This is a genomic window from Lysinibacillus sp. COL-1 (genome assembly GCF_059814265.1).
The window spans coordinates 57,153-113,215 of sequence record NZ_JCAWSJ010000004.1; the positions used below are offsets into that span (position 1 = coordinate 57,153).

General features: G+C 36.7%; 76 protein-coding genes, 1 other RNA gene and 1 pseudogene (2 of these 78 cut by a window edge). 62 read left to right on the forward strand and 16 right to left on the reverse strand.

Annotated elements, in window-relative coordinates; all coding sequences use genetic code 11:
* The 48 genes and pseudogenes from AC6BKE_RS08610 to AC6BKE_RS08845 form a co-directional block, all read left to right on the forward strand.
* Positions 1-215, forward strand: partial view of a hypothetical protein gene (locus AC6BKE_RS08610; protein WP_499856493.1) — the 3' portion only. 205 nt of this gene lie to the left of the window's left edge; 215 of the gene's 420 nt are visible here — the last part of the coding sequence; its start codon lies beyond the left edge, outside the window; its stop codon occupies positions 213-215.
* Positions 199-351: a hypothetical protein gene (locus tag AC6BKE_RS08615; RefSeq protein WP_499856494.1), complete on the forward strand. Its 153-nt coding sequence runs from the start codon at positions 199-201 to the stop codon at positions 349-351. The genes AC6BKE_RS08610 and AC6BKE_RS08615 overlap by 17 nt, the downstream gene beginning before the upstream one ends.
* Positions 352-364: 13 nt before the next feature.
* Positions 365-541, forward strand: coding sequence for a hypothetical protein (locus AC6BKE_RS08620; protein WP_499856496.1), 177 nt, complete (start codon positions 365-367; stop codon positions 539-541).
* Entirely contained in the window at positions 538-1,728 is a 1,191-nt protein-coding gene (locus AC6BKE_RS08625; RefSeq protein ID WP_499856498.1) for a PDZ domain-containing protein, read from the forward strand. Before AC6BKE_RS08620 ends, AC6BKE_RS08625 begins: the two co-directional genes overlap by 4 nt.
* A 12-nt stretch (positions 1,729-1,740) precedes the next feature.
* Entirely contained in the window at positions 1,741-2,310 is a 570-nt protein-coding gene (locus AC6BKE_RS08630; RefSeq protein ID WP_499856499.1) for an NUMOD4 motif-containing HNH endonuclease, read from the forward strand.
* A gap of 13 nt (positions 2,311-2,323) precedes the next feature.
* Positions 2,324-2,800, forward strand: coding sequence for a siphovirus Gp157 family protein (locus AC6BKE_RS08635; protein ID WP_499856500.1), 477 nt, complete (start codon positions 2,324-2,326; stop codon positions 2,798-2,800).
* Positions 2,801-2,811: 11 nt separating this feature from the next.
* On the forward strand, positions 2,812-3,156 hold the full coding sequence (locus AC6BKE_RS08640) for a hypothetical protein (RefSeq protein WP_499856501.1): 345 nt from the start codon (positions 2,812-2,814) through the stop codon (positions 3,154-3,156).
* A 13-nt stretch (positions 3,157-3,169) separates the two neighbouring features.
* A complete protein-coding gene (locus AC6BKE_RS08645; RefSeq protein WP_499856502.1) occupies positions 3,170-3,553 on the forward strand; it encodes an organic solvent tolerance protein OstA in 384 nt (127 codons plus the stop codon).
* Between the two features lie 21 nt (positions 3,554-3,574).
* Positions 3,575-4,288: an AAA family ATPase gene (locus AC6BKE_RS08650; RefSeq protein WP_324730250.1), complete on the forward strand. Its 714-nt coding sequence runs from the start codon at positions 3,575-3,577 to the stop codon at positions 4,286-4,288.
* Between the two features lie 3 nt (positions 4,289-4,291).
* On the forward strand, positions 4,292-4,771 hold the full coding sequence (locus tag AC6BKE_RS08655; RefSeq protein ID WP_499856504.1) for a DUF669 domain-containing protein: 480 nt from the start codon (positions 4,292-4,294) through the stop codon (positions 4,769-4,771).
* 129 nt (positions 4,772-4,900) lie between these two features.
* A complete protein-coding gene (locus AC6BKE_RS08660) occupies positions 4,901-5,611 on the forward strand; it encodes an AP2/ERF family transcription factor (protein WP_499856505.1) in 711 nt (236 codons plus the stop codon).
* Positions 5,608-7,953 (forward strand): phage/plasmid primase, P4 family, encoded by a 2,346-nt coding sequence (locus AC6BKE_RS08665; protein WP_499856506.1) that lies wholly within the window; start codon positions 5,608-5,610, stop codon positions 7,951-7,953. Before AC6BKE_RS08660 ends, AC6BKE_RS08665 begins: the two co-directional genes overlap by 4 nt.
* A 278-nt stretch (positions 7,954-8,231) precedes the next feature.
* A complete protein-coding gene (locus AC6BKE_RS08670; protein ID WP_499856508.1) occupies positions 8,232-8,654 on the forward strand; it encodes a hypothetical protein in 423 nt (140 codons plus the stop codon).
* A gap of 109 nt (positions 8,655-8,763) precedes the next feature.
* Positions 8,764-9,195: a YopX family protein gene (locus tag AC6BKE_RS08675; RefSeq protein WP_499856510.1), complete on the forward strand. Its 432-nt coding sequence runs from the start codon at positions 8,764-8,766 to the stop codon at positions 9,193-9,195.
* Complete coding sequence (locus tag AC6BKE_RS08680) at positions 9,192-9,731, forward strand: ERCC4 domain-containing protein (RefSeq protein ID WP_499856511.1); 540 nt, start codon at positions 9,192-9,194, stop codon at positions 9,729-9,731. Before AC6BKE_RS08675 ends, AC6BKE_RS08680 begins: the two co-directional genes overlap by 4 nt.
* Positions 9,731-9,928 carry a hypothetical protein gene (locus AC6BKE_RS08685; protein WP_499856512.1) on the forward strand — a complete coding sequence of 66 codons (198 nt, stop codon included), beginning with the start codon at positions 9,731-9,733 and terminating at the stop codon, positions 9,926-9,928. Before AC6BKE_RS08680 ends, AC6BKE_RS08685 begins: the two co-directional genes overlap by 1 nt.
* A gap of 5 nt (positions 9,929-9,933) precedes the next feature.
* On the forward strand, positions 9,934-10,173 hold the full coding sequence (locus AC6BKE_RS08690; protein WP_499856513.1) for a hypothetical protein: 240 nt from the start codon (positions 9,934-9,936) through the stop codon (positions 10,171-10,173).
* The gene (locus AC6BKE_RS08695; protein ID WP_499856515.1) at positions 10,154-10,525 is read left to right on the forward strand and encodes a hypothetical protein; all 372 of its coding nucleotides are present in this window, start codon (positions 10,154-10,156) and stop codon (positions 10,523-10,525) included. The genes AC6BKE_RS08690 and AC6BKE_RS08695 overlap by 20 nt, the downstream gene beginning before the upstream one ends.
* Positions 10,522-10,740, forward strand: a complete 219-nt coding sequence (locus AC6BKE_RS08700; protein ID WP_499856517.1) for a hypothetical protein — start codon at positions 10,522-10,524, stop codon at positions 10,738-10,740. Before AC6BKE_RS08695 ends, AC6BKE_RS08700 begins: the two co-directional genes overlap by 4 nt.
* Positions 10,737-11,036: a MazG-like family protein gene (locus tag AC6BKE_RS08705; protein WP_499856519.1), complete on the forward strand. Its 300-nt coding sequence runs from the start codon at positions 10,737-10,739 to the stop codon at positions 11,034-11,036. The genes AC6BKE_RS08700 and AC6BKE_RS08705 overlap by 4 nt, the downstream gene beginning before the upstream one ends.
* A gap of 61 nt (positions 11,037-11,097) precedes the next feature.
* A complete protein-coding gene (locus AC6BKE_RS08710; protein ID WP_499856521.1) occupies positions 11,098-11,418 on the forward strand; it encodes a hypothetical protein in 321 nt (106 codons plus the stop codon).
* 30 nt (positions 11,419-11,448) lie between these two features.
* A complete protein-coding gene (locus AC6BKE_RS08715) occupies positions 11,449-11,850 on the forward strand; it encodes a hypothetical protein (RefSeq protein WP_499856522.1) in 402 nt (133 codons plus the stop codon).
* A gap of 32 nt (positions 11,851-11,882) precedes the next feature.
* Positions 11,883-12,077, forward strand: coding sequence for a hypothetical protein (locus tag AC6BKE_RS08720; RefSeq protein WP_499856524.1), 195 nt, complete (start codon positions 11,883-11,885; stop codon positions 12,075-12,077).
* A 19-nt stretch (positions 12,078-12,096) separates the two neighbouring features.
* Positions 12,097-12,258, forward strand: a complete 162-nt coding sequence (locus AC6BKE_RS08725) for a hypothetical protein (protein WP_499856525.1) — start codon at positions 12,097-12,099, stop codon at positions 12,256-12,258.
* A gap of 258 nt (positions 12,259-12,516) precedes the next feature.
* Entirely contained in the window at positions 12,517-12,774 is a 258-nt protein-coding gene (locus AC6BKE_RS08730) for a hypothetical protein (protein ID WP_499856527.1), read from the forward strand.
* Between the two features lie 141 nt (positions 12,775-12,915).
* Positions 12,916-13,233: a hypothetical protein gene (locus AC6BKE_RS08735; protein WP_499856529.1), complete on the forward strand. Its 318-nt coding sequence runs from the start codon at positions 12,916-12,918 to the stop codon at positions 13,231-13,233.
* Positions 13,223-13,603 carry an HNH endonuclease gene (locus AC6BKE_RS08740; protein ID WP_499856531.1) on the forward strand — a complete coding sequence of 127 codons (381 nt, stop codon included), beginning with the start codon at positions 13,223-13,225 and terminating at the stop codon, positions 13,601-13,603. The genes AC6BKE_RS08735 and AC6BKE_RS08740 overlap by 11 nt, the downstream gene beginning before the upstream one ends.
* A 113-nt stretch (positions 13,604-13,716) precedes the next feature.
* Complete coding sequence (locus tag AC6BKE_RS08745) at positions 13,717-14,229, forward strand: phage terminase small subunit P27 family (RefSeq protein WP_340812723.1); 513 nt, start codon at positions 13,717-13,719, stop codon at positions 14,227-14,229.
* Positions 14,229-15,920 (forward strand): terminase large subunit, encoded by a 1,692-nt coding sequence (locus tag AC6BKE_RS08750; protein ID WP_499856532.1) that lies wholly within the window; start codon positions 14,229-14,231, stop codon positions 15,918-15,920. Before AC6BKE_RS08745 ends, AC6BKE_RS08750 begins: the two co-directional genes overlap by 1 nt.
* A gap of 14 nt (positions 15,921-15,934) precedes the next feature.
* Positions 15,935-17,173: a phage portal protein gene (locus AC6BKE_RS08755; protein ID WP_499856534.1), complete on the forward strand. Its 1,239-nt coding sequence runs from the start codon at positions 15,935-15,937 to the stop codon at positions 17,171-17,173.
* The gene (locus AC6BKE_RS08760) at positions 17,166-17,897 is read left to right on the forward strand and encodes a head maturation protease, ClpP-related (RefSeq protein WP_499856535.1); all 732 of its coding nucleotides are present in this window, start codon (positions 17,166-17,168) and stop codon (positions 17,895-17,897) included. The genes AC6BKE_RS08755 and AC6BKE_RS08760 overlap by 8 nt, the downstream gene beginning before the upstream one ends.
* Positions 17,898-17,910: 13 nt before the next feature.
* On the forward strand, positions 17,911-19,053 hold the full coding sequence (locus AC6BKE_RS08765) for a phage major capsid protein (protein ID WP_499856537.1): 1,143 nt from the start codon (positions 17,911-17,913) through the stop codon (positions 19,051-19,053).
* 45 nt (positions 19,054-19,098) lie between these two features.
* Positions 19,099-19,332, forward strand: a complete 234-nt coding sequence (locus AC6BKE_RS08770) for a hypothetical protein (protein WP_499856539.1) — start codon at positions 19,099-19,101, stop codon at positions 19,330-19,332.
* The gene (locus AC6BKE_RS08775; RefSeq protein ID WP_499856541.1) at positions 19,332-19,664 is read left to right on the forward strand and encodes a head-tail connector protein; all 333 of its coding nucleotides are present in this window, start codon (positions 19,332-19,334) and stop codon (positions 19,662-19,664) included. Before AC6BKE_RS08770 ends, AC6BKE_RS08775 begins: the two co-directional genes overlap by 1 nt.
* Positions 19,642-19,977, forward strand: a complete 336-nt coding sequence (locus AC6BKE_RS08780) for a phage head closure protein (RefSeq protein ID WP_324730270.1) — start codon at positions 19,642-19,644, stop codon at positions 19,975-19,977. Before AC6BKE_RS08775 ends, AC6BKE_RS08780 begins: the two co-directional genes overlap by 23 nt.
* Entirely contained in the window at positions 19,978-20,397 is a 420-nt protein-coding gene (locus AC6BKE_RS08785; protein WP_499856543.1) for an HK97-gp10 family putative phage morphogenesis protein, read from the forward strand. It begins immediately after the preceding gene.
* Positions 20,394-20,738: a hypothetical protein gene (locus tag AC6BKE_RS08790; protein ID WP_499856545.1), complete on the forward strand. Its 345-nt coding sequence runs from the start codon at positions 20,394-20,396 to the stop codon at positions 20,736-20,738. Before AC6BKE_RS08785 ends, AC6BKE_RS08790 begins: the two co-directional genes overlap by 4 nt.
* A gap of 19 nt (positions 20,739-20,757) precedes the next feature.
* Positions 20,758-21,342 (forward strand): major tail protein, encoded by a 585-nt coding sequence (locus tag AC6BKE_RS08795; protein WP_241604944.1) that lies wholly within the window; start codon positions 20,758-20,760, stop codon positions 21,340-21,342.
* Between the two features lie 77 nt (positions 21,343-21,419).
* Positions 21,420-21,728 (forward strand): phage tail assembly chaperone G, encoded by a 309-nt coding sequence (gpG, locus tag AC6BKE_RS08800; RefSeq protein WP_499856548.1) that lies wholly within the window; start codon positions 21,420-21,422, stop codon positions 21,726-21,728.
* A gap of 204 nt (positions 21,729-21,932) precedes the next feature.
* The gene (locus AC6BKE_RS08805) at positions 21,933-26,639 is read left to right on the forward strand and encodes a phage tail tape measure protein (RefSeq protein WP_499856550.1); all 4,707 of its coding nucleotides are present in this window, start codon (positions 21,933-21,935) and stop codon (positions 26,637-26,639) included.
* A gap of 11 nt (positions 26,640-26,650) precedes the next feature.
* Entirely contained in the window at positions 26,651-27,541 is an 891-nt protein-coding gene (locus AC6BKE_RS08810) for a phage tail family protein (protein ID WP_499856553.1), read from the forward strand.
* A 2-nt stretch (positions 27,542-27,543) separates the two neighbouring features.
* On the forward strand, positions 27,544-28,656 hold the full coding sequence (locus AC6BKE_RS08815) for a siphovirus ReqiPepy6 Gp37-like family protein (protein WP_499856554.1): 1,113 nt from the start codon (positions 27,544-27,546) through the stop codon (positions 28,654-28,656).
* Positions 28,656-30,194, forward strand: coding sequence for a hypothetical protein (locus AC6BKE_RS08820; protein WP_499856555.1), 1,539 nt, complete (start codon positions 28,656-28,658; stop codon positions 30,192-30,194). The genes AC6BKE_RS08815 and AC6BKE_RS08820 overlap by 1 nt, the downstream gene beginning before the upstream one ends.
* A gap of 13 nt (positions 30,195-30,207) precedes the next feature.
* On the forward strand, positions 30,208-30,648 hold the full coding sequence (locus tag AC6BKE_RS08825; RefSeq protein ID WP_499856558.1) for a hypothetical protein: 441 nt from the start codon (positions 30,208-30,210) through the stop codon (positions 30,646-30,648).
* Positions 30,648-30,758, forward strand: coding sequence for a CD1375 family protein (locus AC6BKE_RS08830; RefSeq protein ID WP_255358780.1), 111 nt, complete (start codon positions 30,648-30,650; stop codon positions 30,756-30,758). The genes AC6BKE_RS08825 and AC6BKE_RS08830 overlap by 1 nt, the downstream gene beginning before the upstream one ends.
* Positions 30,759-30,832: 74 nt before the next feature.
* Positions 30,833-31,054: pseudogene (locus tag AC6BKE_RS08835) on the forward strand (DNA cytosine methyltransferase); the annotation flags it as partial.
* Positions 31,055-31,104: 50 nt separating this feature from the next.
* The gene (locus tag AC6BKE_RS08840) at positions 31,105-31,509 is read left to right on the forward strand and encodes a phage holin family protein (protein WP_499856559.1); all 405 of its coding nucleotides are present in this window, start codon (positions 31,105-31,107) and stop codon (positions 31,507-31,509) included.
* Positions 31,506-32,285, forward strand: coding sequence for a GH25 family lysozyme (locus tag AC6BKE_RS08845; RefSeq protein WP_499856561.1), 780 nt, complete (start codon positions 31,506-31,508; stop codon positions 32,283-32,285). Before AC6BKE_RS08840 ends, AC6BKE_RS08845 begins: the two co-directional genes overlap by 4 nt.
* A gap of 50 nt (positions 32,286-32,335) precedes the next feature.
* Here the strand turns inward: AC6BKE_RS08845 and AC6BKE_RS08850 are convergent, their stop codons facing one another.
* The 4 genes from AC6BKE_RS08850 to AC6BKE_RS08865 all read right to left on the reverse strand — a co-directional run bounded on the left by AC6BKE_RS08850 (position 32,336) and on the right by AC6BKE_RS08865 (position 34,298).
* The gene (locus AC6BKE_RS08850) at positions 32,336-32,914 is read right to left on the reverse strand and encodes a helix-turn-helix domain-containing protein (protein ID WP_499856562.1); all 579 of its coding nucleotides are present in this window, start codon (positions 32,912-32,914) and stop codon (positions 32,336-32,338) included.
* A gap of 1 nt (position 32,915) precedes the next feature.
* The gene (locus tag AC6BKE_RS08855) at positions 32,916-33,377 is read right to left on the reverse strand and encodes a type I-C CRISPR-associated protein Cas8c/Csd1 (protein ID WP_499856563.1); all 462 of its coding nucleotides are present in this window, start codon (positions 33,375-33,377) and stop codon (positions 32,916-32,918) included.
* Between the two features lie 83 nt (positions 33,378-33,460).
* Positions 33,461-33,787: a hypothetical protein gene (locus AC6BKE_RS08860; protein WP_499856564.1), complete on the reverse strand. Its 327-nt coding sequence runs from the start codon at positions 33,785-33,787 to the stop codon at positions 33,461-33,463.
* Between the two features lie 34 nt (positions 33,788-33,821).
* Positions 33,822-34,298 (reverse strand): hypothetical protein, encoded by a 477-nt coding sequence (locus AC6BKE_RS08865; protein WP_499856565.1) that lies wholly within the window; start codon positions 34,296-34,298, stop codon positions 33,822-33,824.
* A 206-nt stretch (positions 34,299-34,504) separates the two neighbouring features.
* Between AC6BKE_RS08865 and AC6BKE_RS08870 the strand changes: the two genes are divergently transcribed.
* Together AC6BKE_RS08870 and AC6BKE_RS08875 are read left to right on the forward strand one after the other, a co-directional pair.
* The gene (locus tag AC6BKE_RS08870) at positions 34,505-34,726 is read left to right on the forward strand and encodes a transcriptional regulator (protein WP_499856567.1); all 222 of its coding nucleotides are present in this window, start codon (positions 34,505-34,507) and stop codon (positions 34,724-34,726) included.
* Positions 34,727-34,773: 47 nt separating this feature from the next.
* A complete protein-coding gene (locus tag AC6BKE_RS08875; RefSeq protein WP_499856568.1) occupies positions 34,774-35,082 on the forward strand; it encodes a YhjD family protein in 309 nt (102 codons plus the stop codon).
* Between the two features lie 45 nt (positions 35,083-35,127).
* Here AC6BKE_RS08875 and AC6BKE_RS08880 read toward each other — a convergent pair whose 3' ends face one another.
* Together AC6BKE_RS08880 and AC6BKE_RS08885 are read right to left on the reverse strand one after the other, a co-directional pair.
* The gene (locus AC6BKE_RS08880) at positions 35,128-35,802 is read right to left on the reverse strand and encodes a hypothetical protein (RefSeq protein ID WP_499856571.1); all 675 of its coding nucleotides are present in this window, start codon (positions 35,800-35,802) and stop codon (positions 35,128-35,130) included.
* 86 nt (positions 35,803-35,888) lie between these two features.
* Positions 35,889-36,086 carry a helix-turn-helix domain-containing protein gene (locus AC6BKE_RS08885; protein WP_197224381.1) on the reverse strand — a complete coding sequence of 66 codons (198 nt, stop codon included), beginning with the start codon at positions 36,084-36,086 and terminating at the stop codon, positions 35,889-35,891.
* A gap of 172 nt (positions 36,087-36,258) precedes the next feature.
* Here AC6BKE_RS08885 and AC6BKE_RS08890 point away from each other — a divergent pair, with 172 nt between their 5' ends.
* From AC6BKE_RS08890 to AC6BKE_RS08910, 5 genes are all read left to right on the forward strand, one after another.
* Positions 36,259-37,146 (forward strand): helix-turn-helix domain-containing protein, encoded by an 888-nt coding sequence (locus AC6BKE_RS08890; RefSeq protein WP_499856573.1) that lies wholly within the window; start codon positions 36,259-36,261, stop codon positions 37,144-37,146.
* 15 nt (positions 37,147-37,161) lie between these two features.
* Complete coding sequence (locus tag AC6BKE_RS08895) at positions 37,162-37,326, forward strand: hypothetical protein (protein WP_499856575.1); 165 nt, start codon at positions 37,162-37,164, stop codon at positions 37,324-37,326.
* Between the two features lie 182 nt (positions 37,327-37,508).
* Entirely contained in the window at positions 37,509-38,807 is a 1,299-nt protein-coding gene (locus AC6BKE_RS08900; protein WP_499856576.1) for an FtsK/SpoIIIE domain-containing protein, read from the forward strand.
* Positions 38,808-38,811: 4 nt separating this feature from the next.
* Positions 38,812-39,348: a replication-relaxation family protein gene (locus AC6BKE_RS08905; protein ID WP_499856577.1), complete on the forward strand. Its 537-nt coding sequence runs from the start codon at positions 38,812-38,814 to the stop codon at positions 39,346-39,348.
* Positions 39,349-39,888 carry a hypothetical protein gene (locus AC6BKE_RS08910; protein ID WP_499856579.1) on the forward strand — a complete coding sequence of 180 codons (540 nt, stop codon included), beginning with the start codon at positions 39,349-39,351 and terminating at the stop codon, positions 39,886-39,888.
* Positions 39,889-40,041: 153 nt separating this feature from the next.
* Here the strand turns inward: AC6BKE_RS08910 and ssrS are convergent.
* Positions 40,042-40,234, reverse strand: a non-coding RNA gene (ssrS, locus tag AC6BKE_RS08915) — 6S RNA.
* 246 nt (positions 40,235-40,480) lie between these two features.
* Between ssrS and AC6BKE_RS08920 the strand changes: the two genes are divergently transcribed.
* Entirely contained in the window at positions 40,481-40,819 is a 339-nt protein-coding gene (locus AC6BKE_RS08920) for a zinc ribbon domain-containing protein YjdM (protein ID WP_058844795.1), read from the forward strand.
* 57 nt (positions 40,820-40,876) lie between these two features.
* Here AC6BKE_RS08920 and AC6BKE_RS08925 read toward each other — a convergent pair whose 3' ends face one another.
* Complete coding sequence (locus AC6BKE_RS08925; RefSeq protein ID WP_058844794.1) at positions 40,877-41,389, reverse strand: zf-HC2 domain-containing protein; 513 nt, start codon at positions 41,387-41,389, stop codon at positions 40,877-40,879.
* 100 nt (positions 41,390-41,489) lie between these two features.
* Complete coding sequence (locus tag AC6BKE_RS08930; RefSeq protein ID WP_080717022.1) at positions 41,490-42,131, reverse strand: YfbR-like 5'-deoxynucleotidase; 642 nt, start codon at positions 42,129-42,131, stop codon at positions 41,490-41,492.
* Between the two features lie 172 nt (positions 42,132-42,303).
* On the opposite strand from AC6BKE_RS08930, the gene AC6BKE_RS08935 reads away from it, so the two are divergent.
* Positions 42,304-42,744 carry a DUF2269 family protein gene (locus AC6BKE_RS08935; protein WP_036117885.1) on the forward strand — a complete coding sequence of 147 codons (441 nt, stop codon included), beginning with the start codon at positions 42,304-42,306 and terminating at the stop codon, positions 42,742-42,744.
* Positions 42,745-42,896: 152 nt separating this feature from the next.
* Here the strand turns inward: AC6BKE_RS08935 and AC6BKE_RS08940 are convergent, their stop codons facing one another.
* The 5 genes from AC6BKE_RS08940 to AC6BKE_RS08960 form a co-directional block, all read right to left on the reverse strand.
* Positions 42,897-44,738, reverse strand: coding sequence for an FtsX-like permease family protein (locus tag AC6BKE_RS08940; RefSeq protein WP_342535293.1), 1,842 nt, complete (start codon positions 44,736-44,738; stop codon positions 42,897-42,899).
* Positions 44,728-45,489 carry an ABC transporter ATP-binding protein gene (locus AC6BKE_RS08945; protein ID WP_036117879.1) on the reverse strand — a complete coding sequence of 254 codons (762 nt, stop codon included), beginning with the start codon at positions 45,487-45,489 and terminating at the stop codon, positions 44,728-44,730. Before AC6BKE_RS08945 ends, AC6BKE_RS08940 begins: the two co-directional genes overlap by 11 nt.
* 169 nt (positions 45,490-45,658) lie before the next feature.
* A complete protein-coding gene (locus AC6BKE_RS08950) occupies positions 45,659-46,645 on the reverse strand; it encodes a sensor histidine kinase (RefSeq protein WP_499856586.1) in 987 nt (328 codons plus the stop codon).
* Positions 46,642-47,331, reverse strand: a complete 690-nt coding sequence (locus AC6BKE_RS08955; RefSeq protein WP_036117873.1) for a response regulator transcription factor — start codon at positions 47,329-47,331, stop codon at positions 46,642-46,644. Before AC6BKE_RS08955 ends, AC6BKE_RS08950 begins: the two co-directional genes overlap by 4 nt.
* Before the next feature lie 137 nt (positions 47,332-47,468).
* Positions 47,469-50,504, reverse strand: a complete 3,036-nt coding sequence (locus tag AC6BKE_RS08960; RefSeq protein ID WP_499856588.1) for a hybrid sensor histidine kinase/response regulator — start codon at positions 50,502-50,504, stop codon at positions 47,469-47,471.
* A 300-nt stretch (positions 50,505-50,804) separates the two neighbouring features.
* On the opposite strand from AC6BKE_RS08960, the gene AC6BKE_RS08965 reads away from it, so the two are divergent.
* Positions 50,805-51,821: a GGDEF domain-containing protein gene (locus AC6BKE_RS08965; protein ID WP_499856591.1), complete on the forward strand. Its 1,017-nt coding sequence runs from the start codon at positions 50,805-50,807 to the stop codon at positions 51,819-51,821.
* Positions 51,822-51,880: 59 nt separating this feature from the next.
* On the opposite strand, the gene AC6BKE_RS08970 is transcribed toward AC6BKE_RS08965, so the two are convergent.
* Both AC6BKE_RS08970 and AC6BKE_RS08975 read right to left on the reverse strand, forming a co-directional pair.
* Positions 51,881-53,032, reverse strand: coding sequence for a response regulator (locus tag AC6BKE_RS08970; protein WP_271912197.1), 1,152 nt, complete (start codon positions 53,030-53,032; stop codon positions 51,881-51,883).
* 35 nt (positions 53,033-53,067) lie between these two features.
* Positions 53,068-53,247: a YjfB family protein gene (locus AC6BKE_RS08975; protein WP_141905175.1), complete on the reverse strand. Its 180-nt coding sequence runs from the start codon at positions 53,245-53,247 to the stop codon at positions 53,068-53,070.
* Between the two features lie 299 nt (positions 53,248-53,546).
* Here AC6BKE_RS08975 and AC6BKE_RS08980 point away from each other — a divergent pair, with 299 nt between their 5' ends.
* From AC6BKE_RS08980 to AC6BKE_RS08995, 4 genes are all read left to right on the forward strand, one after another.
* On the forward strand, positions 53,547-54,311 hold the full coding sequence (locus AC6BKE_RS08980; RefSeq protein WP_499856593.1) for a 3D domain-containing protein: 765 nt from the start codon (positions 53,547-53,549) through the stop codon (positions 54,309-54,311).
* Between the two features lie 169 nt (positions 54,312-54,480).
* Positions 54,481-55,029: a superoxide dismutase family protein gene (locus AC6BKE_RS08985; protein ID WP_036117859.1), complete on the forward strand. Its 549-nt coding sequence runs from the start codon at positions 54,481-54,483 to the stop codon at positions 55,027-55,029.
* 192 nt (positions 55,030-55,221) lie between these two features.
* Complete coding sequence (locus AC6BKE_RS08990) at positions 55,222-55,365, forward strand: hypothetical protein (protein WP_170829843.1); 144 nt, start codon at positions 55,222-55,224, stop codon at positions 55,363-55,365.
* Between the two features lie 205 nt (positions 55,366-55,570).
* Positions 55,571-56,063, forward strand: partial view of an amidohydrolase gene (locus AC6BKE_RS08995; RefSeq protein ID WP_499856595.1) — the beginning only. Its footprint extends 617 nt past the window's final position; 493 of the gene's 1,110 nt are visible here — the first part of the coding sequence; the start codon lies at positions 55,571-55,573; its stop codon lies off the right edge, out of view.

A 56,063-nucleotide genomic window follows, 5' to 3' on the forward strand; every position in this document is an offset into this window, starting at 1 on the left:
AGATTGTGGAAGACCTCAACCAGCTGATTGTTGATTCTAGGGACCACTTAAAAGACTTAGGAAATCAAATCATTCAAGAAGTATTGATCCATAATGGACTACCTTTTGGTGACAGTGGACTACCTAATCTAGTGAAAGAATACAAGGAACATAGGGATTACATCGATGGTGTTGCATCAGCCTTGGAGGTTGTGAAACGTGACAACTATGAATAAACAGTTGAAACGCAAAGCAGTCATTGAACAACTGCAGAAGTTTGGTGTGACCAAAGTCGAAGGACAACCGCTGGAAGACGCCTTATATACATCTTTGCTAAAGACACTGGCGCTTAAACGTGCTGCTCTATCTTAAAGGAGGTGATTGATTGCGTATAGGTTATTCACACATCGAATACGACCGTGAATCAGAATACTGGCAAGACATCGAGGATGCACAGAATGCCCAAATTGAGGCACAAAAAAGCTCGTCAAAGGGCGCAACCAATGGCGAGCTAAATAAATTATATGACACTGATAGTGTATCACAGGAGGATGCGAAATGACAAAGTTTAATGTTGGAGATTCACTTGAATTTACCGAAAAATACTGTTCGTATGAAATTGGGGACAAAGTAACATTAAAATTTTATAGAGACGACACTTTAGTTGAATTCGAAGGAAAATATGGCAATGGCTGCGCATTAGAAACTCGTTTTAAATTATCTGATAAACCAACCAAAAATCAACGTATCACAGCATTAGAAAATGAAGTAGCTGAATTAAAGCTTATTGTCCATGAATTACGTGATGGCCGTAAAACAATGCGAGATGTGATGAATGAAGTGTTGAGTGAGCCTTCCACAACTAATACTATGGAGGACATCATCGAATTTGAAGGGCAGCAATATTGCAAGGTTGATCGTGAAGCGCGTGTAGGTGATTATGTATCAGTTTCTTTTGCTAACGGTAAATGTTTTAAACCAAATAAAATATATGGCCCTGTATTTGAGAACAACGGTTTAAGAGTAAAAGCAGATCCATCTTCTGGTGGAGAATATGAAATAACATTAGTTTATAACGTCTTCTATGGTCGCATACCTAAAACGGTTGATGTCTATGAAGTAATCAAAGATGGATTAAATCCTCAAATTCCAATGGTTGATGAAACGATTGAACCACTAACACCAAATCAACAACGTGCTGAAATTATTGAGAAGGCGAAAGAGTTTATAGAATCAACGAAAAAAACTTGGAGTGGCTTAGTGGTTTCAGGATCTCTAAAAGGCCAGCTCCGCACAGTCGGGAATGTATATCAAGTTATCTTGGGGCAAATTTCACCATTTAGAACAAGAGTTGCAGCTTGCAATGTTGAGTTTGTTATCAATGAAGATAAACGCACAATCGTAGCTTTAATGCAGTCTATTGAATCACCAAAAATATATGCTCGTGGAATCGCAAAGTGTGATCCAAATGACGTATTCAACGAACACATTGGAAAAGCCATTGCTCTAGGACGAGCGCTTGGTCTTGATGTTAGTGAGTTTGAACAGGCGGTGCAGCCAACGGAATTTGTATCAGGACAAATCATTACTTTTGAATCTGATTTAGCAGGAGAAGACAAAGGCGCTAAATTAAAAATTATGAGCATTGAAGACAACACACTTTGGCTTGATGATGGTTTTGAAGGTTATGACTTATGTGATGAGGACTGGAAACCAAAAATCCTCAACGACACTAACGCTATTTATTGAAGGTGATTGATCTTGGAAATTTGGAAATCAATTAACGGATATGAAGGTTATTATGAGATTTCTAATTTAGGAAATGTACGCTCATTAGACAGATTTATTCAATCCAAGCGATGCAGTAAGTATTTCCTCAAAGGAAAGAGATTGAAAGCTAGTCCTGGTAAAATCGGTTATCCAGTTGTTCAATTATTCAAAAATGGAAAAAATGAAAGGATATATGTTCACAGATTGGTTGCCGAACACTTTATCCCAAAAGTAGAAGGTAAAGAAATAGTGAATCACATAGACGGAAATAAAGCTAATAATCATTATCGAAATTTAGAGTGGGTTACTCATAGCGAAAATCATATGCATGCATTTTTAACAGGTTTATTTGTTCCAGGTAGTTCAAATAAAAACGGTAAAGTCCAAGGCGAAAACAACTACAAAGCAAAATTGAAAGAAAGTGATGTCATATTCATATTGGAAAATGCCAGAAGAAATGGCGGCGATATGACTACTGTGGAATTAGCAGAAAATTTCAATGTATCCAGAACAGCAATTTCTGCAATCTTAAATCGAAGAAATTGGAAACACATTAACTAAAGGAGGATCGATAATGGCTACTCTTTACGAATTAACCGACCAATACAAAATGCTTCAAAATTTTATAGAAGAAAACAATGTAGAAGGCTTTGAACTAGCACTCTCGCAAATCATTGGTGATATTGGTGAAAAATTAGAAGGCTATGCCATGGTGCTTAAAAATATTGAGTCAGACATTGCAGGTATCAAGTCTGAAGAAAAGCGATTGGCAGATCGTCGCAAAGCAATGGAAAGTAATCTTGCTCGTATTAAAGAAAATATGGCTGATACCTTATTAACAGTAGAAGGCAATCGAGTGAAGACAGAAAAGTTTACATTCAACTTCCGTAAATCAACATCAGTACAAATTGAGAATGACGCTGCTATCCCTCCACAGTTTATCAAGGTGGAGAAGACAATCAGCCGTTCTGAATTAGCAAAAGCATTAAAAGCAGGTGAGCAAATAGAAGGTGCTCAACTTGTGGAAAATCAATCATTAAGTATTCGATAGGAGGATTATTGGTGCCTAAAATCACTATTGATCCTCGTCTAGAAAATGACAAGGAGTTAAAAAAAGTATTAGACAAAATTAGAAGTGGAGTAGCTGGGCCAACAACCTTAAAGGTTATGTATGTTGGTAAAAGATATGGCGGTTTTCATTATGGAAAAGTCATTGAAGCCACAGCACGGCACGCTAAACGTTCAAACGCTGATTATCCATATCCGAAGTATCAACCTTATAAATGGCAAATTAACGATGAAGATGGCGACTCCTACACTATCTCAAATGATGGAGAAACATTTGAAAGAGATTGGGTAGTGGTGCCAGACAATTATGAAATAGGAACAGTTTTATTAAAAGACTAGGAGGAAAAACACAATGAAAAAATTACTCAATCAAAAGGAACAACACATCGCATTCACACGTGAAGGAGCAGAAGAAATCGTATCAGCTGCCAAAGAAAATGATGCGTTGATCATGAATAAAATCAGTGAAAAGCATAATAAAAATGGTCAGTATTTCTTGGTTGATTTAACGTACCAATACGATACACCAAAAGATGCTATGGAAGGCAAGCCAAAAGATGATGCACCAGATGGTCAAATGAGCATTGAAGAAGTGCATGAAGGTGTTCCATATACAGTCAATCCAGATGGCAGCGTGAAAGTGGAAAATAATGATGAAGAATTGCCAGAATTCGAAGATCCATTTGCAGATGTAGAAGCAAAGCAAGATACATCTACTGATAATGTGCCATTTTAATAGAAAAGGAGTGTGGAAGGCATGACACAAGAATTTGATTTCAGTACACACAGCGCTGAAACACTTGAAAAGGAAGGCAAAACGTATTGTTTATATGCTAATCCAGGTATGGGCAAAACACATACTTTGCGATATTTACCAGGTAAAACATTGGTTCTCGATATAGATCGTACTTCACAAGTATTAAAAGGTGAGCCTAATATCGATGTCATTTATGTAGACAATCAAAATACTTGGGAATATTGGGGAGCATTATTACTTCACTTAAAAGACATTAAAGGTAAATACGATAACATCGCAGTCGATAATGTTTCAGAATTAGAACGCTGCTTATTATCAGACTTAGGGTTTATCGGAAAAAATCAAGGTGTACCATCACAAGGTGATTATCAGAAAATGCAATTCAAAGTCGTAAACTCATTCCGTTGGATGAAGAACTTAGCGGATCGCATTGTATTTAACGCTTGGGAAACAACGGATATGTATACAGCAGCAGAAGGCACACACTATAACCGTTCGTACCCACAAATTAACCAAAAGATTATTAATAATGTACTAGGTTTATGTGATGTCGTTGGCCGTTTAATGATTAATGCAGAAGGTGAACGAGGTTTTGTCTTAGAAGGAACGAACAGTATTTATGCAAAAAATCAATTAGATAATCGCAAGGGATGCAAGCAAGAAGAAATTTTTGTTATGCCCTCCACAATTGAAGAAGAAAAAGGAGAGAAATAATATATGTCATTTTTTAAATTTGATGAAGAAAAAGTTGTATCAGGGTTTGAATTAGTAGCAGAAGGAAAATACGAAGCTACAGTGTTAAATGCAGTAGCTGGGAAAACTCAAAAAGGTGAGGACAAAATTACACTTGATTATGAAATCCGTTCTGATGTTCCTCAAAAACATCAAGGTGCAAAAATCATGTTTGACACTTTTACATTCTCCAATGAAATTGCGGCAGGTATCGTTCAATCATTACTAAAAGCAACAGGATTTGCAAACGGCCATCCGTTCCAATCGCCTCAAGATATGGCCAATCAATTAATTGGTCGAAGCTTACAAATTACTGTTAAGCACGAAGAATACGAGAAATTGGTTGATGGTAAAAAGGAAAAACGTACTTCTGCAAAAGCAAAATACTATGATAAGTCAGTAGTAAATCCACCAGCATCACCAGGTGCACCGATTACAGTGGGTAGTGATGATTTGCCCTTCTGATGATTCATTCAGATTCGTGAATGAATGGGCAATAACGAATGGATACGATTAAATAAAAACTTAATAGAGAGGTCTGTTGTTACGGACTTCTCTTTTTTATACCTAAAAACAGTGGAAAGGGTGACGAATATGGTTAAAGAAATACCGTTGCAAAATGGGATGGTCGCTCTTGTGGATGATGAAGATTTCGAAAGAGTAAATGGATATGTATGGTCTGTGAATACTTCTAAAGGTATTCCAATGATTTCAAATGCTGATAAAGGTTATTTAAATAGATTCATAATGAATGTAACTGATAAAAGTGAAATAGTAATTTTTAAGAACAAGAACAAATTTGATTTACAAAAAGGGAATCTAATTATCGTTGAATCGGCGGTAAAAAATCAGGCAAAAAAAGGGAATAAAAACTCTTCTTCAAAATATAAAGGTGTTTGTTGGGATAGAAGTCGTTCTAAATGGAAGGCGAGTATAGAAGTTGAAGGCAAAACAGTTTTTTTAGGTAGATTCGATAGTGAGGATAAGGCAGCTAAAGTTTATAACAATGCTGCTCTAGAATATTTTGGAGAAAACTCATTTCAGAACCATGTTGGTGAAGATAATTCGGCAGTTGAATTCGATTTTGCGAAAGGTTCACAAAAAAGAACAAAATCAAAATATAGAGGTGTATATAAAGAATATAGAAAGTGGCTAGCAAAATGTAATCATGTTTATTTAGGCTTATACGATAGTCCGATAATTGCTGCTAAAGTCTACGATAAAAAAGCTTATGAATTATATGGCGAGAACGCAATATTGAATTTTCCAGAATTAATAGATGAATACAAGGTGAAGCAGATATGAAAGAACACTATGATTTTAATGCGATACCATCTGAACTTAAATCTTTACCTCAATGGGTGCTTTGGCGTATTGAGAAACGCGATGGCAAACCAACAAAAGTTCCGTATCAAGCGGACGGTGAAATGGCACAAGCAAATAATAGACGTACATGGTCCACTTTTGCAACAGCAGTCAAATTTTATTTAGATGGTGACTACGATGGAATCGGTTTTGTTTTTAGTCGTCAGGACAATTACATCGGAATCGACTTGGATAAGTGTGTTGTGGATGGAAAACCAAATACTTTCGCAACGGAGATCATCGACACTTTTGATAGCTATACAGAATTCTCACCATCAGGCAAAGGGCTTCACGTAATTATTAAAGGTGGCCTTCCACAAAATGTGCTGGGTATTGGTAGAAAGAACACTAAACACGGACTGGAAATTTACTCACATTCGAGGTTCTTCACCTTCACTGGTAATAGAGAAAATTCGAACGAAATCTATGAGCGTACAGATGAGCTTGCAGAGATTTTTGAACAGTATTTCGATGATTCGGATATACAAGGCCGTGTTAATTTAGCAGAGTTCGAAAAGGACGAAATCAAACTATCCAATGAATCACTTTGGGAGAAGATGTTCCGTAGTAAAAACGGGGATGAAATTAGAAGTTTATTTAACGGCAATCTAATCAATGATGATCATTCAGCTAGCGATTTAGCACTATCTAACCACCTTGCGTTCTGGACAGGGAAATCAGTGACGCGTATGGACGCTATGTTCCGCGAAACAGGTCTGATGCGTGATAAATGGGATGTTATTCATTTCCGTGATACCAATGAAACGTATGGTGAACGCACTATTGCAACTGCCATTTCATCCACAACTACCACTGTTTTGGACCAGCAACATTATGAAGAATTTTCGTTTGACTTCCATGATAGTGATGAAGAGGCTGTGGAGGACAAACCGAAAAAGAAATTTCGTTTAACAGAACTAGGAAATGCTGAACGTATAGCAGATGAGTATGGCCATGCAATCAAATATGTGAATGACATGGGCTGGCTCATATGGGACGGTAAGCGATGGAAGATTGATAACAGAAAAGAAATTTATCGTATTGCTGCTAAGGTCTTACGAGGGTTGTACAAATCCGAAGATGAAGGCGAACAAAAATGGGCGAAGATGTGTGAACGATTAAATGTTCATAAAAATAGCTTGTCATTTTTAATGTCACTTGTACCAAGTGATCGAGAAGAATTTGATAGACATAAATATTTATTCAATGTTGCAAATGGCATCGTAGATTTGAAAACAGGTATTTTGCAGCCACATGATCGTGAGCTCGGCCTGACTAAAATAACGAATATCACTTTTGAGGAATCAGCAAAATGCCCTGAATGGTTAAGTTTCTTAGATCAAATATTCCAGGGTGACAAAGAGTTGATTGAGTACATGCAACGTTTAATAGGCTACAGCTTAACAGGTGAAATAAGCGAACAAATCATGGTCTTCCTAATTGGAGGGGGTAGCAATGGTAAATCAACGTTTATTAATACGATTAAGGACCTCATGGGCGAATACGGCAAACAAGCTAAATCGGACACGTTTATTAAGAAAAAGGAAACTGGAGCGAACAATGACATTGCCAGATTGGTCGGTAGCCGTTTTGTATCAGCGATTGAATCGGAAGATGGAGAACAATTGTCGGAGGCTTTCGTAAAGCAAATTACTGGTGGGGAGCCAGTGTTAGCACGATTTCTACGACAAGAATATTTTGAGTTTATTCCAGAGTTCAAGGTGTTCTTTACTACTAACCATAAACCAGTAATCAAGGGTGTTGACGAAGGTATTTGGCGGCGTATTCGATTAATTCCATTTAACCTACAACTGCCAAAAGAAAAGCGTGATAAAAAACTTCCTGAAAAGTTGTCGCTCGAAATGCCGGGCATCCTGAATTGGGCAATTGAAGGTTGCTTGAAGTGGCAGCAGAAGGGGTTGAATGAGCCAAGGATCGTTATGAAAGCTACAGGTGATTATAAAGACGAAATGGACATTCTTGGACCGTTTATGTTTGAACGATGTTACAAGCAAGACGGAATGAAAATTGAAGCAAAAGAGTTATACGAGGTTTATTCCAACTGGTGCTACAAAAATGGTGAACATCAATTAAAAAATCGAGCGTTTTATAGAATTTTAGAATCACAAGGTTTTAAACGTGAGCGCGGTACAGGAAATAAATACTTCATCTTCGGTGTTACTTTAATAGAACGAAAAAGTAGTTTTACCCAACAAGAATTATTAGAAAACGATGAAAGCGAAGAAAAAGTTACGAAAAGTAACACTTTTAAAATCTCTTAGAAATCCTTATATACCAATGGTTTGAAGGTTGTTTTTATTGATAATAATTACTTTTGTTATTTGTTTTGTATATTAATAAAAAATAAAAAAATATAAATATATATTATATATAGAGCGTAATCCCCAAAACGAGTAATAAAAATAACGAAAATCTTCAAATCCTTGGGGCTCTAAGGCTCAAAGGAGTTATTTTTAGTAACACTTCGATAATTTATAGTGATTTTCCGTAACAAATTGATAACGGATTTTTAACTATTCATTAATTGTGAGGTGATAGATTGCAAGTCTTAGAATTTCTATCAATCATTTGGAAATCAGGAGCAACGATTTATCTGAAAGAAGATAATGTTCATATAGATCATGGTGACAACATTCCAGCAGATGCAATAAAGGCTGGAGAAACCATTTTTGAAGATGTAAAAGAGTGGCTTAAATCATGGGAAGGTGCCAATGGTATTGATCAAACAATGCAAAAGATGATACATCAAGCCTGTGGATGGCAACACAATCCTAAGCTGAATGAATGGATATGCGCGGACGTTGATGCATTGATGTTATTCATGGAGTGGCAAGAAACGTTAGCTAAGAACGGATGGAACGACATTTACACAGACTATCGACAATTTGAAAATGAAGCTTCAAACGTCATTAAGAAAAAATTGTACGAGAGTGCTGTTTTATACGCTAATCAAAATAAGTGATTTACAGCCGTTTTAAGACGTTTTAGAGGACGGATGATAAATATATCTAACTTTGAAGTAGAACGTGTGTACGGTGCTTAAAACGAATTAAAATGAGGAGGTTAAGAGAATGAGAGAGATTAAGTTTCAAGTGAGAGTTAAATCAACAAATGAAATATCAAAAATTGCAAGAATCGATTTTATTTCTAACGAAGTTTTTGTGCTCAAAGAATTTGATGGTCATTTAGAAGAATTTATTTATACATTCGATGAAGTTGATTTTATCGAGAGTACAGGTTTAAAGGACAAAAACGGTAAGGAGATTTATGAGGGGGATATAATACGTTTCACAAATGGAATAGACGAAGTATATGAGGAAGTCGGTACAGTAGTTTTTGATTTAGAAGAGTGTGGATATAAAGCACAATATACCGACGATGGCGTTACACATTGTATTTACCTTATAAACCCAAAAGTATTTGCTGATAAATACACAGAAATTACGTATGAAATGATTGGCAACATCTACGAAAATCCTGAATTGCTAGGTGATTCACAATGATCCATTACGCTTACACTGATACAGAATTAAATAAAATCATGAAAACTATGACGATAGTGGTTGATACTCGCGAACAAGTAAATGGCCATATCCTAGAATATTTACGCAGCAAGGATGTACCAATCAAGTTGAAAAAGCTAGACACTGGCGATTACACTGCGATGCTGCCTAAAAATGAAGAGCTTGGCATCATGCGAGATATTTATTTAAACAGTGGAGTTGAACGTAAAGCCAGTGTAGATGAGATTGTAGGGAACTTGGGCAAGGACGAGCGTACACGCTTTGAAAATGAATTAATACGAGCTCAGAGGATGCCGTTCACAATCCTACTTGAAGATCCAGAAGGCTATAAGAAAATACTAAACGGAACCTACAGAAGTAAATACGACCCACTTGCATTGCTTGGCTCGTTAAATACTTTCAAGGCTCGTTACGGCTTTGAAATTGTCTACTTAGACAATAAGTTTAGTGGAAATTGGATATATCATCATTTCTATTACCAAATGAAGAACTATCTAAAGAGAGGAGTTTTTTAATGAATGCAATAACAATTAATTGCCCAATTTGTAATACAGTTTTGACTGAAGAAAATACTGCACGATGGGATATACCAGATACAGAAAAACATAATCAAATACGTTTTGATTCACAAGGGAAAGCATGGTGTAAAACATGTATGAATGAACACGATTCAATCGATTGGCAAGAGGAATATGAACGAGGGGCGTTCTAATAATCATGAACATGCGCAATGGGATTCCTATTGTTCAGCCGGTGAAGAAGTCAAAACAGCCACAGGGTAGATTGTGGAAGGCCATACCCAATCCATTTACAAAGTATATCGAGTTATTCATGACAGTGGATGGATGTGAAATTAGTATCATCATGCCTTACGATTTCGAATGGATTCAGCAGTATTTAAACGAGGGTTGGATCGAGAGGGGAGTGTGGGATATAGATGAACGCAGACATGCTTGATAAACGTGTAGCGATTTTAAAGAGGGTCGATGCACTTACAAACAAATGTAATTGTGAGACCGCAAAGGAAATGGAAAAGTGTCCTAATTGCAAACAATTAACAAAGCATGGCCAAGAGTTGCTTGCATTAGTAAACAGTCGAATTAGACTTAATGCATCAATTGATCGAGTGCCTATAAGTAGTTCAAGACTTCCTTTAACCAAAGCCAAATATCTCAAATTAAAACAAGCAGGAAAAACAGATAGATATATAGCTGATATGTTAGGTGCTTCATGTGGGGCACTGCAGAATTGGAAAAAGCTAAATAATGTTGAAGTAAGAATAAGAGGAAAGAGGTTAAAAGCTAAATGACCATTGAAGATCAAATATTAGCCAATCCAGTGTTAAGAGAGGTAAATGAACTGTTACAAAATCAAACAGCTAAAGGCATAGCGAAGTACGGTGTAACAGTCAATCCAATGGATTATACAACTATCGAATGGATTGAACATGCTAGACAAGAGTTAATGGATGAACTTGTTTATTTAACGGTACTAAAACAGAAATTGGAGGAAATACACAAATGAATGAATTAATTAAACAAGTAGAACAATGGTCAATTTCAAAAGGACTAGATAAAGCAGAATCTAGTAAACAATTTTTGAAAGTAGTAGAGGAAGTTGGCGAGGTTGCGGCGGCATTAGCTCGTAATGATAAAGACGCATTGCGTGATGGTATTGGCGATGTAATTGTAACGATGATTATTCTTGCACAACAAAACGATATGGACATTCACGAATGCTTAAATACAGCCTATGACGAAATAAAAAATCGTACAGGAAAAATGGTTGATGGTGTATTCGTAAAATCTAGCGATTTATAAATGTTGAGGATAGTAAAAAGCGTGTGGATACAGTGCAGTAGAAAGAAAGGTGGTGTTTATAATGAACCAACAAGAATTTGAAAACTTCATTGAAAAATATGAAGAAGAAATTCTCTTACTTGCAGAACGTGCAGGCATAAGTGTTGAAGCCTTTAAAGATAGCCTGAGGAATGTAATCGTATTTACAGAGGTATTTGTAGATAATGTGATGAGAATTTTTGACAGTGTAAATATTTTTTTTACAGAGTTAGACTTTGAGAAACTTGAAAGAAAAATAAACCAAAGACAGCAGTTATACAAATTAGATTTGAGAAGACCAAAAATCAGAAATCAAGTGATCAACAGGAAACCTCGACATCTCATTAAAAAAGTTATTTATTGATGAAATAAACAAACAAGGTAGGTGCTGCACATGCATTACGAGTGGTTAAAAAACTATCAAAAATTAGAGGATGAAATTGCAGACATCGAATTTAATTTAGAACGTAGTAAGAAGGAATTGAAACGTTGGGTGGAAGGGGATCTAACAAAAGTTAAATTAACTTCGGAAAGCCATGGTGCACAATTAGAAGAAATTATCGAAGCTGCTGAACGTGAATTAGCACATAAAATGAATGACTTGGAAGAAATGAAAAAGCTGATTAATACATTCAGAGGTTTGGACAATCAAATCCTGTACAAGCATCATGTGGAAGGTAAAACCCTTATTTCCATTGCTGATGAGTTAGATAAAAGCCCAAATTACATTTACAACAAACACGCTCAAATTATGAAAATGGTTAAGTATAAATATGCGGAGAGTGTAAATGGATGATTGAAAGAAAATGTGTAACAGGAGGTGACGAGTTGAAAATAGAAGAAGTTCTAGAATTTATGAAACACACAGCACCAAATATAGGGGACAGAATAAGCCATAATACGATACAACGGAAGTTTAGAGGAAGTTATGCAGATGCTGAAAAAGCAATTAATAAACTAGTTGAACTTGGATATTTAGAATCAAAGTGTATTGGTGGCATTTTATTTTATCAAAGGAAATGAACAGAAAGGACTTTTGTTAATGACCCCAAAAGAAGAAATGAAAGAACTCTTTGAGAATATCGTAGTAAATGTAAATCATGGAGAGTGTTTTTATGTTACTGAATCATTCGAAGATTTATGTATCACGATAGATTTATTTAAAAGTGCTTGTAAAGATTTATATGAAAGTAATCAAGAGTAAATCGCACTGCACAATATGAGGATACTATCCCAAACCTAACTTAATATAATGTTAAGTTGTAATTAAATTATAGAACCTATTGAATAATCGAGATATTATAGGAGTATCAAAAAGCGCACGGAAATGCGTACAAAATTTCCATTACAAAATAAACACGTTCGCTTGTACGTGTATGTCGGAAACAAGCAATAGGTCACGCCTGAAAAGGTGTGGCTTTTTATTATCCTTTAGGTTACAACTAAAGTGAGGTGATAACATATGCCGATTAAATGGTATCATGGCGAAGGTGGATACAAGGTTCCTTATTATCGTGATGGAGATAAAGTAATTGTAAAAGCATCTAAACTTGATGCAGTAGTTGTTGAGTATGATTTTGGCATTGATGATGTCAAAGTAAAATATGTACAAAAAACGAATGAACAGCGATGGTTAAAAACTTCTCAACTTGAACCGAATGAACCTTTAGAAGAACAAGCAACACCATACGAGACAATAGAACAATTAGAATCAGATTAGTCACACTCGTTTGAGTTGTGGCTTTTTATTATGCAATTAACTATGAATTGTGGAGGGCTGAACAATGGTTACTTTCATAGTAGGATTATTATCTGGCATTTGGGTTTCTTATTTCATAGATAAAAGAAAGGTGTGAATAACATGGAACCAATCTACGCTAAGTGTAACAAATCATGCGGTCACAGGTTCAATGTCCAACACTTTAAGCTAGACAAACTAGATAACAAAGTTGAGAAGACATACTTCAACTGTCCTAACTGTGGACGTGAGTATGTCTGTTTTTACACAGATGAATCAACACGTAAGCTACAGGCAAAGATGCGTGAGCTACACCGCAAGATGAAGTGGGCTGATGCTGATAGGTTGAAGCAGTTAATGCAGGACGAGGCACAGCTGAAGGACACCATAGCACAGGGAATGGCAAGGGTTAATCAAGAGGTAGAGCAGCATGAACAGTAAACCTTTAAGACCATGCAACAAACCCGGATGTCCAAACCTAACATGCGAAGGATATTGCGAACAACATAAGACAACCAAGGCAGACAACAACCGATACTATGACAAGTACAATCGTAACAAGAAGCACGATCAATTTTATCATTCGTCATCATGGATTAAATGCCGTGACTACATCAAGATTCGTGACAACGGATTGTGCCAGCATTGCCTAAATGAAAAGCGAATCACAGTCGGAGTTCTTGTCGACCACATCGTGCCACTAACTGCTGACTGGTCCAAGCGATTAGATGAAAACAATTTACAATTGCTTTGTCAATCTTGTCACAACAAGAAGACGACCGAGGATGTGCAGAAGTACGGTAAGAAATAGGGTATCCCCCCTCCATTCGTTTCCCATACGGCAGGGGGCCCTACACCGGCTGACCGTTTTCTGCGTACAAAATTCCCTAAATGAAATATTTTTCAGAAAGCGAGGTGATAGAAATGGCTAGACCGCGACAACCAATAGATTTGCTGGTTTTAAAAGGGAAAAAAAACCTAACAAAAACAGAGATAAAAGAGCGCCAAATGCAAGAAAATGCTTTAAAAGGGCCAACAGAAAACATAAAACCGCCATCTTATTTAACAGCTTCTCAAAAGAAGGAGTTTATTGAGATTGCTGAAAAATTAGTAGCAATCGATATTTTTAGTGAACTTGATGTTGACTCATTAGCGAGGTATTTAGATTCAAAATATCAGTACTTGCAGTTGGTAAAGGATATGAGGAAGATTAAATCCACCGATGTAGTAGAACAGGAGAATGGCAGGAAAATTACTGTTGCAAATGAGGATTACCCGAAGTTGGCTCGTGTGAAAAATACATTATTCAATGAATGTCGTGCTGCAGCAACTGATTTAGGTCTAACTATCACTTCGCGTCTGAAACTTGTTATTCCTGATCCAACACCAGCTGTACACACACCTTCTGAGTTTGAGCAAAAGTTTGGTGATATTTAATGAATTTAAAGAAAAAACTAATTGAATATAGTAAACAAATTATAAACGGTGACATTCCAGCTTGTTTTGAACACAAGTGGGCGTGTCAGCGTTTTTTAAATGACCTAAAACAAGAAAATACAGATGCCTTCCCATATGTTTTCCATGAAGAAAGAGCAAATAAATTCCTTGATTGGATGCGGTTATTTAAACATCGTAAGGGTGTGTTAGCCGGTACTTTTATTGAACCACATATTATCCAAGAATTTATCTTTGGCAATATTTATGGCTGGATTCATCGTGAAACGGAATATAGACGGTTCAAAAAGATGTACTGGCAAGTAGGACGTAAAAATGCTAAGTCCCAATCATTAGGGGCCGTAGGTAGTTATGAATCATCTGCTTTAGGTGAAGCATCAGCTGAAGTTTACTGTGCAGCTACAAAGAAAGATCAAGCAAAAATCGTTTGGGAAGAGATACGCGACATGATAAAGGGTTCCAAGGATTTAAGAAGTCGATTCAAAGAAGCCTATGGCACCATTACACATTTGAAAAGTGGCTCTATTATAAAGCCGTTATCAAAAGAGGACCGGAAAAGCGGTGATGGTACTTCGCCTTCTTGTTTCATCATTGATGAATACCATGCTCATGAAACTGATGAAATGTATGACATTGGGGACTCTGGCCAAGGAGCTCGGCCACAACCTTTACTAGCTATCATAACAACAGCGGGATTCGAATTAGATTACCCTTGTTATCGCGTTGAATATCGTTATGTACGACAAATATTAGATCCTGATAACCCAATTGAAAATGAAGAATACTTCGTGATGATTAATACACTTGATCCAGATGATGACATTTCAGATGAACGTAATTGGATTAAATCTAATCCTATTCTTGCGTCCTATCCTGAAGGGTTATCGTATATACGAAGACAAATGAAGGCAGCACTTGATGTACCTGAAAAAATGCGTAATTTCCTCACGAAAAATATGAATATATGGATTGACCAAAAGCAAGGCGGCTATATGCCGTTATCAAAATGGAATGCATGTGCTCGTGAAAATGTTGATGTCACTGGGTATGACGTATTCATAGGAGTAGATTTATCAAAGAAAATCGATTTGTCGTCCACAGGATTGATATTCCCAACTGATTATGGATTCCATGTCAAACAACATTCTTTCATGCCTGAAGACGCTCTGAGAGAAAGACAAGCAAAGGATAAAGTACCTTATCAACTCTGGATAGATAAAGGGTGGTTGTCTACAACACCTGGTGCAGTGGTTGATTACAGTTTTATTGAAAACTGGATTATAAAGACTGTGGAGGACAACGGATGGAATCCGATAGTCTTTTGTTACGATCCTTATGGCGCGACACAATTTGCGCAGAATATGGCTGCAAGTGGTTTTGTAGTTGTGGAAGTCCGACAAGGCTATCCGACACTTAGTGAACCTACAAAAGATTTCAGGGAGCAAGTTTATCAGCAAAATATTACACATGATGGTGATGAACTTTTAACATGGGCCATCGGGAACGCGGTCACAGAAGTTGATGTAAATGAAAATATTCGTCTGTCCAAAAGAAAGTCAAGGGAGCGAATTGATCCAATTGCTGCAGTAATAACAGGTTATGTACAGGCAATGTACAACAAAATAGAAAGTGGAGATGGCAATATCAGCTTTATCTCTATTCATGATTTATAGAAGGAGGTGAGAAATTGAAACTATGGGAACGAATTAAAACTACAGCGTACATGGCATATGCAGGAGCTAGTACAGGTTGGAAGGGTTCTACATGGGATTTCTCCAATTGGTTTGGACGAACCTTTTGGGGAATCGATAACAGCCAATTAGCAACGAATGAAACGATTTTCAGCGTTATTAGTCGGCTTGCTAATACAATTTCAGCACTACCTATTAAATTACATCAAAATTACGATGTGATACAAAACGATATTTCAGATGTACTCATAAATGAACCAAACCAAAATATGAGTAGCTTTGATTTATTAAATGCTTTAGAAGTCAGCAGAAATGAAACTGGTAATGGCTACGCGATTATTTTACGTGATATACGGCTGCGACCAAATGAAATTGTTCCACTGGATCCATCGTGTGTTACTGAATTTATCAATAAAGATGATGGTTTACTTTGGTATCAAGTTAGAGGCGAGCAAAAAACAATGTATGTTGCAAATACCGATATGCTTCATGTAAAACACATTCGCGGTCCAGCACGCATACGGGGTTTATCGCCACTAAAAGTATTGGCCAACACTATTAAGTACGATAAAGCTGTTCAAGAATTTAGCTTATCTGAAATGGAGAAAAAAGAGTCGTTCATTTTGAAGTATGCAGCGAATGTTGATACAGATAAACGGGACCGTATTATTGCAGATTTTAAACGATTTTATGCCGAAAATGGTGGTATCTTATTCCAAGAACCTGGTGTCGAATTAACTGAACTCAAAAAACAATATTTTGCATCCGATACATTGGCATCAGAGCGGATAACGCGCTCAAGGGTAGCCAATGTTTTTAATGTGCCTGTGTCCTTCCTTAATGATGTGGAAGGCGGAACAATGGCGTCCAATGAACAATTAATGATTCAATTCGTAAACATGACGTTGTTACCGATTGTACGCCAATATGAACATGAATTTAATCGGAAATTACTAACGAAAGCTGACCGAAAGCAAGGAATGTACTTTAAATTCAACCTTGGTGGCCTTTTGCGTGGCGATACTGCAGCGCGAACAAATTTCTATCAAGCAATGTTACGAAGCGGAGCAATGAAGCCAGATGAGGTACGTATGCTAGAAGATTTGGCACCAATGGGTGGTAAGGCGGATGTACTTTGGATTTCTGGAGACTTATATCCACAAGAAATGGATCCAACATTGCGGAAGTCCTCTGCTGCTGCATCAACTGTGGAAGGAGGTGATAAAGGTGAATAAAAAGAAAACTTTTTTTGATGTTAAAGCATCGGTTGATGGTAAATCAGCTAATGTTTTTATTATGGGTGAAATTACACCTTATGCATGGGAAGAATTCGGTGAAATGTCATCAGTCGCATTCAAAGAAAAATTAGATATGGTTGGCGAAGTGAATGAACTCCATGTATATGTGAACAGTCCCGGAGGTTCAGTATTTGAAGGAATAGCAATTGGAAACATGTTAAAGCGTCATAAAGCTCGTACAATCGCTCATGTAGATGCTTTAGCAGCGTCAATCGCTAGTGATATTGTTTCATGTTGTGATGAGGTTCGAATGCCCTCTAACGCGATGTTGATGGTTCATAATGCTATGATGGGAGCTTTCGGAAATTCAAACGAATTACGAAAGGTTGCTGACGATTTAGAACGTATTAATGAAATGCAGGTAGAAACATATATAGCTAAAATCGGTGGAAAAACATCAGAAGAAGAAATTCGACGCATGATGGACGAGGAAACTTGGTTATCAGCACAACAAGCGTATGATATTGGTCTTTGTGACGTTATAGAAGGTCCTAATCAAGCAGTTGCATTAATTGGCGACAAACATAAAGGGACTTTTAGAAATATGCCATACGCTTTAAAAGAAATGGTTTTAGATTTTTTATCAAACGAAGAACGCGATGCTATTATTGCAGATTCGAAAGCGAATCTAACTTATTTAAAATCTATTAATATAATCTAAGGAGGGCATTTAAATGCCGACATTATACGAATTAAAACAAAATATGGCCACTATTGGTCAACAAGTAGCAAAAATTGATACTGATTTAACAGCAAAAGCTATTGATCCGCAGGCAACACGTGAGGAAATTAAAGCTTTGCAAGAACAAAAAGCTGATATGCAAGCTCGTTTTGATGTAATTAAAGCGCAACACGACCAAATGGAGAATGAACAAAAAGCGAAGTTTGCTCAAAATCCATTAGCTCAAATTGACGATCCGAAACAAAAACGCACAGAAGCGTTTGCAACTTTGGTTCGCTCAACTGTCCGTAATCGACCTGTTGAACAAGAGGTCTATGCTGCATTAGGAGATAATACTAGTCCAGCAACTGGTGGTGAAAAGTTCTTACCAAAAACAGTGGCACAAGAAATTATCACCGAGCCATTAGTAAAAAATCCAATGCGTGACCTTGTAACTGTGACAAGTGTGCCGAATTTGGAAATCCCAAAACTATCCTACACGATTGATGATGATGATTTCATTGCGGATACTGAAACAGCTAAAGAATTGAAACTCGAAGGTTCAACAGTAACGTTTGGCCGTTTTAAATCTAAAGTTTTTGCAGGTGTATCAGAAACTGTCCTTGCAGGCACACACACAAATTTAGTATCCCATGTTGAAAATTCATTACGATCAGGTTTAGCTGCAAAAGAGAAGAAAGTACAGTTTGCTGCAACACCAAAAGCGGGTGAAGAACACATGAGCTTCTATTCTACTCAAAACGCTATTAAGAAAGTAGAAGGAGCTAATTTATACAAAGCAATCAAAGCTGCAATTGCAGACTTACATGAAGATTATCGTGAAAATGCAAAAATCGTAATGACTTTCGCTGATTACTCAACGATTATTGAAACATTAGCAAATGGTAATGCGACACTTTATGCTGCACAGCCTGAACAAATTTTAGGTAAACCAGTCGTGTTTGTAGATGCTGCAACAAAGCCAATTGTAGGTGACTTCTCATATGCGCACCTTAACTATGATTTAAATGTTTTATACGAAACAGATAAAGATGTTAAAACAGGTGTAAATGCATTTGTTCTTACAGCATGGTTTGACCACCGAATTAAATTAAAATCTGCATTCCGTATCGCAGAAGTAACTCCTACTCCTTAATAAGGGGGATAGGGGTTTTTATTTTATCGAAAGAAGGTGAACTGCATGTACAAAGTTATTAATCGATTTCAAGAAAAAAATCATGACGGACATGTTTATGAAATGGGTGACAACTATCCAGCCGATGGTAAAAAGCTAAATAAGGCACGTGCCGAGGCTTTAACAGAAGTCCATGAAGAATACGGGGTAGCATTTTTAAAAGCTGTAGAAGAACCTAAAAAGGCTACTACAAAGCAAACAGCTAAAGAGCCTTCCACAAATGAACAGGGTGATGCTTAATGGAGTTACTGGATGAACTAAAAGAATATTTGCGAATTGATGGGGATGATGAAAATCGTTCCCTTTCTACTTTTATTCAATCAGCACAGTCTTATTTAGTAAATGCAGGGGTTAAGCAACCAACTGACTACTATTTGATTGTGGAGGGCAAAGAGGTATTTGCACAGCATCGATTAGCCGTTATGATGCTCGCTACACATTTTTACGAGAATCGAATAGCTATTACGCCCTCCACAATTAAAACAGCTCAACAACCTATCCCATATGGCTTACAGTCGATAATTTTACAGATAAAGTGGGTGGATCCTGATGAACTATCGCAACAACAATAACGCAGGTCGTATGAACAAGCGCGCTACTTTCTTAAATCCACCAGGTACAACTATCAACGGGTGGCCAAGTGAAGATTGGACTAAACATGAAACCGTATGGGCGGAATTGAAGACTGCAAAAGGTTACAGATTATTTAGTTCTGATGCTACACAATGGCAAGGGAAATGTGTTATCGGCATTCGATACCGTAAGGATATTACAGAAGATATGCGGGTTGAAGTAGCTGGCAAAACATACGAAATGGATTCGCCACCAGTTAATGATAATGGAGATAATCAGTGGCTCACAATCTTTTTAAAAGAGGTGGTTTAGATGAATTTTGAAATACAAGGTATGGACGCTTTGATGCAAAATCTAATGAATTTAACATTAGAAGAGGAAGAGGAAAACAAAGCATTAAATGCAGGAGCAAAAGTAGTCAAAGAAGCTGTTGAAAAAGAAGTGCCTGTTGGGAAATCAAAAAATAAGAAAAATAAATTGAAAAGTAACATTAAAATAAAAAGGGCAAAAGATGGTGAAGCCAAGGTACACACAGGTCAAGCCTACCACGGCCATATCATAGAAGGTGGGCGGAGTGCTGGAAGTAAATATGTTACGAAAAAGGGTAAACGCCAGAAAGTAACATGGGGACCGATTGCACCAAATCCATTCTTTACACGAGGATTTGAATTTAGTAAACCAGGTGCATTAAATGCTATTGCTGATGAGATAAAGAAAGCGAAAAATCTATGATAGATATTTCTGCACACATCACAGATACTTTGTCACCACTTAAATTAGATGTATTTTTTAACAGTGTTCCAACTGGGGCAACTATCCCAAATCAATACATTACATTCTTAGAAATCAATGCAAAGCCAGCACTTGAAGCATCAGATCAGGAATACGAGACTGAACGACTAATTCAAATCAACGTTTGGTCAAAATCCAATTACTATCAACTTGTGGAGGACATCAAGCGATTGATGGAGTCGGTTGGCTATGAACGAACATTTGAATATGATGCACCAAAACAAGAAGGCGATTCCCACTTTAACAAAGTGTTGCGATTTGTCTTTTTTGATGAATTTTAAATAATAGGAGGTCATGAAAATGGCAGCTACAACGGTAAATGAAAAACCACAAAAAATTAGTTTGAAACGGATCCATTATGCATTAATGACAGATGAACAAACAGAAACATGGGGCGATGTTAAAACATTAACAATGCCAATCTCTTTAACTCTTACACCTAACTTTTCTGAAGCATCATTAGATGCCGGGGACCGTGTGGTGGACCAAGAGGCACAAATGGATTCTATTACAATTGCAGGCGAGACTGCTGATTTACCTACAGAGGTTTTAGTTGATTGGTATGGCCACAAGAAATCTGCAGAAGGTGGTATTATCACCAATTCGAACGATTCACCAAATGCTATTGCAATTGGCTTTGAATCAGGATCTAAACTTGTGTGGTTCTTCAAAGCAAAATTAAAACCAGGTGAGGAATCCAACGCTACTCGTAAAAAAGGTGAAACAAACTACAAAGTATATCCGTTCGCTGGTGAAGCTTTACCTTTAATTGATGGCATCATCAAACATACAGTAGATACGCGTGATTCGGGTGTAACAGCTACTCCTGAAACGTTCTTCTCTACTGTAACAAAACCTACTGAACCAACAGTACCAACACCTTAAACAGAAGTCCTTTCGAGGGCTTCTTTTCTTTTAATTAAAACTAAAAATAAGTGACTAACGAAAAGGATGGATGAAAAATGCAAATTACATTACGAATTGACAAGCAGGATAAAACATTTACAAATGACTTTGTAAAGGCACGTATTTTCAGAAATGCTCTAAAGATGAATGAAGAAATGAGCAAAGAAGGCGATGAAATTACAGTAGAAACATTTGATAAAATGATGGGCTTTGTAGTTAATGTTTTTGATAACCAATTCACTGTGGATGACTTATGGGATGGATTAGAAGGAGGTAATTTCCAAGATGAGATTATGCGAGTATTTAACAATGTGCTTAACATGGGTGGGCTAACAACGACGTCTCCAACAACTGAGGGAAAGTAAGTGGCCTAACAGCCTATCAAAATATTAAAAAGTTTTATCGTGAGCTATTAAAAGCAGGATACAAACTCTACGAAATTGATGAAATGGATATACATTTCTGGTTTGAACTATCAAATGAAGATGATGAGGAAATAGAGGAAGTCACAGCCGACGACATTGATTGGCTGTGATTTTTATTTTTGCCAAAAAAGGCGGTGAGAATATATGGCAAGCATAGGAAGTTTAGAAGTCAGTCTTAGTTTAAATGCGGCGAATTTCAATGGTACTGTAGCACAGGTAAACCGAAACATGAGAGCGATGGGAAGTGAATTACAGGCTATTCGGGCAAGAGGCTCACAATATGAAAATTCATTGACTGGTCTTTCTCAAAAACAAAATGTACTATCACGATCATTCGATGCTGCATCAATTAAGCTGCAGGAACAGCGAAGAAGATATGATGAACTCGTAGCATCTGGCACCGCATCCTCTGCTCAAATTGAACGACAAGCCAATGCGGTTAACCAAGCACAAACTCAATACAATCGCCTAGAACGTGAATTAGCAGAGGTTACAAATCAATTACGTATCCAGTCGTCGCAGTGGACACAAGTCGGTCAACGTATGCAAGAAGTCGGCAGTAAACTATCTGCTGTAGGCGACGGGATGATGAAGGTTGGTAAGAAATTATCAATGTATGTTACAGCACCAATCTCTGCAATGGGTGTTGGAGCATTTAAAGCAGCCGTTGATTTTGAATCAGCCTTTGCTGGTGTACGAAAAACTGTAGATGCTACTGAATCAGAATTTCAGCAATTTTCTGGTGAGATTCGGAATATGTCGAAAGAAATCCCTGCAGCTGCTACTGAGATTGCAAGGGTAGCGGAGGCCGCTGGACAGTTAGGTATTAAAAATGATGCCATCATAGGCTTTACAAGAACCATGACAGATATGGGTGTTGCTACAAATATGTCTGCTGACGAAGCAGCTACTGCACTTGCACGGTTTGCAAACATCACTAAAATGTCACAACAGGACTTTGACAGACTAGGGTCTACAGTTGTTGGATTAGGAAATAACTTCGCGACAACAGAATCCGAGATTATAGAAATGTCATTACGTCTAGCAGGAGCCGGAGCGCAAATTGGTATGTCCGAAGCTGATATTCTAGGTCTTGCTACTGCACTGTCCTCTGTGGGTATCCAAGCAGAAATGGGTGGTTCTGCACTATCTCGTGTAATGGTACGTATGCAAGTAGCGGCAACTACAGGGCTTGGCAAAACAGAAGAACTATCAAGAAAAACAGGCATGTCTTTACGTGAGTTGCAAATGCTTGCGGCTAATAACAGCATGGATTTTACTAGCTTGGCAGATAGTCTTGGTATGACCAACAAAGAAATGAAAAACATCGTTAATGCGGGGCTTGATCTAGAAAACTTCGCGAAAGTTGCTGGTTTGACTAGTAAACAATTTAAAGAGATGTTTGAAAAGGATGCAGTAGGTGCTATTGGGGCATTTGTAAATGGCTTAGGTAATGCAGAACAAGCGGGCGAATCAGCCATCAATATGCTTCAAGAGATGGGTATCACGGAGATTCTTCTACGAGACTCATTACTACGTGCTGGGAATGCTAACGAACTATTCGCAAGCTCAATCGATATTGCCAATAAAGCATGGGGCGAAAATGTAGCTCTAGCAAATGAAGCTGAACAACGATACAAAACAACTGAATCGCAACTAATTATCCTGAAAAATAAACTAGTCGACTTAGGGATTACCCTTGGTAATATACTAATTCCTTTTGTATTAAAAATGGTTGAATTAGTTGAACCATGGATTGAGAAATTTGCAAATCTATCTGAAAAAACTCAAAAGACCATTCTTATACTTGGTGGATTAGCTGCAGCTATTGGTCCTGTACTCGTTGTTGGTGGAGCTTTAATTTCAAGTATCGGCACAATTGTCAGTGCAGTCGGTGGGCTGTCCGTTGCTATAGGCGCTGCTGGCGGAGCAACAACGGCATTTGGTGCATCATTAGCTTTAATAACAGGTCCTGTCGGTTGGGCAATAGGCGGAATCGCATTGTTAACAGCTGGCGGAGTTGCATTATATAAAAACTGGGACACAATTGTTGAAAAGAACCCTCAATTATTAGCTGCATTTGCTGCTATTGCCCCTCCAGTTGTTTTAGCTGTGGGTGCAATTAAGACGATGCAAGAGGCAATGAGCCCTGCAATAGAACAAGTTGATTTGTTTGCAGATGGAGTATCAGAAGGCACTAAAAAAGCACTAGGAGGATACTTAGAACTATCGGATGGAGTTTCGAAAACATTATCTGAGGTTTATATTACTTCTACAAGAATGACGGAAGAAATAGCAGCTGGTATGGCAGAGAAATACGCTGAAATGAATACAAAGATTGTGGAAGGCATGAAGGCAAGGCATCAAGAGGAATTATCTGAATTAGAAAGTTTCTTTATGAATTCATCTGCTCTTTCTTCAGCGGAAGAGGAAAAGATACTAGCAAATCGTCAAGCACGCAATGAAAAAGAAATTGAACAACAAAATTTTATGTTTCAACGTATTAAAGAAATTACTGAACAAGCAGCTGCTGAAAATCGACAACTCACTGAACGTGAGCACGAAATTATTAATAACTACAATCAAATGATGAAAGAAAATGCAGTAAGGACTTTTTCTGAAAGTGAACTAGAACAAAAAGTCATCATGGAGCGAATGAAAGAAAATGCATCAATAGCATCTGCTGAACAAGCAGCAGAGGTTGTAAAAAATGCTATCAAACAAAAAGATGAAGTCGTTAAAGAGGCTAATGAAACCTATGACAAATCACTTGCTAAAATCATTCAAATGCGTGATGAAACAGGAGAGATTACAGCTGAACAAGCTGAAAAAATGATTGCAGAGGCTACTAAAGCAAAAGATCAGACGATTTCTCTTGCAGAAGAACAACACCAAAAAATTGTAGAAACAGCACAAAAACAAGCGGATGAACATGTCGGAAAAGTAAACTGGGAAACTGGGGAAGTTGTTTCGAAGTGGGACATAATGAAATCAACTGTTGGTAGAAAAGCAAGAGAAATAGTTGAAGATACAAAAAATAAATGGGAAGAAGCTAAGAAAGATACAGCAGAAAAATGGGAAGCTATAAAATCATGGCCTGGTAAAAAACTTGACGAAATGAAAACGGCTGTTGATTCCAAAATGACAGAAGTAAAAACGAAAATCACCACAAAATGGAATGAAGCAGAAAATTTCTTGAAAAAAGTAGACTTAATTCAGGTCGGTAAAGATATTATAAACGGTCTAGTCAAAGGCATTGACAGTATGGGTGATGCTGTATGGAAAAAAGTTGAGGGGATTGCTGATGGCATTACTTCAACTGCTAAGAGAGTCTTGGGTATCAAATCGCCATCGCGTGTATTCAAACAAATTGGTTTATGGACAGGCGAAGGCCTAGTGATTGGGTTAAATGAGTCCAGTCCAAAGGTTAATCAAGCCATGTCTAATATTGGTGATGGTATTCTAGCAGTTTCTAAAAACTATCAAAAAGAATACACGAATTTGATCAATGAATTTAATCGAAAAAATGAAGATAAAAACGATAAGACGCTTGAAAAAATCTACAAGATCAGAAATAACGCTGCTAAAAAGAAACGCGCTTTAACTCAAAAAGAATTACAAGACATTGCACTGTTAGAGGCATCTTATAGGGATAACAAGCTTAAAGCAGATGTTGATTTCCAGAAGAAATACAAAGCTTTAGTCGAAAAATCAGAAAAAGAATATCTAGAAGTAATCAAAAACTTCATTGCTGATAAAAAGTCTTTAGAAGAAATGTCCTTAATCGAAGAAGCAGCCATTTGGGAACAATCGATTGAACTGTTTGCGGAGGGCACGAAAGAACGTATTACAGCTCAAAAGGAATATCAAAAAGCTGTTGAGACGATTAATAAAGAGATTGTTGCTATTAACAAAGACTACCAAGGGCAAATGCAAAAGATCAATGATGATTTGATTAAGCAAGAAAACGATCTGACTAAAGCATATCAGGATGAATTCAATAAACGGCAATCTTCCTTGATGTCATTCGCTGGACTATTTGATGAATTCAAAGTTGAAATTAAAAATAGCGGAGCAGAGTTACTTAGCAATTTACAATCACAGGTTGACGGTTTTAAACAGTGGCAAGATGAGTTTGCAAAACTTGCATCACGAAACATAGATGCTGACTTATTAGCAGAATTAAGCGACTTAGGGGTTAAGGCTCTACCAGAACTAATGGCCCTTAATCAACTTACAGATGAACAATTAACTCAATATAGTGCACTGTATCAAGAAAAAGCAGCATTAGCGAGAGAACAAACTAAAGCTGAATTGGCAGGTATGAAGGAAGATACTGACAAGCAGATTCTGGCTTTGCGTGAAGCGGCTATAAAACAGCTAAATATCTTAAAAGCTGAATGGGGCTACAAAATTAAAGAGCTCACAAGCACTACAGCAACCGAATTATCATCATTGCAACAAATTGGTGTAGATGCCGGGCAAGGGTTATTGAATGGTCTAGCAAGCATGGAAGGACCATTAATTTCAAAAGCACAGCAAATCGCTAATTCGATTGCGAGTACCATTCAACAAGCACTAGACATCCACAGTCCATCACGTGTGATGCGAGGCTTTGGTGTAAACATTGGCGAAGGATTAGTTTTAGGGATGGATGACATGGTGAACAAAGTTGCAGATGCTTCAAGACGATTAGCTTCATCTGTGGAGGACAATGCACCACTTTCTAGTGGTAATAGGGGCAATGTTGATAATTCTAAACACTTTAAACCGTCTGTGGTCATCCACACTAATGATAGTGGAGCTCGCGAGATGGAGCGTACATTACGTCGTATGCAGTTTGCATTTTAGGAGGTGACGACTTGTTAATTAAAGATATGACGATTACTAATAATCGTGGCGACTCGATAGTTTCTGGTCGTCACTTTTTTATTCGTGATGATTTTGCAATTAGTGGATTAGGTGCGAATGTGAATATGTCCGAGACTACTTCTGATGGAGCTCATTATCAATCGACAACTCTTTCCACACGTGATGTAGATGTACCGTTTTATATAAAAAAAACGAATGTAGAGCATTGGTGGATCGAAGAAAAGAGGCAAGATATTTACCGTGTTTGTAATCCGAAATTTAACCCAATGCGTATTGATTTCTCTACGAATTCAGGAGATCAGTTCTATGTAAATGCCAATTTAAGTGCAGCGCCATTATTCAATCAAGGTAGAGCTAATGACAACAGCAGATGGGTTACAGGATTACTCCAATTTATATCAAGTGATCCATTTATTTATGAGGCAGCATCCAGAAAAGTAGATATAGCCCTTTGGGAATCAAACTTAGAATTTCCTTTAGAAGTTGTGGAGGAAGGAATTGAAATCGGATATCGTAATCCTTCTCTAATTGTAAACGTGGCAAACGAAGGCAGTGAATCGTCTGGAATGTCTATAAGATTTTTAGCATTGTCACAGGTGGTAAATCCTAAGCTCCTTAATGTAAATACGTATGAAGCTTTTAACTTGAAATACACGATGCTTCCTGGTGATGTAATAGAAGTTTCGACTTACAAAGGTCAGCGTTCAATTACTCTAATTAGAAACAATGTGAAATCCAATATCTTTAACGCTCTCGATTTTATGTCCTCCACATTCTTGCAGTTAGAACCAGGCGATAATTTACTACGGTATGATGCAACCAGTGGATTAGATTTTCTTGAAGTATCCATTGAATTCACTCCAAAAAGGATTGGTGTATAAAAATGAAGGAACTGTATGTATTTAATTTAAACATTGAGCTTATTGGAGAAATTAGCGAATATAAAGAACTTCAAATTGAACGCAATTATGATAAGGTAAGTCAGCTTATTTTACGTGTTGCAAGCTCATCAGAAGCCATTGAATTGTTAAAGCATGACAACATTCTAACGACACAAGATGATGCTAATTATGGCTATATCATTGAGCATTTTGACTATACGGATGCTGATGAAACAGAAATAGAAATCCATGCTTACTCACTTAATTACATGTTGTCTTGGAGATCAATTGATTTTCAACAGCGATACAGCGGCAATGTGGAGGACCTTATCAAGTATTTCGTAAAAACGAACTTCATTACTCCCAGCAATCCAAACAGAGTACTCCCAAACTTAAGATTGGCACCTAACAAAGGTATAAACATTAATGATGAGTCCACAAAAACAGGCGGAGAAGTAATTGGCCATGTCCTTGAGATATGCAACAAACATGAGATGAGTATTGATGTATTGCTTAATCATCAAGACAAGAAATTTGATGTTGTTACATGGCAAGGTGTTGACCGAAGTACTCAACAGGTTGTAAATCCACATGTCATCTTTAGTAAAGAGTACGACAATATCATTAATCAAAAGTACATTTATAATAAAGTAGATTACCGAACAACTGCTATTGTATCAGGCGAAGGTGAAGGTGTTGAACGAAAGCAAGTCGTTACTAATGACAATTTAAGTGGATTTAACCGGCGCGAATTATATGTAGATGCGCGGGATTTGCAAAGCGAATATACAGATGATAACGACAATCAAAAAACGATGACTCCAGCAGAATATGAAGAAGCATTAAAAAATCGTGGTGAGGAAAAATTATCTGACTTCCAAATCATCGAAACGTTTGAAAGCGAAGTAGATATGTATAGTCAATTTACGTACAACATTGATTATAAGCTTGGTGATCGAGTAAGTGTACGAAATGACGAGATACAACGCATCTTGCATCCACGAGTTATTTCTACCACTTTAACAAGTAATAAGGAAGGGATAGTCCTTAGTATTAACTTTGGTAGCAATATACCAACTATCTATGACAAGATAAAAAAGAAGGTGAATAAGTAATGACGATATATAGTGGTATTTTCAACAGTGTCAACGGTGATCGTAAATACAATGCATGGTGGTTTGCGAAGTATTTTAGCACTTTCATTGGGAATGGTGTATTTCCGAATCCATCCTCAAATCTTCAAGTAGCAGCATATCAGAATATGAAAGTAGTCGTTAAACCAGGAAGTGGCTGGATTGACGGCTATTTTATTTATAGTGATGGAGACCATGTGTTGTCATTAGATGTTGCAGATGGTGTATTAAAACGCATTGACCGTATTGTCATGCGACTAGATCATCTAAATCGAAAAATTGATTTAGTTGTTAAAAAAGGAACATTTGCAAGTAGTCCTGTAGCTCCTTCATTACAAAGAGATGCAGACGCTTATGAGCTAGCCCTTGCAGATGTTTCGATTAATAATGGTGCAACTCAAATTACACAGGCTAATATCACCGATCAAAGGCTAAATAGTACTCTTTGTGGCATCGTACATGGAACAGTCAATCAAGTTGATACAACTACCATTTTCAATCAATATCAAGCTTGGTTTAATGATGTAAAAGGTAGCGTTGCAGGAGAACTTGTCGCTTTTCAGGAGATACAAGAACAAGAATTTTTAACTTGGTTTGAATCCATTAAGGATATTTTAGATGGTGATGTGGCTGCTAACTTAGCAGCTAGGATAGCCAATTTAGAGCAGGGGCTCGCTAACCATATAGGTGAACTTTCGCATATAAAGTGGATTGAAACCGTAGGAGGTACAGCAAACGCATTAACTGCTACTGTTTCTGAAATTACAAGTTATAAAAATGGTTTGGCTGTTTCATTCCCTGCCACCTCCAACAGTACCGCAGCAATGACATTAAATATAAACGGATTAGGTGCTATCCCAATCAAGAAAGCTAATGGCACCGCATTTAGTATTGCAAAGGCTAACGGAGTATATACAGTTCGTTATCATGCAGGGGCTTTTATCTTACAGGGTGAAAGCGAGGTGGAAGTAGGACGACAAATAATCACACCGAGTACGGTGAACAAAGCTATTACGGCGGGTGTTCATGACGGAACGGGTTATGTGGAAGGTAGCCCTAACCTGATCCCTACGAACATTAAGAAGGGGTCAAATATTTTTGGTGTTGTGGGTGATGCATCAACATATCCAGTACCATCGCATGGTACTACAATAGTAGGCGGTGTATATGGTCTATCACAATATGGCGGATTCTCATGGACACTTGCAAAAACCATAAAGCCAAATTTCAGTGGTAATGTAACTTTGATATTTGATTTAGCTAAAATTGGAGGCAATCTTAATGATAATGTCATGGCTTATGTTTCTAAAAATGGCACGACCATAGGTCAGGCAAATTACACTACCAATTCGTCATCCGCAACGTTATTTACAATAAATACAACTGTCGCTCCAGGTGATATCCTTAGACTATACATTACAAATGGATCTACTGGTACTACGATATATGTTAATAACATGATGTTCATGTTGGCATTCGGTGGCACACCACCTCTGGGGGTCTTTGAGAAAAACTACTAAAGGAGGATTCATTATGATAGGACCAAAATTATATTTCGATAGAACCACGGGTGAGGTCATTTTGACAATTCCAGAGCAAAATAATGCAAGTGCTGTAGCGACTACAAAGGAACAAGATTTTATTATGTTTGATGTACTTTCTGCAAGGAATCCAGAGGCTGTAGACTTCATCCAGTTATCGTATGGTCAATACCGCAACGATTTTGAAATCGCAAATAGTTGGAAGGTTGATTTAAATACAGGGCAGGTTTTATTCGAATATCCAAAGTTTGAAACGCCTATATCTGATCAGCTACTTCTTTTGCAACAAGAAAATGAGGAACTCAAAGTTGAAAATAAAGAATTGAAACTTGCGTTAGCTGAATTAGCAGAGGCACAACAGCAAGACAAAACAGAAAATCAATTGGCTGTTGCCGAAGTAGTAGAAACGCTAACAAATAAGGGGGTTTTATAATGGCTAAGCTGTATTGGGATTTAATTAAAATGAATTTGCGAACAGTTGACCAGGTGCCGATGTTGTGGAGAGAAGCTGTTCAAACATTACTCGATAACGAAAACAAGTAAACGCAGCATAAGCTAGCGTTATTTTTTATGCCTAAAATCCCAAGCGTTTGGGAATTTGAATATTAAGTAACGTAAAAGGGATTGCTAACACATTGGATACAGGATGCCAACAAGGTGTATTAACAGATGAATTTCGTATAAGACGTCTTACACCATTAGAGTGTTGGAGGCTTCAGGGATTTCCTGATGAAGCATTCAAAAAAGCTGCAGATGTAAACTCAGATTCACAATTGTATAAACAAGCTGGCAACTCAGTAAGTGTGCCAGTTATTTACGAAATAGCAAAGCGACTTTAAGCATCCGATTCTAAGGGATGCTTTTATTTTGGAAAAAGGGAAGTGTTGTAATGGAAAAATGGATCGCTGCAGTAAGTGGAGCAATAGGCACAATAATTTCATACTCAGTTGATGGACTAGGTATGGCTGTGACAGTACTTATAGGCTTCATGGCAATTGACTACGCTACAGGGATTATGAGTGGAATCGTCAATCAAAACTTAAACAGTCGTACAGGATTTAACGGCATCATACGCAAGGTTTACTACTTAATGCTAGTAGGATCAGTGTATTTACTATCAGCTGTGATTCCTGGTATCGAGTACGCAGGTGATGGGGCGGCTATTGCATTTTGTGTATTAGAATTCATTTCAATTACGGAAAATGGTACAAAAATGGGCTTGCCAATGCCTGACTTTGTAAAAAATATTTTAGCAATTGTAAAGGATAAAACAGGAGAGGGTGAGGTTAAATGAGTAAGATTATAGATATTTCTCACCATCAAGGTGATATTGATTGGGCTAAAGCTAGTAAAGAAGTAGATTTGGCTATTATCCGCACTCAATATGGTACAAGCACTATAGATCGCAAGTATCAACAAAATATCGAAGGTTGTAAAAAACATAAAATTCCCTTTGGCGTTTATATTTACGTGACATTTAAGAATGCAGCAGAAGCATTGGCACAAGCGAAAGATTTTTATAATCGAGCACAAGGTCATAAACCACTTTTTTACGTTGTTGACGTTGAAGAGGCCTTCGGGGCAAGTATACAAAATATCGTGCAAGGTACACAAACGGTCATTGATTATTTAAAAGGAAAAGGTGTTAAAGTGGGGTTATATACAGGACACCACTTTTATAAACCGTATCGAATGGATACAGTGAAAAACTATGACTTCCTGTGGATTCCGCGGTACAGTGGTACAAGTGCACCAGGCAAGAAACCTGACTTCCCATGTGACTTATGGCAATTCACTGATAAAGGGAGTGTGCAAGGTATCAAAGGAAGTGTTGACCTAAATGTTTTGAATGGTAATAAGCCATTATCTTGGTTTACTAATAATGAGGGCAAACATGAAGCGGCTCAAACTACAGAAGCTAAAGTCATGTTAAATGACACTGAGGCCATCCATGCTGTAATTATAGATGGTAGGACGTATGTTCAAGCACGAGAGTTAGCCGATCTATTAGGATTAAAACTTGTTTATAATAATGAGAGCAAAATAACAAAATTGTACGAAGTAAAATAATCGATTAAAAACCGCCCAGGTACTCAATTAATTTTGAGCCTGGGCGGTTTTTATTGTTCAAAAGTTTCTTCTTTATTTAAAGGATTTATAAACTTATTCTTTTCAAGACAGTAATAAAAATCTCCACGCAAATTCGACCCTTTACTTCTTCTTATATCATCATAGTAAACCCGTTTATCTCGCCAATTCCTTATGTTTAGGTCGACTAGATCACATCCTATACAATCTGCTAAACTGTAAAAAGCTGTTGCGACATTGTATGGTATTTTATATTTAAAGGCAACTAGAGCTACTTTATCCGTTGAGGATCGTAGCTTTAATTCTTTAGCTTCAATTGCTTTTTTTAGCTCATATATCTTACCTAAATCTTCTATGTTTTGAATAAAGTCGAAAAACACTTTATCTGTGATTTCGTGGGGATGTTTAAATCCATGCACAAATAACATGTTCATTAATTCCGTTGTTATCAGCCATTTACCAGCAGACAATTTTATCAGTTCCAATTCAATAAATGTTGGAAAAGATCCGTCTTGCTGTAATTTTTTAATACGGTTGTTTATAGTTTGAGGTGTTACGTGGTATCGTTGCGCAGCTTCCTTGACTGTCATGCAATCATTTAAACTGACCATTTTAACCCCGTTGCTTAGGGTTAGGCTGACGTTTATCAATCACCCATACATTGCCTATTTTAACTGCATCTACTTTACCCTCAGCACACATATTTTTAACGGTACCAGGTTCTAACCCCCACATTTCCCCAGCTTTACCAACACCAATTAAATTCGCCAATAAGGAGTTTTGTTGATAATAAGCATGTAAGTAACTAGGGTCCAATTTAACGTTGTTGAAATTATCGTAATCCATATCAGCTAAAATAGACTGGAATAAATCTAACATGGATATGTCAAATTGATCTAATTTGTAAATATAACTGATAATGTCTTCATGAATTTTTGTGAATGTTTTTGCCGGTTCACGTTGGAATTTATCCCAATATTTATTCATAATTGCTGGACCGTTATTACCGTGAATTTTGTTGATGAGTACATTAGCAATAGCTAACAATTGCCCAAACTGTCGCTCTCTTTCCACGTTCACTACCTCCTAAATATGCAAATGCGCTATCTTATTAAAGATAATTATATGCGATAGCGCATGTTCTGTCTATAAAAAAATTACCTAATTAAAGCGAGATATTCAGCAAATTCATATTCACCATACTGCTCAAAATCGGCACGTGACCAACCTTTATCATATTTAGCGCGCATAGCTTCTAATAAGTCATAAAGGCTGTCTTTACTAATATTATCATTACGTCCATACAAATCACCTTTAAAAAGAACTGTTACGATAGAATTACTATCGTAATTACGTAAACTAAATACATCTGTGATTATTTCATTATCTGAAAAATCAACCGAAATAGAAGCTCTTCCACAAAAATTGTTAAATGCCACACGCTCTCGTTCGAAGTTAATGTACTTCTCGAAATTTCTTTCCATTTTTATCATCCGCCTTTGAAATAATTTATTTATATTAATAACCTGTAGCTGCCTTAAATTCATCAGCAACTGGTATTAGTACAAAATGAGTCACTTCTTCAATACCAACATTTTCGCGTTGGTCAATCCAGAAACTTGCGCTAGTACGGTTGTCGATTAAGAAACGACCCATTTCAATAAATTTTTGTACTTCGCCAGCTGGCATATTGTTGCGCTCTAAAAAACGAACAAAATTAAAATAAGTAGTATTAAATTTGTGGCGGATGCTATCTGCCCAAGCGATTTGTTTTTCAGAGCCTTTAAGTGCTGGCATTTCTTCTCCAATTAAATAAGGAAGTTTAGCGGAATCATTTAGGTCTTCGATAGTAGAGTTGCATGCTAGTGGACTTTTTTTAACTTCATCCCAAGCTTGTTTCATTGCCGCTGAAAGGTATTGAGATGCTTTACCACCAAATTTGATTACTGCTTTTCTTACTATATCCCAAGCTCGTTTCATAACACGTTGTTTCATTTTTTTAGCCCCTTATTAATGCGGTATCGCATTTCTTGTATTTAATATAACATGCGGTATCGCATAAAGTAAAGAGTTTCGGTAAATTATTTTTCCAAAAATTATATATTGTCAAAACACAAACATTTGTTCTAATATATATACAAACAAGTGTTCTTGTATAAAGTAATGAAAAGGAACATTTCACATATTGGGAGGAAACTACGATGAGAGAACAATTGATTAAAGCTATGCAGCGTAACCATTTTTTAAATATGATGTATATGGCCAAAGATGGCAAAGTGTCTAAAAGACGTATCAAGATCATCAAAATTGTTGGTGATACGTTTCAAGCTTACTGTTTTACCAAGCAAGCAAAGCGTACTTTTATAATTAACAATGTTCTCGCAGTTCTTCCAGACAGTCTGAAAGAACGTGAGGTCGTATGATTAGTTTCGAGCAACGTAGACTATTACATAAATACGTTGTTTACGACATGGCTGTTCAATCCCTGCAGCGTGATTACAAAGTAATTGAAAACCTTAAATTAAGCAAAGTATATTTGCCAATTTTAGATAAGCTTTTAGACGACATATCCCAAGAGTGTTACAACGCTAAAAGATTGCTGGCAAAAGATAAAATAAAAGTTGTAAGGTGGGTAAAGACTGATGAATATTTTAGCGATCTTGTCATTACAACTCCAGGAGAAGATCAAGTTTTTACCTATGCTAATATGGCACTAAAAACACAAGTAGAAAATTTATTAATCAACCATTTAAATAATAATGAACAGGTGCTCGAATGAGGCCTGTTTTTTGTTCAAAAAAAGCCACTCGATTGAGTGGCTGATTTATTGTGTTTCTCCATTAACATTAACTTGAGTTGCGTTCATAGCTCCTGTCATTCCTACTACATTACTGACACCTAAATCAGATGCAGCATATCCATCACCTGATAATGGTCCTGATGCTTCTACAGTATCACCTATGTTCACATCAATTTCATATGGAGGGAAAACAGGGAGTACATAACCTTGCTCATTCTTAATTAATAGTGCATCTTCCATATCCCCGAATAATCCTTCTAATGATTTGACACCAACTACTTCACCTTTGAAATAATACTCCATGCCTTTAAATTTCGATTCGGTTTTATCATAAAGCATTGATCCAGGCTTTGCAGGATATTTATTAGCGTTACTTTCGCCTTTGCTCATAGTTGAAGTTTGGTTTGATTTTGATTCAGTTTTATCTGTAACGGAGGCAACGATTTTTTCATCCTTTTTTTCAACATTTGTTTCTTCTCTTGGTTTAGTAACAGTTTCAGTTTTATCTATATCTTTAGTTTCATCGGCTAATTCAGTTTTATTTACTGGAACCATTATAAATCCAATAACGAAGGCAGCTATAGATATACCTAATACAAGACCGCCTTTTAATTTTTTCTTTTTAGCTAAACCGATGATTAATAAAATAATGCCGACTAAGATACCTATCATTCCTAAATAAACTAAAAGAAAACTCATAAAGATCAACTCCCTTCAATTTAACTATAAAGGAAACAGTAGGTAAATGCACATATAAAAAACAGACAACTTTGTTTAGTTATCTGTTAATCCCATTCTAATATATCGTCAAAGCTCTGTATCTCTAATGTCTTACAAATGGTCTCTAGATGCGCTTTATTTATTGTGTCTCTACGATTGTTAACTATTTCACTGATAGCAGCTTGACGTATCCCTGTCATTTCAGCCAATTTAGATTGTGTAAGTCCTCGTTCTTCCATTACTTCTTTTAGTTTTATCCGCATAGTAAACCACCCTTCGTAATTATCTCTTATTCAAAATATATCAGAATATACGTTTATACGCAATATCGAATAAAATTTTAAAAAGGTATTGACTATACGAATATGCGTATAATATGATATATCTAAATAAACGTATATACGAATATTGGTATAGAGAAGAGGTGAAATACAAATGGCATTCGAATACCTAGCACAATACATAACATTCGATTCAGTAGGAGATATGGATAAGAGTGTGGAGGACCACATGACGGTTCACTATTACGACTTAACAGAATCAGAACGAGCAATCGTATTTAAACTGGCATCACACAGCTTAGAACACACAGGTGTATGCCACTTGAAAGCAAGTACTATTGCTGCAGCATTAGAGATAAGCACAAAGACGGTTTATCGATCAATGAAGAAACTAACAGAGTTAGGCATCATCGAAAAAGTACCAGGAACGAAATTAAACGGCATTAAAGGGGCTAGTATTTATCGCATTTTACCTTATGTCCCATCGAGCGTGTCCCAACGAGAGACAGTCGATGAAGCTAGTAATGACGAGGTTTGCCGTCCACAATCTGAAAACCAAGCATCTAAATCTTTTAATCTTTTAAGTTCTAAACAAGCAAATAATATTATGAGTCTTGGCAATGAATTAGCTTTGCAAGCTGAAAAGAAAAAGGAATACATGAACGAGTACCAAAAGATGCTGTTCGATTTCATGCACTCGCTGCCATTAGTCGATGAATTGAAAGACCAATTACACAAATGCATATTAGCAACAAAAATGAACGATATACATGATTTTGTGAACGCTAAGGACGTTTTAGCTAACATTATCCGTGATATTGCGAACGGTACATTAACTATTGCTAGTACATTAAGAGCCGTGTTCTCAGGGGGATATAGCAAGGCTTTAGGACGTGCAAAAGTGAAGCCTGATAAATCATCACATATAGAAGAAACTCCTGTTAAAGAACGTCCAGTGCCTTTCTATAACTGGCTAGAGGAAAGGGATAGTCGTTCAGAAATATGTAATAGACCAAACTTAGAAAACTGGCTGGAATGGTGAAAGGGGAACTAGAATATGACTCATTTTGAATACATGGAGCAGCAAGGGCAATTAACGATTTTTGATTTACTGGATCAATATAAGGAAATGCAGTTCAAGAAGCCATCCACAAATGTTAATAAGCCTGTTGATAAAAAGATGTATATAGAGCCTCGTAGGAGGGTGTATATTGTACGTTAAATTTATGCCCAGCTGCATACCTGATACTATGCCTTATTTAAAGCCACGTGAGTATTTGAGTGGGCATAGATGAAATGTTGTTGTATCAATGGTTTGTTATGTATTTAAAAATGCTCGATACAAGCAACTCTTACTATGTAAGATAACCGTGACGCTGATGAAATTAAAGAAGGGATGAAAGTGTGCTGTTTGAAATATTAACAACTTCGTTAATGGGTGGAATTGCATTAAAAGCTTTCTCAAAGAGTAGGGGAATGTCCTCTAATGACAGTGGAAAGATCCAGAGGATAATGTCACTCGCTGGATTAAACGTTCGTGATGGCAAGGATACTTTGACAACTCAATTGGTGAAGAAGAAACAGTTTGAATGGGGATGGGAATACAAATTCAGGATCCCCCTTGGACGTTCATTCACTGATTATGAAGCCAAGCAACATGTCTTTGAGGATGGGCTAAATAATCGGAGAAAGAATATTACCTTTAATGATTTACGACAACTGGATTTCAATAAAGACCTTCTTCTGCAACTGCAAGAACTGTGGAAGGCAAAGCTGACGGAGCAAAAAGAAATTGAACTGTCTTATGATGGCTTACTAATCGTGCGAGTGTATGACAAACCATTGTCTAAAGAAGTGCCATTCACTTTAGGCAAAGGTTGGCGTGTGCCTGTAGGCGTTACTAGGGCTATGAATGAGTTAAAGTATCACGACTTTGAAATGGTGCCGCATGTCGTTCTAGGTGGTGCCACAAGGTATGGAAAGAGTAACTTCATCAATTCAACTATTTGCAGTCTGGTACAGTGTGTACCAGAGCACACAAACCTTTATTTAATTGACCTTAAAGGCGGAGTGGAATTATGTGACTATGAAAGTATTAAACAAACGATTTCCATTGCTTATGAGCCACATGAGGCCCTCTACACTTTACAGATGGCTTATGGCAAGATGCGTGACATACAACGTGAATTAAAAAGATTAGGTAAGAAAAACGTACAACAGGCAGGCATAAAAGAACGTTACTTTGTTGTTATTGACGAGGTAGGCGAATTGAATGCAGCAGAGGCAGTGACGAAAGAAGAGAAACGATTAAAACTAGAATGCCAAACGATCATGAGCCAAATAGCAAGGTTAGGTGCTGGACTTGGTTTCAGGCTAGTTGTAGCCACACAATATCCTGTAGGTGACGTTATCCCTCGCCAAGTTAAACAAAATGCTGATGCAAAACTGTGCTTCAGAGTGCAGTCAGCTGTTGCTTCAAGGGTTGTACTGGATACCGAGGGAGCAGAGTCATTACCAATGATTAAAGGTCGTGCCATTTACCAAACAGCAGATAAACGTGAAACACTTCAAACACCACTAATTACACCACAAATAATCCACGATATTATTCAACCTCACATAATCGATAAGAAAGGGGAGCGCGTTGGGGAAACAACTGTCATCAAGAGACGAGAGCATCCTGTTACTTTTGAAGAAGTTTGATTTTATGACGCGTGATCAACTTAGTCGATATTTTAATTTAGGTAAGAAGCGAAATACAAATAGGGTCCTCCACAATTTATCTAGTTATTTATCATCTATCCGAGATGGTTATGAAACAGTTTACTATTTAAATAGTCTTGGGCGATTGTATGTTGACTGTGATAAGGTCCGCAAGAAAGGTAGCCATGTACAACATACCATCATGCGAAACGAATTCTGGTTGTTTTATAAGTGTCCGCGCGACTGGAAGAATGAAGTCAAAATATCGGATGGCACTACCAGTATCATTGTGGATGGCATGTTTACGCGTAATGGATTTAAGCACTTTTTAGAGGTCGATAACCTACAAACGATGAAAGAGAATCGTGAGAAAATCAAACGCTATAAGGAGCTCATGCCAAGCCTTTTGAAACAATTAGGCTATTACCCAACACTTGTATGGTTGACCACAACGGAATTACGTAGGCAGCAGTTAGAAGCATCCTGTGGAGGGCTAAAGTGCAAGGTGTACACAATCAATGAAATAAGAGGGGGAATATAGATGTTTAAAAAGCGTTTTAGAACTGAGGTTGTGCCTGCTAATGAATATACAGATTATAGTGATCGATTCGAAGGTGACGAAAAGTATGCAACATTAAGGCATGTAGCACTGGCTGCATCAGTGCCTACACTAACAGCAATTGGCACAGGACTATTTATGTTCAACAAATTCAATGACACATACTCCTCCACAGTTGTACCAGTAAGCGTACCAGTACAACAAGTATTAGAACCAGTCTCTACACAAATACCATCCACACTATCCACAATCCCTGTTAATACAATAGCTCAACATACCGGAATCATTGCTGATAAGTCATTAGAGATACTTGCAACGGCATTAGATCCAGTTGTACAAATTTTAGTAGCGATTAGTTTTCCTATCGCTTCGGTGATCATGGTTGGTGCATGTTTCTTCTTCATGCTTGGCAATTCTGAAAAAGCTTGGAGCATGATTATGAACGCTGGGTTAGGTTATGTCTTGATAAACCTTAGTCCACTGTTCCTGCAAATTTTAAAGCAAATTGGTGAGGCTATTTAAATGGATGAATATGAGTATGATTATCTTTATTTAACTTTATTTACAAAGAAGTTTAACCCCACTTTAACCCCATGGACTATTTTTAAATGAAAAAAAGCACCCTAACCAATTTGGTTAAGATGCTATATAAACCTTGATATAACAATATTTAAGTAAAAAGCCGCGTATGCCGTAGTTATTATAGAAAGTTTTAAACCACCACTCCTCAAAGTGGGTGTTCGCAGAAGTTTTCCTGCTTATCCTCATGCACCGTAGTGTGAGGCCCGTCATTCCAACTCCAATAATAAAACTCCCTTTTACAGCTTAAAGGTTAAAACTTAATATTATACGAACAATGCAGCCTTTATGGATATAATAAAGCATGATCGACGAACATGCAAGTAAGATGATTACTGCAAATTAGTCAATGGGCAAGTGTTCCAAATGGTGTAATCGGCATCTAGAAATACCTTCAAAATGGTGCCACTGCTTCATATTTTTTTCACAAATACGAACGGAAAATACGAACAGTCTTTACTTATTATGATTGATTATGTAAAGATAGGAGCATAAAGAGGATTTTCCTAGAAAATATGTAAAGGAGGAAGCGGAAATGGCAGCTTATCCAAATTGTCCAAAATGTCATTCTGAATATACGTATGAGGATGGCGTAAACTATGTGTGTCCGGAATGTGCACATGAGTGGAGTATGAACGCATCAGAACAGGAGTCGGATGCACTTATTGTAAAGGATACAAATGGCAATCTGTTAGCTGACGGCGATTCAGTTACCATTATTAAGGATTTAAAGGTGAAGGGTAGTTCTTCCACTTTAAAAATTGGGACAAAGGTAAAAAGTATTCGTCTTGTAGAAGGCGATCATAATATTGACTGTAAAATTGATGGCTTTGGTGCTATGAAATTAAAGTCAGAATTCGTGAAAAAAGCATAAAAACCAAAAGGCACCTAAACTATAGAAATCAGTTTAAGGTGCTTTTTGTATAATTATTTATTGAAAAACCCTACGTAGTAGAATGGCAAAAGCAGCACCTAATAAGGCGAAAATTGTATGTAAAAGAGCGATGTAGCCGGCTGCAATCACGAGTGCTCCTATTTCTGCGAAGGAATAGGTTGTAATATAGAGCCCATTATTTAGATTATTAACGATAGCCCAAACAAATACAGGCACGGAGCTTATGATAAAGACAATCCAGATGTTTTTATAGAAAAGGTAAGAAAGACAACCGAAAAGTGCATATGAGATAACAAAGCCCTTTTGATTGCCGAGTAAGGATGAATTAATGGCAAACATAAAAGATAACACAATAAATATGATGTGAAAAAAGGATAATGTTCTTTTCATGGGTAAGTATTCATCTTGAGTTGGCTGTGAATGGGCTAGCCGCTGACATTGCTGACAAGTTGTTAGATGTTGTTCTACAAATTCTATCGTCGGTGCTTGGAGCTTTTGTTTTTTATAAAGAGGTATTAAATCTTCTACAATCGAGCATTCCTGTGACAATACTTTCCCTCCAATCCATGTCCTCTCATTATACGATTTTTTTTAGAAAATAAAAAAAGCCTTCCGTGAATTTTTCAATCGGAAAACTTGTACATGCATCTTATTTATTTGGCTTTAGTACTTCATCTGTTAAGGCTTGAATATCGATATGCGTTTTTTCCTTTACTGCATCCTTTAAAATTTCTGTGCGGAAATATTGCACTGTTGCTTCAAGTGGAATCGCCAAAAGTTTTGAAAGGGCTGATTGGTACATATAGACAAATTCTTTGTCAGTATTGCCACGCTTTAATTCAGCGAAAGCTTCATAAAATTGATCGAGCTTATCCGCAAATTCGAGCAAACGCCCCTCTAACGTATTGTCCTTACCTTCCTTCATCCGTTCAAAGAATATAGCCTGAAATTCTTGTGGAATTTCATTGATAATAAATTTTTCCATCATCTTTTCTTCCACATGTGCTAGCATTTGCTTTAGCTCTGGACTCGCATGTTTGACAGGGGTCTTTATATCTCCAATAAAAACTTCAGCAAAGTCATGGTTGATGGTTTTTTCATATAAGGACTTCCAATCCACTTCTGCTCCATTCATTTCTTCTAATGTTGCGAAGAACATTGCGTATTGTGAGACTTTCCAAGAATGGGCAGCCACATTATGCTCTTCGAACTTGAAGCGACCAGGGCAGCGAATGATACGCTCTAAGTCATTAAGGTTTGTAAAAAATTGATGAATTCCTATAAAAATCACTCCTTTTTGTTCTATAAATGCATGTTACTATAAACAATACCCTCTTTGTGCAGTTTTCAAACAATTTAACAATGATTCAAGCTGTGTTTACAAAGGATTCACAATTGCTGATAAAGTAGACTTAGGTTGGGTGCTATAATGTAGAGGACTGATGAAAAGGGGAGTACACATCATGTTTTCCATTTATACACTTCTTCTTTATATACATATTTTAAGTGCCGTTCTTTCGATTGGGCCTTTGTTCGTTGTGTTAACGATTGTTAAAAAAATGCGCACAGCTTCCAATGATGAAATGCCACCATATATAGAAGCGTTTAAAGGGGCTATTGCTATTGTTAAACATTCAGGACATGTCCTAGTAGCCTCAGGTATTTTGCTAATGTGGTATGCAGGCTATCATTGGAATACTTCATGGATTGTCATGACCTTCCTTGTGATGTTTGCATCCATTGTATTTTTAGCTAGAGCGTTTAAACCGACGTTACGTACATTTAATACGCCTTCTTATAATCAACAACAATTTGTTTCTCTTTTACAGCGTAAAACGTGGATGTATATTCTATTATTGCTTATCATGCTTTGGTTAATGGTAGCAAAGCCGATTTTCTGGTAAAAAGAGCATGGAACAAAAAGATTTTAGCCAATAAAACCCGGACTATTTGACAAAACACAATTAGTATCTTGTCATAGTTCGGGTTTTCTGCGTATATCTATTTGTTAATTGTATCTAGATTGCGTGATGGCCAAAGTTGTAGTCCAGCTTCTTTAGCTTACAAGGCGTTTAAAATAGCTTTTACGAATAAATAGGTAACTAATGAGGAAAAGCACAAAGAAACAGCAAGAGCTAGCCATGGAAACCTGTAAAAATGCCGTAGAGACCATTGTACGCATAGACAATAATGTCGTCAGCAATAGCATAATGGCAATAGTGAACGGCACAAATATAAGGATCGCTAACTCTTTGGCAATAACGGTAGCTAATTCTTTTTTGGAAAGCCCTAGCTTACGGATGCCAATATACTTTTCCTTCTCCTGTAGTAATGTAGTTTGCAAATAGAAATACAGTATACTCATGGCAGCACTTAAGAAAATTAAACTTAACATGGAGCCTATAAAGAACATGACGCTTTTGATAAACATCTCCGTGTCATACAAATCAATTTTGGAAGTAACATAACGTTCTCCAGGTAGAGATGGTATGTTTTTAGTAATTATATTCGCCAATTCTATATGGGCAGCCCAGTTGTCTAGCTCATAAATATAGGTTTTATAAACTGGGTAGTCTATGGCTTGGTAGATGCTGTCAGGTACAATGAAATAACTATGCTGGAAACCAGTAGATAGCAGATTTTGCTCAATCGTTTTAGTAAGTTTGAACAACTTTATATACGGGTCACTGGCATTGTCTGTTATAGTCGCTACACCTCGACTTCCTGCTACAGCAATAAATTCATTTTGATGTAGGACATTTTCCTGTTGTTGTAACAGGTTATAATCCGATAATGCCATATAGCCAATGCGTTGATCCTCATTTGATTTAAATTCAATAAAAAACTTTTGTGCACGAACCGATGATAGATTATTTTCAAGATAATCAAGATCAGCCTTTACCATATTGTCGTCAGCCTTTGGATCAGCAATGTATTGAAAGCTATACGGGTAATTTTCTTCACTATCCTTTTTTACATTGTAATAAGAGCTAAATAAAATGCTAGTGCATAGAAAGACACCGCTTAATAGGATAGTGACTAGAAACAGCATATTTGCATGTGATTTCATTTTTGCATTTAAATTGGATGCCAACAGCATATTCGTTTTACGAAGATAGGCAGGGGACCTTTCAAATATTTTTAAAAATAGCCTCAAGCCCTGTGCGATGACTAAATGAATTGTACAAAGAATACTAGTGAAAAATAACAGATAATAGAGAATACCTAGCGTGTCTACAATGGCATGCTCGGTTTTTAAGAAGTACGCTAATATACCAGTTATCATTATGCTTAAAATGAACAACACATAATGCGGCTTAATGGATTTTTCGATAATCGTATCACTTTTTAAGAGCTGAATAGATGCTTCTTTATTAATGAACCTCGTTATGACTGTCGATATCACCACAAATAAAATCAGAAATAAACCAATCGTTAAGCCAATTGCTTGTAGAGGGATGTACATACCAAACGTTTCTGCCTTTAAAACAACCTTGGCCCCCATTAAAAAAAGTGGCGTAATGACAAGTCCGAGAACGATCGCAAATAGAATAGCTAAAATGCCAATTAACAAATTTTCTCGGAATACAAGCTTACGAATTTGCTTCATGGAAGCTCCCGTAATCATAAATATTCCTAGCGTTTTGGTCTTCTTGCGTAAAAACGCCATAATTGAATAGGTGATATAAATAAAAGAAAATAAATAAACGAGCATACTAGCTAACATCAGTGAGATACCAAGTGTCGAATCGGGGTCTAAGCTTTTCAGACTTGGATGAAAGACGATCACAGAAAATAAAAAGAAAATAATAATGGAAAACATGCTACTTAAGAAATAAGAAACGTATGTCCATTTGTCCCGTAAAATATTTTGAAGGACGATGTGATTAAAGCTCATGATGCCCACCACCTAAAAAAGCAAGCGTGTCCATTATTTCTTGGTAAAATTGCTTGCGATTGTTGCCACGATGTATTTCGTTATATAACTTGCCATCTTTCATAAAAATAATTCGATTAGCGAAGCTGGCTACATAAGGATCATGGGTCACCATGAGAATAGCTGTTTTGAGCTCGTGATTAATGGAGGTAAATAAGTTCATCACATCATTGACCGCCTTTGAATCTAGATTTCCTGTAGGTTCATCTGCTAACAATAGGCTAGGTTCATGAATAACAGCTCGAGCTATGGCTACTCGTTGTTTTTGTCCACCTGAAATTTCATAAATACGTTTAGGTAACAGTTCCTCGATACCAAGAAATTGAGCGACATGCTTTAAGCGCTGACGCATTTTGGGTGCAGGAAAGCTATCTAATGTTAATGGCAATAAAATATTTTCTTTCACTGTTAGTGTATGCACAAGATTAAAATCTTGAAAAACAAAGCCTAGTTCAGAGCGTCTAAACTGGGCGAGTTCTTCATCATTTAAGACATAGGGATTTCTATTATTGATGATGATATCACCAGCAGTAGGCCGATCAATAGTAGATACACTATTTAAAAATGTTGTTTTTCCACTACCAGAAGGACCCATGACAGCTACGAATTCCTGTTGACTTAGCTGAAAATCAATTCCGTTTAACGCTTTATATGTGAGCTCACCGATATATTCTTTTTGTAAATTGGTTACTTGAAGTATTGTATTCCCCACTTGAAACAACTCCTTTATGATCATTAGATAACTTTAGTATAAAAAAGGAGCGGGATATAACCTATTTCGCTTGATGACGTGAAGATGACAAAGTTGTCATCTTCGTTCATGTTGAAAAAGGATGACGTCATAGTAGAAAAAGCCCTCTTGGCTGACACAGTTCCTATGTTTATTTTTTTTGGCTGTTTGAAAAATTTATGGAAAAAGTCGTAACACGGTCAGAGGATTGAAGAGTGAAGGGGTGCTCTAATGTAGTTAATATCTTTTTCACTAAATATAATCCTATACCTGTTGCTTCGCCACTCGTTCGCCCCTTCATACCCGTATAAAATAAATCAAACACTCGTGATATTTCGCTAGTAGGGATTGTTTCACCATAGTTTTTTATGTGTAAAGTGGCGTTGTCATAATGAATTTGAATTGTGCTTGCTATGTCACTATATTTAATGGCATTATTGAACACTTGATAAAGTACAATTTTTAACCATTTTCGATCTGAATAAATAATATGGTTTTCAGCAAGCATCATTTTTGGAAAAATGTCATTCATGATAAAGTAATCCTTCAAATCATTGATGACCTCCTGCACTAGTTCCTTTAAAACAATGGGTTCAACTTTTAAATCGGCTACTAAATGAGATGTGCGCTCATACGTTAATAGCTGATTAAGTGTAAATGTCAGTTTATCGCATTCTTTATTAACGGTTTGCCATTGTAGTAATTCTTCAGTAGTTTTGTTGGATGCGGATTGAACAATTAATTGAATAACAGATAATGGCGTCTTCATTTGATGTGCAAAATGTGATAGAACCAATTGCTTTTCTTGTGCTTGCTCTTCTAATTGTTGTTGTTGAGTTAAAAATAGATACTGTATTTGTCTCAATCTTTCGCTATAAACTTGTTCAATTGGTGCATGTGGTTCAAACAGATGAAGATCATCCTGTGCGTGGATATCTTTCTGTAGATGCTTATAAAACTTTCGTCTACGATAATAACGACCTAGTAGCCATATACTAAACAGAAAGCTGACGAGAAAGATAAAGTAGCCATAGTGTGACGCAAGGTCATCTAAAGTATGAATAATCCAAGGTAAAAGCAAAAAGCTTATGCCATAGAGAATAAGAATGCTTAGATGTTCTCGAAAGAATAGCTTCATTTACCTTCCTCCACTAATTGATAACCTAGACCACGAATGGTTTTAATCTCAAGTTGTGAGTGGATTGCTTCCATTTTTCTACGTAGTCGACCAATGTTCACGGACAATGTATTTTCCTCTACAAAGGCTTCATCATCCCAAATAGCACTTAGTAGCTTTTGACGAGGCACAACATTGGGATAGGCTTCAAATAATAGCTTACTTAGCTGCATTTCTTTTAATGTTAACAGGCTCTCATTACCTTCTGCCTGAAGACGAACTGTATCTGGATTTAATGTAGTATTAGCTATGGTCATGGTAGTTGTTTCGGTTGAAGCATATTCACCATATGTGCGTCGGAGTAATCCATTAACCTTTGCCATAAAGACGTCTAATGAAAAAGGTTTCGTGATAAAGTCGTCAGCCCCATTTTCAATACCATATACTTGATCAATATCATTTACTCTGGCAGAAACAATGATGATGGGGCAGGTTGAGAGCTGACGAATTTTTCGTGACCAAAAATAGCCATCATAGGTTGGGAGATTGATATCCATAATGACTAGATGGGGTTGAATGGCATTAAATTCTTCGATAATGTGCTGAAATTGTTGGACAGGATAGCATTCATACTGGTACTTGGATAAATGCTCAACGATTAGTGAAGCAATATTTACATCGTCCTCTATTATGTATATTTTGTACATATCTATCGATCCTTCCTTTCTTCATTCTATATGTATAATGTACCCTGATTCCCTTAAATCTATAGAAGAATTGTAATTTGAAATAAGGAATAAGAGCCACTCCAAACTCGGAAAGAGGATGTAATGACTCTTATTTATTATTTTTTGGGAATATGGAAGGTTACATTTGTGCCTTGATTGACTGTACTTTGAATTTGTAATCGCTGACCATAAATTCTTTTAAGGCGTAAATCCGTATTTCGTATACCTATACCAGAGCATGCAGTTTCGTGATTTGCTTGTAATTCCTCTAATAGACTAGGGCTAATTCCCACACCATCATCAATCACGCTAATGGCTATATAAGTTGTGTAATCTTTAATACGGATACAAACAGTACCGCCTTCTGTCTTTTTTAAAATACCGTGTCGAATGGCATTTTCAACTAAAGTCTGTAAAGAAATGGGGGGTATTTCAATTTCTATATTTTCATCAATATCCCATTCAATATGAATTAATTCCCCAAATCGCTGTTGTTTAATGTAAAGGTAAGAGTGAACTAACTCGAGCTCGTGCTCTAGCGGTACAACTCGTTGAAGATTACGAACATCAAAGCTGGCATGTAAATACTCACCAAAATGGTGCATTAAGTCAATCATTCTATCAGTATCAATGGTACTAAGAGAAGCAATCGTATTGAGCGTATTAAATAAAAAATGTGGTTGGATTTGAGCTTGAAGCCAGGCACTTTCCAAATGTAAGTGTTGTTGAATACTGTATTTTAAATCAATTAAGGCGCGACTTCTTACTTTTAACTCTAATGCATTAATAGGTTTTGTTACATAATCATTGGCCCCATAGGCAAAGCCTGTATAAACATCCTCAGGGTGCTTTCTTATTGTTAGTAATAAGATAGGTAATTCGAGCAATGAGTATTGTTTTCGTATTCTTTCGATTACAGCGTAGCCTGAAATATAGGGCAGCATTGCGTCCACAATCACTAAATCCCATGAGGCTTGCTGAATGAGCGTTAAAGCTTTCTCACTGCTTGTAACAGTAGTAACTTTGTATTCAGACTTCGAAAATATACTTTTCATAGTTGTTAAATTTGTAGGATCATCATCAATCATTAAAATACTGAAATGCTTTTCTGATACTGTGGACAGCCTTTGTTCTATAGTTGGTAACTGAGTATTATCTTGAAACATGTAGGATGTATGTTCGCTCTGTTTACTTTCATCTGCAAGCGGTAATGTAAAATAAATGTCTGATCCTTTATTTTGAACAGATTGTATATGCATCGTACCACCATGTAACTCAATTAGTTTTTTTGAAATGAGAAGCCCAATTCCAATGCCCTCATCATGTTCTTGACCTTGTTCATAAGGTGTAAACACAAGACTTTTCACAAAATCGTCCATTCCTTGTCCAGTGTCACGAATGTGGATAATGGCCATATGCTGTTCCTCACGAGCGGTAATTTCTATAGAGCCTTCACTTGTATATTTTAGCGCATTATGCAAAAGGTTAAAAAGGATTTGAATAAGACGATTTTCGTCAGCTAACACATTTGGGAAATTTCGAGGTACCGATGATACCATATGTATTTGCTTTCCATCTATAATAAAACGAAGCATATCAAAGACCCCATAAACAGCACCTTGAAGGTTTACACTTTGTGTATGAAGATGTAAATTACCCTCTTTTAAGCGGGTATAGTCCAGTATGTCGTTTAATGTGAAGGACATACTTCTCCCTATATCAATCAGATGTTTAAGATTTCGATGATCTTCAGCTACAAGTCTATTCTTCGGATTATCATAAATGGACTGACCTAGGGTAATCATCCTATTCATCGGACTCCACAGTTTCTGTGCATTACTTGTAAGAAATTCATCTTTCAAAGTATCCTCCTTTTGTAGTTTTGCGACTAACTTTTGGATTTGCTGGGAGTTCTCATGAAAACGTCTGAACCAATAGCTAGAAAAACCGAGCATAACAAATAAATAATCAAATGGATAAACAGGTATATCAAATACGTAAATAGATTTGATTAATCCCCATAAAATACCGTTTGTTGTACCAACAGCTGTTAGAGCAATAAAAGCAGAGCTCCTTTTTTGGTTTTCTAAATACTCTCTAAGAGCCAGTAGCACGACGTAGAGAAAGGACACTAGATAAAGTACAAAGAAAATCATTTTAGTAGGTACCAGCCACGACATTGGTAAAATTATAATGAATACAGCGTCTAGTACATAAAAGGCAACAATCCATTGAAATGTTTTAGTGCTGTGATATTTAACCAAGAGGACTCTCATAAATTGAACAAAGAAAAAAGAGGCTCCGAGAAAAATAATAGAAGAAAGCTTATAGGACCATACATAATCAAGGTGCAACCAATCTAGCAGAGAGCGATCAAACGTAATTAATTCATCTGCCAAGGGTAGTAGAAAGCCAAATGTAAATAGTAAAACGATAGGTTTCCTATAGATGAACAGAAATACAAGTATGCTAAAAAGAGCAAACAGTATTAGCATAACGACAATTGTTGAAAGAGATAGACCTGTAATTAATTGATGATGAGTCATCGCTGACGCAGTGCCAAATGAAATCCTTTTATTAATAATTGGGCTTTTAGATGTATCAAAATTAGATACATGAAGCATGATGTTAATTTCAGAATGCGTATTTGTAAAATAAACTGTGTAGGGTGCAGCTTGCCCTTTATGATCCTGCCTGTTATCTGCCACTTTACCTGACTGTCCTACAAGTTCGCCATTTATATACAAGGAAGAGGCGGTTGAGATAGCAGGAATACGAATGGCATATCGGCTGTTATCTGCAAGATTAGGTAGCAGAATTTTTAGTTGATAAGTGCCGTAGGGGTGAATTGTTTTCCCGCCTTTTAGTGTAGGAAGAGTTTGGATAGTATGGTCCTCGATATTGGTCTTTTGACTACTTCCTTTATTTTCAGGATTGACGAACTGTCCAGGGGAATAGAGCCATTCGCCATTTAAAGAAAGAACTTCTTCATTCAAAAGGTCCTGATTGTTCAGATCTACAATACCACCTTGGGCACTAGACTGATGATTAGAGGGCAGGAAGTAGTTTAACCATAGCAATCGTAAAGAAGTAAGGACTATAAAAATGGCAATTATAATAAGTAGATGTCGGATAGTCGTTTTTCTCAACACAGCCATTTTCCCTCCTAATGTATTTCTTAAATAACTTCATCTACCATGCCATGGAATTGGAAAAAAGGAAATATGAAGGGGTGTAAAAGAATACTTTAAACCTATATAAATAGAACTATATGGGGGTCGTAGTACTATCGATTTTTTCCTATTAATCTGAAAAAAAGTAAAATCTCATTAGTTTTTAAGTTTTCTTTAAGAGATATGGCTTATGATGATTGAATAAATATATTAAATTTTGAGTTGAAACATAGATAAGATTTAACGAAAAAATCATCTCAATGGGAGAAATGATCTATTGTGGGTAAATTCAAGTTAAAGTTATCGTTTCTTATTGTTAGTATGACGATTGTCGTTGTACTCGCGACATCTAGTATTAGTATTTGGAGTAGCTATCGAAATTTTAATGAAATTTTGAAGGAAAATAAAACAGACATGCAAGAAATCTATGTAAAGGAAGTCTCTACAATTACGGAAGACTATTTACAAGGTGCTAAGACAAATGATCATTCATTAGAACCGTATATGGAACAAGTAGTTGATACTTTACTTGATGAAAGAATGGTTTCTTTTAGTTTGTTTTTTAAGAAAATTATTATCCCAATCATCATAGTTGTAGCAGCTGTGTTGGGCCTAGCTATATGGTTAGCTATCAAAATTACACAGCCTCTAAAAGATCTTTCAACAAAAATTGAAGTAGGTGAAGAGGGCCAGGAGACTGAGGAGATTGCTGATTGGTATTATGAAGCAAAGCTGTTGAAAAACAATGTACAAAAAATGGTGATTTGCTCGCAAAGTAAAATTTCTGATTTAACAGAGCAATTAAACTTAGATTCATTAACAGGAATCCCTAATCGCAGAAGAATGGATCAAACTTTACATGAATTGATTGTAGATAAGGTCCCGCATGCCATCATCTTAATAGACCTAGATGATTTTAAAAGTATAAATGATACATATGGTCATACAGTAGGGGATGAAGTTTTAAAAGCCTTTGCTATTAATATGCAAAACAGTGTGGGGGATCAAGGTTTTTGCTTTAGATATGGCGGAGAAGAATTTATGGTCATCCTGCCTTCAATGAACATAGATGATGCTGTACAATTAGCAGAAAGTCTACGGATTAAGCAAGCCTTACAAGAAACTGCATGTGGTAGACCCGTAACCATGTCTGCTGGAATTACGGCTTTTACACCAAATATCCAGAGTCCTAACCAATTGATAGAAATTGCAGACCATGCTTTGTATAAAGCTAAACAATCAGGACGTAACTGTTTATGTGTAGTTAGAAATATGAGACAAATGATTGTTAAATAATGAAAAAGCATGCTAGTACTGTACACTAGCATGCTTTTTCCTATCCTCAACATGATGGGTTATATACTTTTTTCAAGCTCCTTTGCTTGTGCTTGTACAACATTTTGAAAAAGGTCTGTTGTCTCCTGAGTGGGTGATACATTTAATTCTGACAATAAAAGGCTATTAAAAGAATGATACATTTTTATGGCTTCAGCACGATTACCAATCTCAGTGTAATGCCGAATTAATAGCTGAACAGTTTTATCGGAATATGGATTTAACTCTAAAGCTAACAATAATGAACGTTCTCTATTTTTAAAATTCCGGTTTTTAGTGTAATAATGAATCAATTCATCGAGTAATTGAGTAAATTGTTTATTCATTAAGTTAGCTTTACTAGCAGTCCATGAATAGTCCAATGTCGCCATAAACTCACCATGATAATTTTGGATGAGCTCCTCCGCCTTCTCGATATCCAATCTTCCTGTTTCTGCTTTAGTATTTAAAATATACTCCAAATCATGGGCATCACATTGAAAATCCTCTAGTTTCAAAATATAGCAGCCATTCGTATATTCAATCACATCAGAGTAACCATACGATGAAAGCGTTGTACGCAAGTATGAAACGGTAGTATGCAATTGGACTCTTGCCTTTTTAATATCCGTATCACTCCAAAGTGTATCTAGGATGGTATCACGAGGTACTGGCATATGAAGCTGTAAAAAAAGAAAGGCAAACAATTCTTTTGTTTTAATCGTTCTCCAATGAATTGCTTTTTCTTCATAAGAAACGACAAATTCCCCAAAGCATCTGATCGTAAGCGAAGGCTTTTGATGAGTTTGAGCTGCTGATGTTAGATCTTTCTGGAACAGCTCTTGAATTCTATTAATCGTCGTTTCTAAGCGAGATTTCGAAATCGGCTTTAATAAGTAATCAAGAGATTGTACATCAAATGCTTGAACAGCATAGTCTCGATAGGCAGTTACAAAAATGATACAGATGTTTTTGTCCCATGTTTTTATTAGTTGTGCAACTTCTAAACCGCTCATACCTGGCATTTCAACGTCTAAAAAGGCTACTTGAAAGTCTAAGGTAGGTCCTTCTATCAGTAAGTCTTTTGCTGTAGTAAACGTTTCAATGACCTCAATGTCATCAAATGCATTTAAATGTTTTTTTATATTAACAAGAGCTAATGGTTCATCGTCCATCACAATTACCCGGATCATATAAGGACCACCTTCCGCTAAATATAGCTGCATTATCAGACTGAGATGTCTATTCTTGATCCTTTGTATGGATGTGTAGGAACTTGCTGAGGTAGATCTTGTAATAATTCAATAGCTGTAGATGTGTTCAAATTGAGTGCGTTTTGCATTACGCTCATTTGTACGGTTTGTTGAAGTTCCATCAGCTGTGATGACATGAGTGAATTAATTTCCATTTCTACATTCCCCCCCTTTCTTTATTTATCGGCTAAAAATAGCAAATATCTAATATAAAAAAGTCCGAAACTGTGCTACAAAATTATAGATTTTTTACCCTCAAAATCTGCGAATTACTAAAAAATTAATTGAAATTGTATATTTTTCCGTTTTTATAGTAATAATTCCTAATATCAGGCGGATAACCCTGAGTTATTAATTTGCAAACTTATGGTTGCTGTCATAGTAGAGCTTTCAACTCTAGCGTGCTAGCAGCAGATTTGCAACAAATAATAAAATGATGGAGGTATTACTAAACATGAAGAAAAAAGCATTAGCTTTAGCAGTAGCGATGACCTTTGGTTTGAGTCTGTATGCAAGTCCTTCCTCTGCGAAGGACAAATCACCAGGCAATATACTATGGGCAATTCCTGAGATTTATAATTTAACGGTTGGAGAATTCCAGCAACTAAATGAGATGGAGTCGTTGTGGTTCTATCCAGAGCAGGATTTAGTGAAGGACACGACAACAAAAACAGAGTCGGCAAATGAAGATGAATATGTCATCAAAGGCGGTGACACATTATTTTCAATCGCTCGTACAAATAATGTGACGGTTGATGAACTAAAAGCATGGAATAACCTTGGTTCAGATTTAATTTTAGCTGGTGAGTCATTGGCTATTAAGGCCTCGGCTGCAAAACCAAAGCCCAAAACTTCTGAGGGAATTGCAGCTGCAAAACCTGCTACAACGACTACAACTAAACCAGTAAGTGCTCCAGCAACTGGTTCTGGTAAAACATTGACAATGCGTGCGACTGCATATACGGCCTATTGCGAAGGTTGTTCAGGTATTACCGCAAATGGCACAGATATTAGATCTAATCCCAACTTAAAGGTCATTGCAGTAGACCCTAGAGTTATTCCTCTTGGTACAAAGGTTTGGGTGGAAGGCTATGGTGAAGCGATAGCAGCTGATACAGGGGGAGCTATTAAGGGCAATAAAATTGATGTATTTATTCCTACTGAAGGACAAGCACTCCAATGGGGTGTGAAACACGTAACAGTAAAAATTTTAGATTAACTATGAAAAGGGATTTCTCAAGCTTTGGGAAATCCTTTTTTTTGATTCAGCAAAAATACAGGCATTAAAAATACTCCTTTTTCTTAGGAGAGGAGGAGTCGTATTTATTTGTTTTGTGCATAAGTACTGGGTAAGTTGGTAATCATCAGAAATAGAGGAGGAATTTTTTATGAAAAAAATAAGTTTAATTGGCATTTCTTTATTAGTTTTTGTTGGTGGTTGTAGTTTCTTTAATAAAGAAGAAAAGTTACCTGTAAATGCGACGTCCCCCTTAACGGCTACTGCAAAAGTGATTGGTGCAAATAACGAAAGCTATGGGAATGCGTTTTTTCAAGAAGAGGATAATGGCGTTAGAATGACGCTGGCCTTAACTGGCTTACCGCCAGGCACACATGGTATTCATATTCATGAAGTAGGGAAATGTGAACCACCTAAATTTGAATCGGCTGGTGGACACTTTAATCCAACTAATAAAGAGCATGGTAAATTAAATCCAAACGGCTATCATTTAGGGGATTTACCAAATTTAGAGATTGGTGAGGATGGTAATGTTGATTTAGATTTCCTAGCTGAAGGATTGACTTTACAAAAAGATCAACCAAATTCGTTATTAGATAGCGATGGCAGTGCTATTGTTATTCATGAATCAGCTGACGATTATAAAACAGATCCAGCAGGTAATTCTGGAGCAAGAATTGCTTGTGGTGTGATTCAATAAAATGATGTGGAAGACTGTATCTAATAATTATTAGATGCAGTTTTTTATTATATGGAATAAAATGGTGTTCTATCTAATGATGAGATCAGTTTTATATTTATAATGCATAATGTGTATTATTTATTGCATTTTGCTAAATTACTATTGTATAATTCTTTTATCAGAAAATTCAATCAAATAAGGAGTGATACAATGGGGAAATTGTTAAATTCAAAATTTGAAACTTATTTAATGGATCAAGAGTTTGATTTCTATGAAGAGGAAGAAAAAAATGAGGAGCAAATGGTGAAGGTACATTATGAAGAATATCCAGAAGGGTTTTTTACAAGTTTATAATGAATATTTGATGGGCTATGTTGAAAGTGATGATAACTTTTAACATAGTCCATTACTTTCTGCACCTCTATTTATAAACGGCTTGTTAGGAGCATAATAATGAAATACATCCCTTTACTATTTTAGTTAGGTCTTAAGGCATATGTACTTTTCTGAAATAGATTCATGTATAATGGGAAACAAAAATGCGTATAGAGGTGTAGTTATGTCAAAAGCTTTAACAGTAGAAGAAACGATTTATCAATGGTTTGATCATTTTCACAAATATCCAGAAGTAAGCTGGAAGGAGTTCGAGACAACTAAGAAAATCGCTTCGATACTGGATGAATTACAGATTAGTTATCGTTTACTAGGTGACATACCTGGGTTAATAGCTGAAATTGGAACAGGTGAAGAAATAGTTGCAGTCCGCGCTGATATCGATGCTTTATGGCAAGAAGTTGATGGAAAATGGCAAGCGAATCATTCTTGTGGACATGATGCCAATATGACAATGGTTCTTGGTGCATTACTACTACTGAAGGATCGCCCATTGCAACATCGTGTGCGTTTCATTTTCCAACCTGCTGAAGAATTAGGAAATGGTGCATGTGCAGCCTTCGATCGAGGAGCGGTTGATGGGGTAACACATTTATTTGGAGTCCATTTAAGACCAATTGAAGAATTACCACTTGGTAAAGTTTCGCCAGCAATCCATC

Coding starts and splice junctions, on each gene's coding strand:
- AC6BKE_RS08850 (WP_499856562.1), bottom strand. CDS start 32,914: ATGGTCAGTTTAAATGATTGCATGACAGTCAAGGAAGCTGCGCAACGA.
- AC6BKE_RS08645 (WP_499856502.1), top strand. CDS start 3,170: ATGAAAAAATTACTCAATCAAAAGGAACAACACATCGCATTCACACGT.
- AC6BKE_RS08830 (WP_255358780.1), top strand. CDS start 30,648: ATGGCTAAGCTGTATTGGGATTTAATTAAAATGAATTTGCGAACAGTT.
- AC6BKE_RS08635 (WP_499856500.1), top strand. CDS start 2,324: ATGGCTACTCTTTACGAATTAACCGACCAATACAAAATGCTTCAAAAT.
- AC6BKE_RS08955 (WP_036117873.1), bottom strand. CDS start 47,331: ATGTACAAAATATACATAATAGAGGACGATGTAAATATTGCTTCACTA.
- AC6BKE_RS08625 (WP_499856498.1), top strand. CDS start 538: ATGACAAAGTTTAATGTTGGAGATTCACTTGAATTTACCGAAAAATAC.
- AC6BKE_RS08725 (WP_499856525.1), top strand. CDS start 12,097: ATGACCCCAAAAGAAGAAATGAAAGAACTCTTTGAGAATATCGTAGTA.
- AC6BKE_RS08735 (WP_499856529.1), top strand. CDS start 12,916: ATGGAACCAATCTACGCTAAGTGTAACAAATCATGCGGTCACAGGTTC.
- AC6BKE_RS08765 (WP_499856537.1), top strand. CDS start 17,911: ATGCCGACATTATACGAATTAAAACAAAATATGGCCACTATTGGTCAA.
- AC6BKE_RS08740 (WP_499856531.1), top strand. CDS start 13,223: ATGAACAGTAAACCTTTAAGACCATGCAACAAACCCGGATGTCCAAAC.
- AC6BKE_RS08745 (WP_340812723.1), top strand. CDS start 13,717: ATGGCTAGACCGCGACAACCAATAGATTTGCTGGTTTTAAAAGGGAAA.
- AC6BKE_RS08905 (WP_499856577.1), top strand. CDS start 38,812: ATGACGCGTGATCAACTTAGTCGATATTTTAATTTAGGTAAGAAGCGA.
- AC6BKE_RS08940 (WP_342535293.1), bottom strand. CDS start 44,738: ATGAGCTTTAATCACATCGTCCTTCAAAATATTTTACGGGACAAATGG.
- AC6BKE_RS08825 (WP_499856558.1), top strand. CDS start 30,208: ATGATAGGACCAAAATTATATTTCGATAGAACCACGGGTGAGGTCATT.
- AC6BKE_RS08695 (WP_499856515.1), top strand. CDS start 10,154: ATGAACGCAGACATGCTTGATAAACGTGTAGCGATTTTAAAGAGGGTC.
- AC6BKE_RS08985 (WP_036117859.1), top strand. CDS start 54,481: ATGAAAAAAATAAGTTTAATTGGCATTTCTTTATTAGTTTTTGTTGGT.
- AC6BKE_RS08675 (WP_499856510.1), top strand. CDS start 8,764: ATGAGAGAGATTAAGTTTCAAGTGAGAGTTAAATCAACAAATGAAATA.
- AC6BKE_RS08690 (WP_499856513.1), top strand. CDS start 9,934: ATGAACATGCGCAATGGGATTCCTATTGTTCAGCCGGTGAAGAAGTCA.
- AC6BKE_RS08860 (WP_499856564.1), bottom strand. CDS start 33,787: ATGGAAAGAAATTTCGAGAAGTACATTAACTTCGAACGAGAGCGTGTG.
- AC6BKE_RS08840 (WP_499856559.1), top strand. CDS start 31,105: ATGGAAAAATGGATCGCTGCAGTAAGTGGAGCAATAGGCACAATAATT.
- AC6BKE_RS08875 (WP_499856568.1), top strand. CDS start 34,774: ATGGCTGTTCAATCCCTGCAGCGTGATTACAAAGTAATTGAAAACCTT.
- AC6BKE_RS08920 (WP_058844795.1), top strand. CDS start 40,481: ATGGCAGCTTATCCAAATTGTCCAAAATGTCATTCTGAATATACGTAT.
- AC6BKE_RS08910 (WP_499856579.1), top strand. CDS start 39,349: ATGTTTAAAAAGCGTTTTAGAACTGAGGTTGTGCCTGCTAATGAATAT.
- AC6BKE_RS08845 (WP_499856561.1), top strand. CDS start 31,506: ATGAGTAAGATTATAGATATTTCTCACCATCAAGGTGATATTGATTGG.
- AC6BKE_RS08665 (WP_499856506.1), top strand. CDS start 5,608: ATGAAAGAACACTATGATTTTAATGCGATACCATCTGAACTTAAATCT.
- AC6BKE_RS08865 (WP_499856565.1), bottom strand. CDS start 34,298: ATGAAACAACGTGTTATGAAACGAGCTTGGGATATAGTAAGAAAAGCA.
- AC6BKE_RS08710 (WP_499856521.1), top strand. CDS start 11,098: ATGAACCAACAAGAATTTGAAAACTTCATTGAAAAATATGAAGAAGAA.
- gpG (WP_499856548.1), top strand. CDS start 21,420: ATGCAAATTACATTACGAATTGACAAGCAGGATAAAACATTTACAAAT.
- AC6BKE_RS08820 (WP_499856555.1), top strand. CDS start 28,656: ATGACGATATATAGTGGTATTTTCAACAGTGTCAACGGTGATCGTAAA.
- AC6BKE_RS08700 (WP_499856517.1), top strand. CDS start 10,522: ATGACCATTGAAGATCAAATATTAGCCAATCCAGTGTTAAGAGAGGTA.
- AC6BKE_RS08650 (WP_324730250.1), top strand. CDS start 3,575: ATGACACAAGAATTTGATTTCAGTACACACAGCGCTGAAACACTTGAA.
- AC6BKE_RS08770 (WP_499856539.1), top strand. CDS start 19,099: ATGTACAAAGTTATTAATCGATTTCAAGAAAAAAATCATGACGGACAT.
- AC6BKE_RS08815 (WP_499856554.1), top strand. CDS start 27,544: ATGAAGGAACTGTATGTATTTAATTTAAACATTGAGCTTATTGGAGAA.
- AC6BKE_RS08790 (WP_499856545.1), top strand. CDS start 20,394: ATGATAGATATTTCTGCACACATCACAGATACTTTGTCACCACTTAAA.
- AC6BKE_RS08780 (WP_324730270.1), top strand. CDS start 19,642: ATGAACTATCGCAACAACAATAACGCAGGTCGTATGAACAAGCGCGCT.
- AC6BKE_RS08680 (WP_499856511.1), top strand. CDS start 9,192: ATGATCCATTACGCTTACACTGATACAGAATTAAATAAAATCATGAAA.
- AC6BKE_RS08660 (WP_499856505.1), top strand. CDS start 4,901: ATGGTTAAAGAAATACCGTTGCAAAATGGGATGGTCGCTCTTGTGGAT.
- AC6BKE_RS08880 (WP_499856571.1), bottom strand. CDS start 35,802: ATGAGTTTTCTTTTAGTTTATTTAGGAATGATAGGTATCTTAGTCGGC.
- AC6BKE_RS08950 (WP_499856586.1), bottom strand. CDS start 46,645: ATGAAGCTATTCTTTCGAGAACATCTAAGCATTCTTATTCTCTATGGC.
- AC6BKE_RS08805 (WP_499856550.1), top strand. CDS start 21,933: ATGGCAAGCATAGGAAGTTTAGAAGTCAGTCTTAGTTTAAATGCGGCG.
- AC6BKE_RS08935 (WP_036117885.1), top strand. CDS start 42,304: ATGTTTTCCATTTATACACTTCTTCTTTATATACATATTTTAAGTGCC.
- AC6BKE_RS08730 (WP_499856527.1), top strand. CDS start 12,517: ATGCCGATTAAATGGTATCATGGCGAAGGTGGATACAAGGTTCCTTAT.
- AC6BKE_RS08890 (WP_499856573.1), top strand. CDS start 36,259: ATGGCATTCGAATACCTAGCACAATACATAACATTCGATTCAGTAGGA.
- AC6BKE_RS08795 (WP_241604944.1), top strand. CDS start 20,758: ATGGCAGCTACAACGGTAAATGAAAAACCACAAAAAATTAGTTTGAAA.
- AC6BKE_RS08990 (WP_170829843.1), top strand. CDS start 55,222: ATGGGGAAATTGTTAAATTCAAAATTTGAAACTTATTTAATGGATCAA.
- AC6BKE_RS08685 (WP_499856512.1), top strand. CDS start 9,731: ATGAATGCAATAACAATTAATTGCCCAATTTGTAATACAGTTTTGACT.
- AC6BKE_RS08775 (WP_499856541.1), top strand. CDS start 19,332: ATGGAGTTACTGGATGAACTAAAAGAATATTTGCGAATTGATGGGGAT.
- AC6BKE_RS08980 (WP_499856593.1), top strand. CDS start 53,547: ATGAAGAAAAAAGCATTAGCTTTAGCAGTAGCGATGACCTTTGGTTTG.
- AC6BKE_RS08705 (WP_499856519.1), top strand. CDS start 10,737: ATGAATGAATTAATTAAACAAGTAGAACAATGGTCAATTTCAAAAGGA.
- AC6BKE_RS08750 (WP_499856532.1), top strand. CDS start 14,229: ATGAATTTAAAGAAAAAACTAATTGAATATAGTAAACAAATTATAAAC.
- AC6BKE_RS08975 (WP_141905175.1), bottom strand. CDS start 53,247: ATGGAAATTAATTCACTCATGTCATCACAGCTGATGGAACTTCAACAA.
- AC6BKE_RS08870 (WP_499856567.1), top strand. CDS start 34,505: ATGAGAGAACAATTGATTAAAGCTATGCAGCGTAACCATTTTTTAAAT.
- AC6BKE_RS08895 (WP_499856575.1), top strand. CDS start 37,162: ATGACTCATTTTGAATACATGGAGCAGCAAGGGCAATTAACGATTTTT.
- AC6BKE_RS08885 (WP_197224381.1), bottom strand. CDS start 36,086: ATGCGGATAAAACTAAAAGAAGTAATGGAAGAACGAGGACTTACACAA.
- AC6BKE_RS08970 (WP_271912197.1), bottom strand. CDS start 53,032: ATGATCCGGGTAATTGTGATGGACGATGAACCATTAGCTCTTGTTAAT.
- AC6BKE_RS08785 (WP_499856543.1), top strand. CDS start 19,978: ATGAATTTTGAAATACAAGGTATGGACGCTTTGATGCAAAATCTAATG.
- AC6BKE_RS08655 (WP_499856504.1), top strand. CDS start 4,292: ATGTCATTTTTTAAATTTGATGAAGAAAAAGTTGTATCAGGGTTTGAA.
- AC6BKE_RS08715 (WP_499856522.1), top strand. CDS start 11,449: ATGCATTACGAGTGGTTAAAAAACTATCAAAAATTAGAGGATGAAATT.